The organism is Pseudomonas sp. NPDC089395, from assembly GCF_044749525.1.
Lineage (GTDB): Bacteria > Pseudomonadota > Gammaproteobacteria > Pseudomonadales > Pseudomonadaceae > Aquipseudomonas.
Genome location: NZ_JBIVID010000009.1, coordinates 115,344 through 170,560 on the forward strand (window position 1 = coordinate 115,344; position 55,217 = coordinate 170,560).

General features: G+C 63.6%; 56 protein-coding genes and 1 pseudogene (2 of these 57 cut by a window edge). 26 read left to right on the forward strand and 31 right to left on the reverse strand.

Translation table 11 applies throughout. The features are described from left to right. A protein-coding gene (locus ACIPZG_RS19610) for a DUF2076 domain-containing protein (protein ID WP_400716243.1) crosses the window boundary here: on the reverse strand, positions 1-671 show its 5' portion. It extends 85 nt beyond the left edge of the window; only the first 671 of its 756 coding nucleotides appear in the window; its start codon is at positions 669-671; its stop codon lies off the left edge, out of view. A 155-nt stretch (positions 672-826) separates the two neighbouring features. Between ACIPZG_RS19610 and ACIPZG_RS19615 the strand changes: the two genes are divergently transcribed. The 3 genes from ACIPZG_RS19615 to ACIPZG_RS19625 all read left to right on the forward strand — a co-directional run bounded on the left by ACIPZG_RS19615 (position 827) and on the right by ACIPZG_RS19625 (position 2,698). Then, a complete protein-coding gene (locus ACIPZG_RS19615) occupies positions 827-1,483 on the forward strand; it encodes a YciC family protein (RefSeq protein ID WP_400716245.1) in 657 nt (218 codons plus the stop codon). A gap of 97 nt (positions 1,484-1,580) precedes the next feature. Next, positions 1,581-2,114, forward strand: a complete 534-nt coding sequence (locus ACIPZG_RS19620) for a hypothetical protein (RefSeq protein ID WP_400716247.1) — start codon at positions 1,581-1,583, stop codon at positions 2,112-2,114. 92 nt (positions 2,115-2,206) lie between these two features. Continuing rightward, entirely contained in the window at positions 2,207-2,698 is a 492-nt protein-coding gene (locus ACIPZG_RS19625; RefSeq protein WP_400716249.1) for a hypothetical protein, read from the forward strand. A gap of 12 nt (positions 2,699-2,710) precedes the next feature. On the opposite strand, the gene ACIPZG_RS19630 is transcribed toward ACIPZG_RS19625, so the two are convergent. After that, entirely contained in the window at positions 2,711-3,481 is a 771-nt protein-coding gene (locus tag ACIPZG_RS19630) for a sulfite exporter TauE/SafE family protein (RefSeq protein WP_400716251.1), read from the reverse strand. 101 nt (positions 3,482-3,582) lie between these two features. Between ACIPZG_RS19630 and ACIPZG_RS19635 the strand changes: the two are divergent. Next, positions 3,583-3,777, forward strand: a pseudogene (locus ACIPZG_RS19635) (LysR family transcriptional regulator); the annotation flags it as partial. Positions 3,778-3,973: 196 nt separating this feature from the next. On the opposite strand, the gene hrpB reads toward ACIPZG_RS19635, so the two are convergent. Next, a complete protein-coding gene (hrpB, locus tag ACIPZG_RS19640; protein ID WP_400716253.1) occupies positions 3,974-6,508 on the reverse strand; it encodes an ATP-dependent helicase HrpB in 2,535 nt (844 codons plus the stop codon). Positions 6,509-6,625: 117 nt separating this feature from the next. Here hrpB and ACIPZG_RS19645 point away from each other — a divergent pair, with 117 nt between their 5' ends. Together ACIPZG_RS19645 and ACIPZG_RS19650 are read left to right on the forward strand one after the other, a co-directional pair. Then, positions 6,626-7,045, forward strand: a complete 420-nt coding sequence (locus ACIPZG_RS19645) for a polyribonucleotide nucleotidyltransferase (protein ID WP_400716255.1) — start codon at positions 6,626-6,628, stop codon at positions 7,043-7,045. A gap of 25 nt (positions 7,046-7,070) precedes the next feature. Continuing rightward, positions 7,071-7,940, forward strand: coding sequence for a cation diffusion facilitator family transporter (locus tag ACIPZG_RS19650; protein ID WP_400716257.1), 870 nt, complete (start codon positions 7,071-7,073; stop codon positions 7,938-7,940). Positions 7,941-7,943: 3 nt separating this feature from the next. Here the strand turns inward: ACIPZG_RS19650 and ACIPZG_RS19655 are convergent, their stop codons facing one another. Next, entirely contained in the window at positions 7,944-8,747 is an 804-nt protein-coding gene (locus tag ACIPZG_RS19655) for a DUF6515 family protein (protein WP_400716259.1), read from the reverse strand. 395 nt (positions 8,748-9,142) lie between these two features. Here ACIPZG_RS19655 and ACIPZG_RS19660 point away from each other — a divergent pair, with 395 nt between their 5' ends. Then, the gene (locus tag ACIPZG_RS19660) at positions 9,143-9,619 is read left to right on the forward strand and encodes an Lrp/AsnC family transcriptional regulator (protein ID WP_003249795.1); all 477 of its coding nucleotides are present in this window, start codon (positions 9,143-9,145) and stop codon (positions 9,617-9,619) included. A gap of 54 nt (positions 9,620-9,673) precedes the next feature. After that, positions 9,674-9,877: a DUF2788 domain-containing protein gene (locus tag ACIPZG_RS19665; RefSeq protein WP_008092861.1), complete on the forward strand. Its 204-nt coding sequence runs from the start codon at positions 9,674-9,676 to the stop codon at positions 9,875-9,877. A gap of 111 nt (positions 9,878-9,988) precedes the next feature. On the opposite strand, the gene ACIPZG_RS19670 is transcribed toward ACIPZG_RS19665, so the two are convergent. The 4 genes from ACIPZG_RS19670 to ACIPZG_RS19685 all read right to left on the reverse strand — a co-directional run bounded on the left by ACIPZG_RS19670 (position 9,989) and on the right by ACIPZG_RS19685 (position 15,905). Further along, positions 9,989-10,618 (reverse strand): pseudouridine synthase, encoded by a 630-nt coding sequence (locus ACIPZG_RS19670; protein ID WP_400716261.1) that lies wholly within the window; start codon positions 10,616-10,618, stop codon positions 9,989-9,991. 6 nt (positions 10,619-10,624) lie between these two features. Further along, a complete protein-coding gene (amn, locus tag ACIPZG_RS19675) occupies positions 10,625-12,088 on the reverse strand; it encodes an AMP nucleosidase (protein ID WP_008092863.1) in 1,464 nt (487 codons plus the stop codon). Between the two features lie 81 nt (positions 12,089-12,169). Then, positions 12,170-13,813, reverse strand: coding sequence for an acyl-CoA dehydrogenase family protein (locus tag ACIPZG_RS19680; RefSeq protein WP_400716263.1), 1,644 nt, complete (start codon positions 13,811-13,813; stop codon positions 12,170-12,172). Positions 13,814-13,913: 100 nt separating this feature from the next. After that, the gene (locus ACIPZG_RS19685) at positions 13,914-15,905 is read right to left on the reverse strand and encodes a 7TM diverse intracellular signaling domain-containing protein (RefSeq protein WP_400716265.1); all 1,992 of its coding nucleotides are present in this window, start codon (positions 15,903-15,905) and stop codon (positions 13,914-13,916) included. A 265-nt stretch (positions 15,906-16,170) separates the two neighbouring features. On the opposite strand from ACIPZG_RS19685, the gene ACIPZG_RS19690 reads away from it, so the two are divergent. From ACIPZG_RS19690 to ACIPZG_RS19705, 4 genes are all read left to right on the forward strand, one after another. Then, entirely contained in the window at positions 16,171-16,968 is a 798-nt protein-coding gene (locus tag ACIPZG_RS19690) for a hydroxymethylpyrimidine/phosphomethylpyrimidine kinase (RefSeq protein ID WP_400716267.1), read from the forward strand. Positions 16,969-16,982: 14 nt separating this feature from the next. Next, the gene (gene thiE / locus ACIPZG_RS19695) at positions 16,983-17,606 is read left to right on the forward strand and encodes a thiamine phosphate synthase (RefSeq protein WP_008092871.1); all 624 of its coding nucleotides are present in this window, start codon (positions 16,983-16,985) and stop codon (positions 17,604-17,606) included. Positions 17,607-17,623: 17 nt separating this feature from the next. After that, positions 17,624-18,907 (forward strand): glutamate-1-semialdehyde 2,1-aminomutase, encoded by a 1,284-nt coding sequence (hemL, locus tag ACIPZG_RS19700; RefSeq protein WP_400716269.1) that lies wholly within the window; start codon positions 17,624-17,626, stop codon positions 18,905-18,907. 257 nt (positions 18,908-19,164) lie between these two features. After that, positions 19,165-19,710, forward strand: a complete 546-nt coding sequence (locus ACIPZG_RS19705; RefSeq protein ID WP_400716271.1) for a tetratricopeptide repeat protein — start codon at positions 19,165-19,167, stop codon at positions 19,708-19,710. On the opposite strand, the gene ACIPZG_RS19710 is transcribed toward ACIPZG_RS19705, so the two are convergent. Next, the gene (locus tag ACIPZG_RS19710; RefSeq protein WP_043274131.1) at positions 19,711-20,037 is read right to left on the reverse strand and encodes a DUF1820 family protein; all 327 of its coding nucleotides are present in this window, start codon (positions 20,035-20,037) and stop codon (positions 19,711-19,713) included. Positions 20,038-20,291: 254 nt separating this feature from the next. Between ACIPZG_RS19710 and ACIPZG_RS19715 the strand changes: the two genes are divergently transcribed. Genes ACIPZG_RS19715 through lnt form a run of 4 tightly spaced genes read left to right on the forward strand, consistent with a single transcriptional unit; the run spans position 20,292 to position 24,147 of the window. After that, positions 20,292-21,290: a PhoH family protein gene (locus ACIPZG_RS19715; RefSeq protein WP_400716273.1), complete on the forward strand. Its 999-nt coding sequence runs from the start codon at positions 20,292-20,294 to the stop codon at positions 21,288-21,290. After that, on the forward strand, positions 21,283-21,756 hold the full coding sequence (ybeY, locus tag ACIPZG_RS19720; RefSeq protein WP_400716275.1) for an rRNA maturation RNase YbeY: 474 nt from the start codon (positions 21,283-21,285) through the stop codon (positions 21,754-21,756). Before ACIPZG_RS19715 ends, ybeY begins: the two co-directional genes overlap by 8 nt. Positions 21,757-21,781: 25 nt before the next feature. Continuing rightward, the gene (locus tag ACIPZG_RS19725; protein WP_008099804.1) at positions 21,782-22,621 is read left to right on the forward strand and encodes an HlyC/CorC family transporter; all 840 of its coding nucleotides are present in this window, start codon (positions 21,782-21,784) and stop codon (positions 22,619-22,621) included. Between the two features lie 8 nt (positions 22,622-22,629). Beyond that, complete coding sequence (gene lnt / locus ACIPZG_RS19730) at positions 22,630-24,147, forward strand: apolipoprotein N-acyltransferase (protein ID WP_400716277.1); 1,518 nt, start codon at positions 22,630-22,632, stop codon at positions 24,145-24,147. Between the two features lie 126 nt (positions 24,148-24,273). On the opposite strand, the gene ACIPZG_RS19735 is transcribed toward lnt, so the two are convergent. Continuing rightward, positions 24,274-25,035, reverse strand: a complete 762-nt coding sequence (locus ACIPZG_RS19735) for a YdcF family protein (protein WP_400716279.1) — start codon at positions 25,033-25,035, stop codon at positions 24,274-24,276. A gap of 132 nt (positions 25,036-25,167) precedes the next feature. Beyond that, entirely contained in the window at positions 25,168-25,482 is a 315-nt protein-coding gene (locus ACIPZG_RS19740; RefSeq protein WP_400716281.1) for a hypothetical protein, read from the reverse strand. Between the two features lie 228 nt (positions 25,483-25,710). On the opposite strand from ACIPZG_RS19740, the gene leuS reads away from it, so the two are divergent. From leuS to ACIPZG_RS19765, 5 genes are all read left to right on the forward strand, one after another. Next, positions 25,711-28,317, forward strand: a complete 2,607-nt coding sequence (gene leuS, locus ACIPZG_RS19745) for a leucine--tRNA ligase (RefSeq protein WP_400716283.1) — start codon at positions 25,711-25,713, stop codon at positions 28,315-28,317. Positions 28,318-28,378: 61 nt separating this feature from the next. After that, positions 28,379-28,984, forward strand: coding sequence for an LPS assembly lipoprotein LptE (gene lptE, locus ACIPZG_RS19750; protein ID WP_400716285.1), 606 nt, complete (start codon positions 28,379-28,381; stop codon positions 28,982-28,984). A 37-nt stretch (positions 28,985-29,021) separates the two neighbouring features. After that, positions 29,022-30,059, forward strand: a complete 1,038-nt coding sequence (gene holA, locus ACIPZG_RS19755; protein ID WP_008100482.1) for a DNA polymerase III subunit delta — start codon at positions 29,022-29,024, stop codon at positions 30,057-30,059. Between the two features lie 286 nt (positions 30,060-30,345). Beyond that, entirely contained in the window at positions 30,346-30,510 is a 165-nt protein-coding gene (gene arfA / locus ACIPZG_RS19760; RefSeq protein ID WP_012274368.1) for an alternative ribosome rescue factor ArfA, read from the forward strand. Between the two features lie 60 nt (positions 30,511-30,570). Further along, positions 30,571-31,887, forward strand: coding sequence for a lytic murein transglycosylase (locus ACIPZG_RS19765; RefSeq protein ID WP_400716287.1), 1,317 nt, complete (start codon positions 30,571-30,573; stop codon positions 31,885-31,887). 117 nt (positions 31,888-32,004) lie between these two features. On the opposite strand, the gene ACIPZG_RS19770 is transcribed toward ACIPZG_RS19765, so the two are convergent. From ACIPZG_RS19770 to ACIPZG_RS19830, 13 genes are all read right to left on the reverse strand, one after another. Next, positions 32,005-32,943, reverse strand: coding sequence for an LD-carboxypeptidase (locus tag ACIPZG_RS19770; RefSeq protein WP_400716289.1), 939 nt, complete (start codon positions 32,941-32,943; stop codon positions 32,005-32,007). An 86-nt stretch (positions 32,944-33,029) separates the two neighbouring features. After that, positions 33,030-34,046, reverse strand: coding sequence for a lipoyl synthase (gene lipA, locus ACIPZG_RS19775; RefSeq protein WP_008100490.1), 1,017 nt, complete (start codon positions 34,044-34,046; stop codon positions 33,030-33,032). A gap of 2 nt (positions 34,047-34,048) precedes the next feature. Then, on the reverse strand, positions 34,049-34,696 hold the full coding sequence (lipB, locus tag ACIPZG_RS19780; protein WP_008100493.1) for a lipoyl(octanoyl) transferase LipB: 648 nt from the start codon (positions 34,694-34,696) through the stop codon (positions 34,049-34,051). Then, positions 34,696-34,971 (reverse strand): DUF493 domain-containing protein, encoded by a 276-nt coding sequence (locus ACIPZG_RS19785; protein WP_008100495.1) that lies wholly within the window; start codon positions 34,969-34,971, stop codon positions 34,696-34,698. Before ACIPZG_RS19785 ends, lipB begins: the two co-directional genes overlap by 1 nt. A gap of 75 nt (positions 34,972-35,046) precedes the next feature. After that, a complete protein-coding gene (locus ACIPZG_RS19790; protein ID WP_400716291.1) occupies positions 35,047-36,207 on the reverse strand; it encodes a D-alanyl-D-alanine carboxypeptidase family protein in 1,161 nt (386 codons plus the stop codon). Positions 36,208-36,499: 292 nt separating this feature from the next. After that, complete coding sequence (locus ACIPZG_RS19795; RefSeq protein WP_400716293.1) at positions 36,500-37,501, reverse strand: septal ring lytic transglycosylase RlpA family protein; 1,002 nt, start codon at positions 37,499-37,501, stop codon at positions 36,500-36,502. Then, positions 37,501-38,511 carry a lytic murein transglycosylase B gene (gene mltB / locus ACIPZG_RS19800; protein WP_400643246.1) on the reverse strand — a complete coding sequence of 337 codons (1,011 nt, stop codon included), beginning with the start codon at positions 38,509-38,511 and terminating at the stop codon, positions 37,501-37,503. Before mltB ends, ACIPZG_RS19795 begins: the two co-directional genes overlap by 1 nt. Before the next feature lie 17 nt (positions 38,512-38,528). Further along, positions 38,529-39,632 (reverse strand): rod shape-determining protein RodA, encoded by a 1,104-nt coding sequence (gene rodA, locus ACIPZG_RS19805; RefSeq protein WP_400643252.1) that lies wholly within the window; start codon positions 39,630-39,632, stop codon positions 38,529-38,531. Positions 39,633-39,670: 38 nt separating this feature from the next. After that, entirely contained in the window at positions 39,671-41,560 is a 1,890-nt protein-coding gene (gene mrdA / locus ACIPZG_RS19810; protein ID WP_008090416.1) for a penicillin-binding protein 2, read from the reverse strand. Between the two features lie 16 nt (positions 41,561-41,576). Further along, positions 41,577-42,044, reverse strand: coding sequence for a 23S rRNA (pseudouridine(1915)-N(3))-methyltransferase RlmH (gene rlmH / locus ACIPZG_RS19815; RefSeq protein ID WP_008090421.1), 468 nt, complete (start codon positions 42,042-42,044; stop codon positions 41,577-41,579). A gap of 9 nt (positions 42,045-42,053) precedes the next feature. Next, positions 42,054-42,476 carry a ribosome silencing factor gene (gene rsfS / locus ACIPZG_RS19820; protein WP_008090423.1) on the reverse strand — a complete coding sequence of 141 codons (423 nt, stop codon included), beginning with the start codon at positions 42,474-42,476 and terminating at the stop codon, positions 42,054-42,056. Between the two features lie 44 nt (positions 42,477-42,520). After that, a complete protein-coding gene (nadD, locus tag ACIPZG_RS19825; RefSeq protein ID WP_400643244.1) occupies positions 42,521-43,180 on the reverse strand; it encodes a nicotinate-nucleotide adenylyltransferase in 660 nt (219 codons plus the stop codon). Position 43,181: 1 nt separating this feature from the next. Further along, on the reverse strand, positions 43,182-44,453 hold the full coding sequence (locus ACIPZG_RS19830; RefSeq protein ID WP_400716295.1) for a glutamate-5-semialdehyde dehydrogenase: 1,272 nt from the start codon (positions 44,451-44,453) through the stop codon (positions 43,182-43,184). A gap of 294 nt (positions 44,454-44,747) precedes the next feature. Here ACIPZG_RS19830 and ACIPZG_RS19835 point away from each other — a divergent pair, with 294 nt between their 5' ends. Further along, positions 44,748-45,440 (forward strand): DNA-3-methyladenine glycosylase, encoded by a 693-nt coding sequence (locus ACIPZG_RS19835; protein ID WP_400716297.1) that lies wholly within the window; start codon positions 44,748-44,750, stop codon positions 45,438-45,440. A gap of 3 nt (positions 45,441-45,443) precedes the next feature. Further along, on the forward strand, positions 45,444-46,760 hold the full coding sequence (locus tag ACIPZG_RS19840; RefSeq protein ID WP_400716299.1) for a bifunctional DedA family/phosphatase PAP2 family protein: 1,317 nt from the start codon (positions 45,444-45,446) through the stop codon (positions 46,758-46,760). Positions 46,761-46,785: 25 nt separating this feature from the next. On the opposite strand, the gene ACIPZG_RS19845 is transcribed toward ACIPZG_RS19840, so the two are convergent. From ACIPZG_RS19845 to ACIPZG_RS19855, 3 genes are read right to left on the reverse strand one after another with little or no spacing between them, the layout of a single operon-like run. Beyond that, on the reverse strand, positions 46,786-47,376 hold the full coding sequence (locus tag ACIPZG_RS19845) for an LON peptidase substrate-binding domain-containing protein (RefSeq protein ID WP_400716301.1): 591 nt from the start codon (positions 47,374-47,376) through the stop codon (positions 46,786-46,788). Positions 47,377-47,385: 9 nt separating this feature from the next. Next, on the reverse strand, positions 47,386-48,102 hold the full coding sequence (locus tag ACIPZG_RS19850; RefSeq protein WP_400716303.1) for an LrgB family protein: 717 nt from the start codon (positions 48,100-48,102) through the stop codon (positions 47,386-47,388). After that, a complete protein-coding gene (locus ACIPZG_RS19855) occupies positions 48,099-48,461 on the reverse strand; it encodes a CidA/LrgA family protein (RefSeq protein WP_400643238.1) in 363 nt (120 codons plus the stop codon). The genes ACIPZG_RS19850 and ACIPZG_RS19855 overlap by 4 nt, the downstream gene beginning before the upstream one ends. Positions 48,462-48,605: 144 nt before the next feature. Here ACIPZG_RS19855 and ACIPZG_RS19860 point away from each other — a divergent pair, with 144 nt between their 5' ends. The 3 genes from ACIPZG_RS19860 to ACIPZG_RS19870 all read left to right on the forward strand — a co-directional run bounded on the left by ACIPZG_RS19860 (position 48,606) and on the right by ACIPZG_RS19870 (position 51,598). Further along, positions 48,606-49,061 carry a MaoC family dehydratase gene (locus ACIPZG_RS19860; protein WP_008098330.1) on the forward strand — a complete coding sequence of 152 codons (456 nt, stop codon included), beginning with the start codon at positions 48,606-48,608 and terminating at the stop codon, positions 49,059-49,061. A gap of 131 nt (positions 49,062-49,192) precedes the next feature. Then, positions 49,193-50,926, forward strand: coding sequence for a C13 family peptidase (locus tag ACIPZG_RS19865; RefSeq protein ID WP_400716305.1), 1,734 nt, complete (start codon positions 49,193-49,195; stop codon positions 50,924-50,926). A 27-nt stretch (positions 50,927-50,953) separates the two neighbouring features. Then, positions 50,954-51,598, forward strand: coding sequence for an oxidoreductase (locus tag ACIPZG_RS19870; RefSeq protein ID WP_008098334.1), 645 nt, complete (start codon positions 50,954-50,956; stop codon positions 51,596-51,598). A 107-nt stretch (positions 51,599-51,705) separates the two neighbouring features. On the opposite strand, the gene ACIPZG_RS19875 is transcribed toward ACIPZG_RS19870, so the two are convergent. From ACIPZG_RS19875 to ACIPZG_RS19890, 4 genes are all read right to left on the reverse strand, one after another. Further along, positions 51,706-51,993: a YceK/YidQ family lipoprotein gene (locus ACIPZG_RS19875; RefSeq protein ID WP_008098335.1), complete on the reverse strand. Its 288-nt coding sequence runs from the start codon at positions 51,991-51,993 to the stop codon at positions 51,706-51,708. Then, the gene (ubiX, locus tag ACIPZG_RS19880; protein ID WP_400643235.1) at positions 51,990-52,619 is read right to left on the reverse strand and encodes a flavin prenyltransferase UbiX; all 630 of its coding nucleotides are present in this window, start codon (positions 52,617-52,619) and stop codon (positions 51,990-51,992) included. The genes ACIPZG_RS19875 and ubiX overlap by 4 nt, the downstream gene beginning before the upstream one ends. Next, positions 52,616-53,965 (reverse strand): UDP-N-acetylmuramate:L-alanyl-gamma-D-glutamyl-meso-diaminopimelate ligase, encoded by a 1,350-nt coding sequence (gene mpl, locus ACIPZG_RS19885; protein WP_008098339.1) that lies wholly within the window; start codon positions 53,963-53,965, stop codon positions 52,616-52,618. Before mpl ends, ubiX begins: the two co-directional genes overlap by 4 nt. Positions 53,966-54,031: 66 nt before the next feature. Continuing rightward, positions 54,032-55,217, reverse strand: the 3' portion of a protein-coding gene (locus ACIPZG_RS19890; protein WP_400716307.1) for a sigma-54-dependent Fis family transcriptional regulator. The gene runs 785 nt beyond the window's last position; only the last 1,186 of its 1,971 coding nucleotides appear in the window; its start codon lies beyond the right edge, outside the window; the stop codon is at positions 54,032-54,034.

A 55,217-nucleotide genomic window follows, 5' to 3' on the forward strand; every position in this document is an offset into this window, starting at 1 on the left:
CAGCCACCATTGTCGGCCACCTGCTGCTGCGCACCGGCGTCATTCCAGCCGCCGGTGTCACTGGCCGGTGCCGGCTCCTCCTTGATCACCTCGGCCACTTCTTCCGGCTGCGAATGCTCGTTGAACAGGCTGCTGATGCCTTGCGCCAGCAACACACCACCGGCAACACCGGCGGCCGTCTGCATCGCGCCACCGAGGAAGCTGCTGGCACCACCACGGGCCGGCGCGGCACCGAAACCGGGCTGCGCGGCCTGGGGCTGGGAAAAGCCCGGAGCACGCGGTTCACGCCACCCGCCCGCTGAAGCCACCGGTGCAGCGGCGCGCTGGGGTTGTGGCGCGGGCGCTGGGTTGCGTGCGCCTGAACCGAAGATGCTGGAAAGGAACCCACCCCCGCTGTTGGCGGTGCTGGCGGTGTTGCCACGGGAAGCCTCCAGCTCGGCACGGGCCTGCTTGAGCTCGTTTTCCAGCTGCTTGTTCTGCTCGTCCAGACGCTTGAGCGCCGCTTCCTGAACCAGGATCGCCTGGGTCATGTAGTAAGACGCCGCCGGTTGCTGGCGCAGGTGATCCTCGATCCGCGCCTGAGCCTGCGCATCGCGCGGCTGGTTCGGGTCTTCGGCTTGCTTGATGCGGCCGAACAGGCCGTCGATCAGGGTTTGTTCTTCAGTGTTCATGGGCTTCCTCGTGGGCAAGCGGGACATCGGACAGCGTCAAAGATGGGGCGCACGAGCGTGAGATTCAATTACCCATTGGGTGAAACTTTTTTCAGCACGTGACAGCTCTGGGCTAAAGTTAGGCCCCTGCTTTTACTGCCATGCGATGTTGACCGATGAATCCGCTGAGCGTTTTGCGCGACTCCCTGTACTTCTTCCGCCTCCACCTGCCGAGCATCATTCCGCTGTGCCTGCCGCTGGTGGTGCTCGAGGCCCTGCTGACGCAACTGCTGTACCGGCAGTTGGGCGATCAGGCTTCGCCGGCCTACGGCATGCTGGTCAGCCTGCTGTTCTATCCGCTGTACAGCGCAGCGCTGATCCTCTACCTCGACACCCGCAGCAACGGTCAGGACATCCCCAGGCGCGACCTGTTCGCCCGCGCCGTGCAGCTGTGGCCACAACTGGCCCTGCTGATCCTGATCAGCTCGCTGCTGATCATGGCGGGCCTGGCGCTGTTCATCTTCCCGGGCGTGTGGATCATGATCAACCTGGTGTTCGCCGAGTACCTGCTGGTGCTGCGTGGCCTACCGGTGGTGCAGTCGATGCGCGAAAGCGCACGGATGACCACCGGGCACTTCATGCGCATCATGGTCTGCGTGCTCGGCGTACTGGCGCCGATCTGGCTGATCGACGGCTTGTTGCTGATGGCGTTCCCGGAGCCTGCGCCAGGTATGAAACTGGCCATGGACAGCCTGAGCGGCTTCCTCCAGCTATTCAGCACCGTGGTGCTGTATCGCCTGTTCATGCTGCTGGAAGCGCAAGAAAGCGCTTGAAGCCCGGAGCGACGCACCGGGTAGGCCTGCCGGCTGCCGGGCTCAAGGCACCTCTGTGACTGTGGCTGGCCCATCACCCGCCAGCACGGAGTTTCCCATGAGCACATTCGAGACCGGCAACGCCTGGGCAGAAGATGCCGAGGTTTTCCTCGGCACCCTGCACGTCATCGATGATACGGCTACAACGTTTGAAAACTTGCCAGAAGAGGCCTTTGAGCCCGTCTATCTCAGCCTGCTGAAAGATCAGGAGGGGGCCACGATCGGTGGCCAGAGTGATTGGGTGATCAGCGGCCTGCAAAAGCCGGCCTGCGCGTTTCGTTTCCTGTATCACTCCAAGGGTACGAATCGCCTGCACTTCATGATCACAGGCAGCGGCCAGGACCATGACAAGACCATGGGCATCAGCCGCAACGGCTATCTTGGGCTGTACCGCTACGCCGAGGTGACCGATTACTTCAAGTTCGAGCCGCTGCACTGGACTGACGACACCTTGATCTGCCGCTGGCGAGATCACGAAGGCCACAAGGTTCGAACCCATCACGATCCGGCAGTGGCCAAGCCCTTTTTCAAATACCTGCGGGTCCTCGAAGGCAAGGAGGCTATTTTCCGCATTACCCGGATACGTAGCTGATCCTCCGTCATTCACCCTCGGATACGCTTCGGCCTGCTGCGGTTTGCGCCAGGGCCCTAAGGTAAATACCCCATTTACTGCCGAGCCCTCGCATGAACCACACCATTGAAAATACCTACGCCACTTCTTTCCGCGGCACGCTCTATGCGATCAGTGCCGACGGTCTTGTCCCGCTGCGGCTGAGCCGCAGCAGCGACAAATGGCATTGGGGCATCACCCCTCAGGATGATTGGCTGATGGCAGGCGGCAACCGTAGCTCCCTTTGCATGGACTTTACCTTCGACTCCCTCACGGAGGACCGCCTGCATTACCACATCAGTATCCCGGGCCACTCGAAGCCCAAGAAGCTCGGCAAGAGCCTGAACCACTACCTAGGCTTCTACGAAATGGCCGACATCACCGACTACTGGAAAATCGAACCGCTGGAGGAGACAGACCAAGGCCTGATCTGCCATTTGCGCGACCACGAAGGCTACCGGGCAGGCGCCATCCAGGACACGCCCCACCGTAGCGGGCAAACCCTGTACCTGCTCAACACCCGGGAAGGCGATACGCTCACCTTCCTGCTCAAGCAGGTTGGCTGACATTCACTCTTGTTAAATACCGCCCACGTAGGCCCGACAAATAAGCGTAATGCCGCTCACCAGGACGATTAGATTAATCAGCCTGGTGAACGCGTCTCGGGACATTTTCAAATTGATGTGTCCGCCGATCCAAAGACCAATGACCATAGCCGGCAACAGATAGATCGCTGTCACGAGGAGCGTGAAGTCCGCGTACACGCCTGCCAGGGTGAGCATACCCAGGCGTAGCAACGTACTTATGCCGATCAGCGTGCTTTGAGTGGAACTTGCCTCTACCTTGGCCTCTATTCGACCGTTCAGATAAATCGCGTAGAGAAACCCGCCACTACCAAAAAGCGCACCGAACAAGCCGCCGCCGATGCCCAATGGCGCAGCCCACCGCGCAGACAAATCAGCCTGCCGTACTGGCCTCGCCAACATATACAGGGCATACGAAGTTACGAAGCAGCCCATCATCAGCAACAGCGCTTGCGAATGGGTGTTCAGCAGCACGGTTATCCCAGCCACACTGCCAACGATCATGAACGGCAGTAGCCTGACCAGTTCGCTGCGTACGACATGGCGGTGATAACGCACCAGTTTCCCCTGCGCCGCCACACAATCCAGCAGCACCAGTAACGCAATAGCGTGGGATAACGGCATGTAGCAGACCAGCACCGGCCCTGCCACCAGCGCGGTGCCGAAGCCTGCGATACCAAAGATCACGTAAGCCGTGCTGATCGTTAGAAACATCACTACCAGGCTCAGGTCGGCAAACGGGGCGTGAAGGAATGCATCTGGCATTGTCGGGACTTCCCTGTCGTTTTTTCACACCCTAACTAAACGACTGGATCTCTACTAATATCGAAAAAATACTCGACCCATCTCATTTCGGCATGGCTCACATAGTTTCGATGAAGCAGTTGCGGTATTTCGTGGAAATTGCTGAAAGCGGGAGCTTCAGTACAGCGGCACAGAAGTTGTTTATCGCCCAGTCAGCACTGAGCCGACAGATAAAAGAGCTGGAAAGTCAGCTGCAGACACCGTTGTTCGAACGCACCGCCCGCCAACCACACCTCACCCCTGCCGGGTTGGCGTTCTGCTTGTGCAGGCGGGTTTTGGCATCGCGCTGCTACCAATTTCAAGTGTTCATGCATCGTCACTGCATGCAATCGAAATACTGGATGAGGGCTGCATGAGTACGGTAGCCCTCGCCTACCGCGCGCGCGACAGCGCATTGGTCGCGGAACTCGTAGCACACTTCCAACGCACCTTTTCTGCTGCCAGTCGGTAGCTTCAGGTGCCCCTCGGCTTGGCTCGGGCGGTGGCCTGCGCCACCAACGGGTCGTCCGGCCAAAAGTGCTTGGGGTACCTCCCCTTCAAATCCTTCTTCACCTCGCCGTAGGTCGACTTCCAGAAGTTCGCCAGGTCCTGGGTCACCTGTACCGGACGTCGAGCGGGGGACAGCAGATGCAGCTTGAGCACCTGGCGGCCATTGGCTATGCGGGGCGTGTCGGCCTGCCCGAACAACTCCTGAAGCCTTACGGCCAAAACGGGAGGTCGCTCGCTGTAGTCGATTCGAATGTTCGAACCTGATGGCACCGATAACGTTTGGGGCGCTTGAGCTTCGAGTTGCTGCGGCAATGGCCAAGGCAGGAGATTGCGCAGGATGGAGGAGAGATCAAGCTGGCCGAAATGACTGAGCCGCGTGACGCTTCCCACGTACGGCCCCAGCCAGGCTTCCAGCGATTCAAGCAATACCTCGTCACGCAGATCGGGCCACTCGCTCGCGACACCCGCTTCTTCATCCAGCACGCGCATCAGCTCAACGCGCGCCTGCCACTGACGCAGCTCGGGCGTCCAGGGCAGAAGCGCCAGCCCTTTGCGCCGAACGTAGTGGGTCAGCGCCTGCACCCGTGCCTCATCGTCGAGGTTTGCCAACGGCGCGCTGGACAAGACGAGCTCTCCCACCCTCCGCTGCCGCTCGGCCCGAAGGACGCCCTCGCGATCATCCCAATCGAGTTCATCCACTTGGCTGACCTGTTCCTTCAAGACGGTGTCGAACAACGCTTCGTCCAGGTCAGCTGCCAGGTAGATCCGCTCCTCCCGCTGACCCTGCCGGCTGCCGAGGTCGGCCACCACCAGCCACCCATGCTTCATCAGCGCGTCGGACTCGGTGAACATCGCCGCACGGCCATTGGCCAGACGGTAGTCCGCGCCCCCCGCGCGGCGCTGTTGGGCAACGCGATCAGGGTAAGCCAGTGCCAGCAGGGCACCCACCCACCTTGGATGATCCGGATCAGCGACCGGTTGCGATGCCGACCCGCGCAAGAACGCGCGATATTGCCTGGATAGCTGCTTCGCGCGTTGCGCGCCGCCCTGTTCGCCACGTTGAGCGCGTTGCTCACCGGACAAGATGGCCAGCCGGCTGTGCAGGTCCGCTCCGCCGCCGCGCTGGATATCCCGCTCGCCGAGCAACGCAGCGATGTCGCACGCGGTCTGCGTCAGCCCCAGCTCATGGCCACGCAGCAACAGGTGGGCGATGCGCGGATGGCTGGGGAGCTCCGCCATCGCCTGGCCATGCCGGGTGAGTTGCCCGTCTTGCTGCAACGCACCCAGGCGACGAAGCAGATCGCACGCTTGGGTGTAAGCCGCCGAGGGTGGCGAATCCAGCCACCTCAGTTCGCTCGGTCGGACGCCCCATTTGGCCAACTGCAGTGCCAGGCCCGTGAGGTCTGCTTGCTGGATTTCGGGGGCACTGAAACCTGCCATCTGATCGTGCTGCGCTTCAGACCACAACCGATAGCAGACACCGGGCTCGAGTCGTCCGGCACGGCCTGCACGTTGGGTGGCACTGGCCTTGGAAATCCGCTGGGTGTCGAGCCGGGTCATGCCGCTGCGCGGGTCGAATCGCGGTACACGCTCAAGGCCCGCGTCGATCACCACGCGCACGCCATCGATGGTGATACTGGTCTCGGCGATGTTGGTGGCCAGCACCACTTTGCGTTTTCCGGGCGGTGCGGGGTCGATCGCTGCTCGCTGCTGATTCAGGTCGAGCTCACCATGCAGCGGGCAGAGCAGGACATCCCGTTGCAACGACGGGGATGCGTTGAGGCTGTCTTGCAGCCCCGCCGCAACCCGGCGGATTTCCGCCTGCCCCGGCAAGAACACCAGCACGCTGCCGCGCTGCTCCGCGAGCGCATCAAGGCAAGCGCCAATGACCCTGGGTTCGATGTATTCACCGGGTTGCTGAGGCTTGCTCCAGAGCGTCGTGACCGGAAACATCCGGCCCTCGCTCGTCACGATCGGGGCATCGTCCAGCAAGCGCGACAGCCTCTCCCCTTCAAGGGTGGCTGACATCAGCAAGACCTTGAGCGGCGCATCGTCGCGGAAAAGCTCACGACCATTGAGCGTGAGGGCCAGGGCCAGATCGGCGTCGAGGTTGCGCAGGTGGAATTCGTCGAAGATCACCAGGCCCACGCCTTCGAGCGCAGGATCGCTTTGCAGGCGACGCGTAAGAATCCCCTCGGTGACCACCTCGATGCGTGTACCCGGGCCTACCTTGCTGTCCAGGCGGATGCGATAACCCACGGTTTCGCCAACCTTTTCGCCCAGTTCGCTGGCCAGGCGCTCGGCCGCCGCGCGCGCGGCGAGGCGCCGGGGTTCGAGCATGAGAATGGTCTGCCCGCCGAGCCAAGGCTCGTTCAGTAGCGCCAGCGGCACCCGGGTGGTCTTGCCGGCGCCAGGCGGTGCCTCAAGCACGGCTTCGTCGCGGTTTTCCAGCGCCAGGCGCAGGGCGGGCAAGGCGGCATCAATGGGTAATGAGATCATGGTGGTCCTCGAACAGTCGCGCGAGTATAACGGCGAACCCAGCCTGCTCTATCATGGTCTTAGCTTCAGGTGCTGGCGCTTCGCTTGCCCTGCTGAACACCTTTTTCGGAGATTTACATGCGCATCCCATCCCGCGTCATTGGTGGCGTCCTCGTCGTCACCCTGCTGACCCAGCTGACGGCCTGTGGCACGATTTTCTATCCAGATCGCCGTGGCCAGATCGGCGGCAAGATCGACCCCGTGGTTGCCGCGATGGATGCCATCGGCATCCTGTTCTACGTGATCCCGGGCCTGATCGCCTTTGGTATCGACTTCGCCACGGGCGCCATCTACTACCCAGGCGGGCGCTCTGCCCAGGTCGACCCGGCAAAGCTGCGTGACGCCGTCAGCCCGGATGGCACAGTCGACAACCTCAAGCTCCAGGCCATTCTCGAAAGCGAACTGGGCCAGCGTCTGCCGCTGAACGACCCGCGGCTGATCCAGCACCGTGGCAGCGTCGAGCAACTGGCGGCCTTGGGCCTGGCCCCGGCGGCCTGAACCGTACAAGGACATCCACCACGGCATGACCACCTCGGCCGAACACCAACGCCTGCTGCGCCTGGCCACCCGTGCTTCGCTGGCGGTGGCCAGCATTCTGGTCCTGAGCAAGGCCGTGGCCTGGTGGCTGAGCGGCTCGGTCAGCCTGCTGGCGGGGCTGACCGACTCGGCCCTGGATGCGGTCGCCTCGTTCCTCAACCTGCTGGCCGTGCACTACGCCCTGCGCCCGGCCGACGACGACCATCGCTTCGGTCATGGCAAGGCCGAGGCGTTGGCGGGCATGGCCCAAGCATTGTTCATCGGCGTCAGCGCGGTGCTGATCGGCGTGCAAGCCGCCGAGCGCCTGCAGTCGCCGCAGCCGCTGGGTGACACAGCCATCGGCATCGGTGTGATGCTGCTTTCGCTGGTGCTGACCCTGGCACTGCTGGCCCTGCAGCGCAAAGTCATTCGCCTGACCGGATCGACCGCCGTGCGGGCCGACTCATTGCACTATCGCTCGGACCTGCTGCTTAATGGCAGCATCCTGCTGGCATTGCTGCTGGCGCGCTTTGGCTGGCCGCAACTGGACGCGCTGTTTGGTTTGGGCATTGCCCTGTACATCCTCTGGAGTGCGCTGCAGATCGCCCGGGAGAGCACCGCAATCCTGATGGACAAGGAACTGCCGGGCGATATCGGCGAGGGCATGCGCGAACTGGTGTTGGCCATCCCCGGCGTCAAGGGTGTGCATGACCTGCGTACACGGGTGTCAGGCAACCAGTGGTTCGTTCAGTTGCACCTGGAACTGCCAGGGCAGCTGCCTTTGCATCAGGCACATGCCCTGTGCGTTCAGGCATCGCAGGTCATCCGCCAGCGTTATCCAAAGGCGGATGTGCTGGTGCATGCCGACCCTGTGTGAACCTCAGTTGATGCTGTATCCGCGCCCACTGAAGCAGGCGCCCAGGGCCCGCCGGTAGGTGTCGGCAATGTTGGCCGGTGGCGCATAGGTCGCCGTCGCCGGGTCGAAGCCCGACTGGCTCACTGCCCAGCGGTGGCACTGGTAGCGGTCCTGGTCCTGCTGCTCCTGTCCCTGCCCGTACATCGGATAGGCCACCACATCATAGGCGTTGCCTGCCGGTGCCACGACGGGTACTGAAGGCGCTACGGCGGGCGGGTTGACCACCACGTATTCCTGGGTATCGGCCAGGTACTGGTAATAGGTGTCGGCCACCAGGAAGTACAGCGCCCCTCCTTCCCAGACCTCCCGCGCATAGGGCGGCAAGTAACCGACCCGCACACCATAGGGCGGCGCCACTAGCACGTAGTTGCCGCCGTGCGGGCGATACCAGTAGCCCCCGGAGTAGAAGTAGTCCTGCCCGCGGTACGGCACTTTCCAGTAGCGGTCGGGGAACTGATCGATGGTATGCCCGGGGCGATACTGCGGCCCTGGCCCCCAGCCATTGCCATGGCCGTCCGGGCGACCTTGCCAGTCGCCGCCCGGGCGCCGAGGAATGTCCTGGTAATAGCCTTGTCGCGGGGGCTGGGTCTGGCGCACTTCGTCACGCGAGTTCAATGGCGAGCTGCCCGTGGCCACCCCATTGGGGTCATGCGGGCCGTTGCCACCGTGCCCGCCGTGCCCGTCGTCCGGGCCTTGGGCCAGGGCCCCGAGGCTGATGCTCAAACCCAGCAAACCAACACCTGCCAAGGGCCAGATGCGCGACTTCATGTTGTTCCTCGCGTTAAAGAAAACGGCATGCTGCGAGTCTACCGCGCCTGTCGCGCACGGGCAGGTGAAATCGCGGACATGAAAAAAGGGAGGCCGTTGGGCCTCCCTTTGGAAATTGTCGTCCGTGCTCGGCGCTTGTGGCGCCGGCTCACCTCACCCCGTCTTCTGGACGGTGTGTAGCCCGGGGGCCTGGCGGCTCCTGTTGGAGCGCTGGCCGCGACCGCCCGCCTAGGGCGCGTCGCCGTGGACTGATGTCCGGGCAGTGATTCTGGGGTTAACTTTACGGGAGAGGTGGCGGCAGAGGATTGCGAAGATTGCTCAGATAAATAGCCCTTGCGCAATTTTTAACCCTGGATCGATAATTCGCAGCAATCCGAACAGAAAAGGCCTTTCCCATGAGCAAGCTTGACCGCTACGACCTGAGCATCCTCGCCGAATTGCAGCGCGACGCCCGCATTTCCAACCAGGAGCTGGCCGAGCGCATCGGCCTGTCGCCTTCACCCTGCTCGCGTCGCGTCAAGCAACTGGAAGACGACGGCTACATTTCGCGTCAGGTCGCCCTGCTCGATCGCAAGAAACTCGGCCTGAGCCTGACCGCCTATGTGTTGATCGGCATGGACCGGCACACCCCGGAACGCTTCGAGACCTTCGAGGCCGCCATTCGCAACCTGCCGCAGGTGCTCGAATGCAGCCTGGTCACCGGAATGGATGCCGACTACCAGCTCAAGGTGGTGGTACCGGACATGGATCACTACCAGAAATTACTACTAGGCAGCCTGACCCGCATCGAAGGCGTCACCAGCGTGCGTTCCAGCTTCGTGCTCAACCAGGTGCTGGCGAGTACCGAGCTGCCTTTGACCCACCTTCGCTAACTGCTTTCGCTGGCCGGCGTATAATCGGCCGCTCAGCCTGCCTGGAGAACTCAGATGGATCCCGCCGTATTCGAAGAGTGGATGATGATCATCCTGGTGACCGTGTTGATCGGTTTCATGGGTTTCATCGTCTGGGACCTGGCGAAGAAGTCCAAGGCGGGGCGCTTCGGCACGATGATCCTGTTCTTCGTGCTGGGCCTGGGGGTGCTGGCCTTCATCATCAAGAGCGTGGTGGTGGGGTTTCTGGAAGGGGTTTAGCGGTTTCTCGGGCCTCATCGCTGGCAAGCCAGCTCCCACCGGTACCCACAGCCCTTGAGGTTTGTGCATTCCCTGTGGGAGCCGGCTTGCCGGCGATGAGGCCCGCGAGCACTACAGCCTTGCCGGCACCTCGCGCCAACACCCCTGCTCCAACCCATCCAGCGCCCAATCGCCGATCCGCACCCGCACCAGGCGCAAGGTCGGCAGCCCCACCGCCGCCGTCATGCGCCGCACCTGGCGATTGCGCCCCTCGCGAATCACCAGCTCCAGCCAACTGGTCGGCACGCTCTTGCGAAACCGCACCGGCGGGTTGCGCGACCACAGCTCGGGCTCATCGAGACGCCGTGCTTCGGCAGGCAAGGTCGGCCCATCATTGAGCTCGACGCCCTCGCGCAAGCGCTTTAGCTGCTCATCGCTCGGCTCACCTTCCACCTGCACCCAGTAGGTCTTGGCCAGTTTGTGCTTGGGATCGGCGATGCGCGCCTGCAACTGGCCATCGTTGGTCAGCAACAGCAAGCCTTCGCTGTCGCGGTCCAGCCGCCCGGCCGGGTAGATGCCTGGGATATCGATGTAATCCTTGAGCGTCGCGCGCCCTTCACCGTCGCTGAACTGGGTCAGCACGTCGAACGGCTTGTTGAACAGGATCAGGCGTGGCTCCGCCGGCGGCGCCTTGGGCTGGCGCTTGGGGCCGGCAGGCCGCGCCTGGGGGCGGCGCGGCTTGGAACGGGGTGGCAGTGACATGGATCCTCAGCGGAACGGCGGCTCGTCGAAGCTGCGCAGTTTACGCGAGTGCAGCGAGTTGAGCTCGGTGCGCAGCAGATCGAGCGCCGCGATGCCGATTTTGAGGTGCTGGCTGACGGCGCGGTTGTAGAAGGCGTTGGCCGAGCCGGGCAGCTTGATTTCACTGTGCAGCGGCTTGTCGGACACGCACAGCAAGGTGCCATAGGGTACCCGCAGGCGATAACCCTGGGCGGCGATGGTGCCGCTTTCCATGTCCACTGCCACGGCACGCGACAGGTTGATCAACGGCCGTTCCTGGGCCCAGCGCAGCTCCCAGTTGCGGTCGTCGTAGGTCAGCACGGTGCCGGTGCGCAGGCGCTTTTTCAGCTCTTCGCCACGCTCGCCGGTCACCTGCGCCGCCGCTTCCTGCAGCGCCAGCTGGACTTCGGCCAGGGCGGGAATCGGGATGTTCGGCGGCACCACGCGGTCGAGGATGCCATCGCGGCGCATGTAGGCGTGGGCCAGCACATAGTCGCCGATGGTCTGCGACTGACGCAGGCCGCCGCAGTGGCCGATCATCAGCCAGCAGTGCGGGCGAAGGACAGCCAGGTGGTCGGTGATGTTCTTGGCATTGGACGGGCCGACGCCAATGTTGACCAGCGTGATGCCGTCACCATCGGCCGCGATCAGGTGATAGGCCGGCATCTGGTAGCGGTGCCAGACCACGCTGGCCACCAGGGCCTGCGCTTCACCGTGGTCCATGCCCTTCTCGATCTCCACGTTGCCTGGCAGCACCATGCGTACGAAACGTGGGTCTTCGCGCAGGGTCTCGAGGCCGTGGCTGATGAACTGGTCGACATAGCGGTGGTAGTTGGTCAGCAGGATCCACGGCTGCATGTGACGCCAGTCGCTGCCGGTGTAGTGCACCAGGCGGCGCAGGGAGAAGTCCACGCGGGCGGCGTCGAACAACGCCAGCGGCAGGGTTTCGGCGCTGCCCCAATCGCACAGGCCGTCGGCGATGTTGTCGGTGGCGGCCGACAGGTCGGTGCTGGGGAACACCCGCGCCAGTTCGGCGGCGGTGATGCCGCTGCCGGCCAGTTCATCGCCCTGGTCGACCACGTAGGGGTACGGGATGTTCTGTTCGCTGACGCCGACTTCCACGGTCACCGTGTAGTCATGCATCAGCGGGCGCAGTTGTTCGAGCAGGTAGCCACGGAACGCCGCAGGCTGGGTGACGGTGACGCTGTAGGTGCCCGCCACCTGGACCTTGGCATAGGCGCGGGTGGTGGCGGCGACTTCGCCGTGGCTGTAGTAGGTCAGGCGCAGCGCCGGGTAGCGGTACAGGGCACGCTCATCAGCGTCCGGCTCGGTACGGTCCTTCAGGTAACGCTTGAGGGCCTGGCTCAGGGCCCCGGTGGCCTGTTCATGCAGGGCCGCCAGACGATCGACGGCCTGTTCGGGTGTATCAACGACTACAAAAGCGTGGCTCACACTAAGCTTCCTGTCTGGACATGCATGGGAACATCTTGCCTGCGTTTCATGGCAAATACATCCCCGGTGGTCTGGGAGGCCTCAGCCCGGCGTAGCCCGCGCCACCAGCGCCTCGACATCCACTCCCCGAGGCAACGCCCCATAAACGCGCCCGCCGCCTGCCAGGCGGCTGCCGATGAACGCATCGCTCACCACCGTGTTACCCGCTTCGAGCAGCAACTTGGCCTGCAAGGCCACGGCAATGTCCTCGGTCAGTTGCCGTGCCCGGTACTGGATATCGCTGGTGTCGGCAAATGCCCCCTTGAGGTTGCCTATGTGCGCCGCCAGCCGAGGATCGCCATGCCCATCGCCCAGCTCGGCGAACAGCGCATCCAGCACGCCCGGCTCCTTGGACAACGCCCGCAGCACATCCAGGCACTGCACGTTGCCGGAGCCTTCCCAGGTGGAGTTGACCGGCGCCTCGCGGTAGAGGCGCGGCAGGATGCTGTCTTCGACGTAGCCGGCGCCACCAAGGCACTCGGCCGCCTCATTGATCATCGCGGGCGCGCGCTTGCAGATCCAGTACTTGCCCACCGCCGTGACCAGCCGTGAGAAATGCGCCTGCTGTGGGTCGTCGAGCTGCTCCAGGGCTTGCCCCATGCGCAGGCTCAAGGCCAAGGCGGCTTCGCTCTCCAGTGCCAGGTCGGCCAGCACGTTCTGCATCAACGGCTGCTCGCTCAAAAGCCGGCCGCCGACCTTGCGGTGCGCGCAGTGGTGGGTGGCCTGGGTCAAGGCCTGGCGCATCAAGGCGCTGGAGCCGACCATGCAGTCGAAGCGGGTCATGGCGACCATTTCGATGATGGTCGGCACGCCGCGCCCCTCCTCGCCCACCATCCACGCCAGGGCACCGCGGAACTCCACCTCGCTGGAGGCGTTGGAGCTGTTGCCAAGCTTGTTCTTCAGGCGCTGGATGTAGAACTGGTTGCGCTGGTCGTCCGGGCGATGGCGCGGCAGCAGGAAGCAGGTCAGGCCTTTGTCGGTCTGGGCCAGGGTCAGGAAGGCATCGCACATCGGTGCCGAACAGAACCATTTGTGCCCGACCAGTTCATAGGGCTGGCCAGGGCCGGGCGTACCGACCGGGTAGGCGCGGGTGGTATTGGCGCGCACGTCGGTGCCGCCCTGCTTCTCGGTCATGGCCATGCCGATGGTCACCCCGGCCTTGTGCCGGTCGCCGACATTGCGCGGGTCGTACTCGCGGGCGAGGATCTTCGGCAGCCAGTACTCGGCCAGCTCAGGCTGCAAGCGCAGCGCGGGGACGGCGGCGAAGGTCATGGTCAGCGGGCAACCGGTGCCGGCTTCGGCCTGGCTGTGCAGGTAGGTCATCGACGCCCGGGCCACATGGGCGCCAGCGCGGGGCTCGGCCCAGGGCAACGACGGCAGGCCGTGCTCGACGGCTGTGCGCATCAGTTCATGGTAGGCGGGGTGGAATTCCACCAGGTCGATCCGATGACCATAACGGTCATGGCTACTGAACGCCGGTTTGTGCGCGTTGGCCAGGAAGCCTGCCGCCATCAGCGGTCCGCCGGCCAAGGCACCGTAGGCATCGATCCGCGACTCGGCCCAGCCGGCGCCGAAGCGCCGCGACCACTCCTGCAGCGGCACATCGAGGCGGTACAGGTTGGCGCCATCGAGTGACGGCGGCTGGTTGGTGACTTCGTGGGTTTCAGCGTACTGGTGCAGGTTCATCGGGAGCTCCGTGCCGGGTATGCCTGAAAGCCCCAGTGAAGCACTCCCTGTCAGTCAGTCAAAGTGACAAATATGACTAAGCCTGGGGTGGCGCAGGCCGTCAAAAACGGATCGCCCCCGACGCCGCCCGACCTGGCGGCATCTGTATCTGTGCAATCGCCACATTCAGGGTCAACTCGAACCGGCTGCCCAGCCCCCGCGTCGATTCATGGGACAGCCTGCCATCGAGCAGTTCGCCCATCTGCCGGCAAATCGACAGCCCGATGCCCAGCCCGCCATAGCGCCGGGTCATCGAGCCATCGACCTGGAAGAACCGCTGGTACAGGATCGCCTGGTCAAGGTCATCGAAACCGATACCGCTGTCACTCACGGTGAAGGTCAGGGTCAGGCTGTCCGGCCCCAGGCGGCGCCCGCGCACTTGCACCATCACGCCACCCTGGTGGGTGAACTTCAGGCCATTGTCCACCAGGCAGCACAGACAGCGGGCCAACTTCTGCGCATCCCCCAGCAGCTCGTCCGGCAGCTCGGCGGGAATGTCCAGGCTCAGGTACAGACCTTTGCCCAGGGCCGTGCCGGCGTGGCCTGCGCGCAGTTCCTGGAGCATGCGGCGCAAGCTGAAGGGTGCAGGTTGCGCACGCAGGCGGCCCGCCTGCAGTTCGGTCAGCGTGAGGATATCGTCGACCATGCCCATCATGTCCTGGGCCGAGCCGACCGCCGTGCGCTGGTACTGGGCCATTTCGGCGCTCATGGGCAACGTCTGCATCAATTCCAACGAGCCGATCACGCCATTCATCGGCGTGCGCAACTCATGAGTGACGGTGGCGAGGAACTCGTCCTTGAGCAGGTTGCTCCTGGCCAGTTGCTGGTTCAGTTGCTCCAGCGTGCGCCCGGTCTCGCGCAGGGTCTGCGCCTGTTGTTCGCGCATGCTGTTGATGCGGTCGGCAAGGGCCAGCGACAACAGCGCCACTTCCAGTGCCGAACCGAGCTGGCTGGCATACATGGTGATGAACACGTTCGGCAGGTAGCCCAACACCATCAAAGTGTTGACCAGCCCACCGAGCAGGAACGCCGTCCAGGCAATGATGAACCAGCGCGCCACGCGCAAGCCCCGGATCCAGGCGTACAACCCTGCGGTGAAAATACTCACGGTGAACAACAACGCCAGCACCGTGGCCATGCGCAGGGCAATGCCATAAGGCATGCTCACCGACAGCACCATGACCAGCACGCCGCCCAGCATCAACAGCTGCAGCAAGCGATCCAAGCCCTGGCTGATCTTGCCAAGGCGCAGGAAGTGGCGAGCGAACTGGCAGCCGAACAAACCTGCAGCGCCAATGAACAGCGGCGTCGCGGCGTTCGCCCACCAGGGGCTGTCCGGCCAGAAGTAGGCCACGCCCGCACCATTGACCGAAACCTGGTAGAGGCCGAACGAGGCGATATAGAGGATGTAATAGAGATAACTGACGTCGCGCACGCTGATGAAGATGAACAGGTTGTACACCAGCATCACCAGCAACACGCCATAGATCATCCCCAGCACGTACAGTCGGGTGGGCTGCTCTTCCAGGTAAGCCTCGGCAGACCACAGCGCCAGCGGCGCCTGCACCGAGCCCTGGCTATGCAAACGCAGGTAGGCCGTGGTTGCCTGACCAGGGCGCATGGGCAATTCGAACAGGTAGTTGTTCTGGCGGATCTGCCGGCTGTCGTAGGGCAACGCATCACCGGTACGCTGGGCCAGGCGATAGACGCCATCGCTGCCGGGCAGGTACAGCTCGAGGTGATCCAGCGGCGGGTAGGCCAGCTCCAGTAGCCATGGGCGGGGCGAGGCGTTGGCAGAGGCCAGGTAGTGCAGGTCGAGCTTCAGCCAGAACACCGAAGTCGAATAGCCCGCATTAAGGACGTCTTCGTGGTGGCTGCGAAAACGACTGGCAAAGATGGGTGCGCTGACTTGAGCGATGCTGGCACTGCCATCACGGTCTTCATAAACCTGCATGGCTTTGCCCAGCGGCAGGTACCGGGTGGCATCGTCGAATTCGACCGCAGTGGCCAGCACGGGCAGCAAACCTAGAAGCACAATCAGCAAATAGCGCATACAGCCCCAGCATGGCCTGTCCGGTCGCGTCGCAATGGCCACTGATCCTTGTGAGACGACGAAATCCAGCAGCGCCCGTTTGTCGAGTTATCCGAGCACTCTAACATAGCTTTCAAGCGTCGCAATGGGCTACATCATTTTTTAAGGAAAAGGCTCTAGAACAATGCTTTCAGACAAAAATCACGATCAAAGCTGACCGCATGATCAACAAATCTCGCTTGTAGGACGATCCGCACAAATGGGATTGGTGGTAAGCTCGCCGACCATGAATACCTACAGCTCCCGCCCCGTTGTCCTCTGTCTCTCCGGCCACGACCCAAGTGGCGGCGCCGGCCTGCAGGCAGATATCGAAGCCCTGCTCGCCCAAGGCTGTCACGCCGCACCGACCGTGACCGCCCTGACCGTGCAGGATACCGTCAATGTTTCCGACTTCCGCGTGCTCGACCGCGAGTGGGTGCTGGCCCAGGCCAACGTCGTGCTGGCCGACTCCAGGGTCGCTGCCGTCAAGCTAGGCATGCTCGGTTCGATCGACATGGTCGACACCGTCGCCGAACTGCTGGCTGCCCACCCGCACCTGCCGCTGGTCTGCGACCCGGTACTGCGTGCCGGTGGCGGTGGCCGCCTGGGCAAGGACGAAGTCGGCTATGCCCTGCGCGAACGCCTGCTGCCGTTGGCGACCATCGCCACGCCGAACCTGCCCGAAGCACGCATCCTCGCCGAGCTGCCTGAAGGTACGGCAGACGAATGTGCAGAAAAATTGTTGCCGTTCTGTAGACACCTGCTGATTACCGGTGGTCACGGCGACGAAGACGAAATCCACAACCGCCTGTACAGCCGCGACGGCCAAAGCCACACCTGGACTTGCCAGCGCCTGCCGGGCAGCTACCACGGCTCGGGCTGCACCCTGGCCAGCGCCCTGGCCGGCCGCCTGGCCCTGGGTGAACAGTTGCAAAGCGCGGTGCGCAGCGCACTGGACTACACCTGGCGCACCCTGCGTGACGCGGAACAACTGGGCAAAGGCCAGTTCGTCCCGCGCCGCCTGCCCCTGGACTTCTGCTCCTGATACGAGGCCTTCAGATGAAGCTACGTGGTCTGTACGCGATCACCGACAGCCAGCTGCTCGCCGGCCGTTTCCTGTCCCATGTCGAGGCGGCGCTGGAAGGCGGCGTGTGCCTGCTGCAGTACCGCGACAAAAGTGACGACGCTGCCCGTCGCCTGCGCGAGGCTGAAGCCCTGATGAAGCTGTGCGAGCGCTACGGCACCCAGTTGCTCATCAACGACGATGCCGAGCTGGCCGCGCGCCTGGGCGTCGGCGTACACCTGGGCCAGACCGACGGCCCGCTGACCCCAGCCCGTGCCCTGCTCGGCCGCCAGGCTATCATCGGCTCGACCTGCCATGCCCAGCTCGACCTGGCCCGGCAGGCCGCCAGCGAAGGCGCCAGCTACGTGGCTTTTGGCCGTTTCTTCAATTCCGTGACCAAGCCGGGCGCACCCGCCGCCAATGTCGAGCTGCTGGAGCAGGCCCGCGCCGAGGTCAAACTGCCGATCGCCGTGATCGGCGGCATCACCCTCGACAACGCCGCCCCGCTGGTCGCCCATGGCGCTGACCTGCTGGCGGTGATCCATGGCCTGTTCGGTGCCGACAGCGCGCAGGAAGTCACCCGCCGCGCCCGCGCCTTCAACGCCCTGTTCGCTTCCTGATTTCGAGAGAAGATCCCATGTCCCGTTCCGAAACCCTGTTCGCCCAAGCCCAGAAGCACATCCCGGGCGGCGTCAACTCGCCGGTCCGCGCCTTCAAGAGCGTGGGTGGCACTCCGCTGTTCTTCAAGCATGCCGAAGGCGCCTATGTAGTCGATGAAGACGACAAGCGCTACGTCGACTACGTCGGCTCCTGGGGCCCGATGATCCTCGGCCACGGCCACCCGGACGTGCTCAATGCAGTGCGCAACCAGTTGCAGCACGGCCTGTCCTACGGCGCACCGACTGCCATGGAAACCGAGATGGCCGACCTGGTCTGCTCGCTGGTGCCGTCCATGGAAATGGTGCGCATGGTCAGCTCGGGTACCGAGGCGACCATGAGCGCCATTCGCCTGGCCCGTGGCTACACCGGCCGCGACGCCATCATCAAGTTCGAAGGCTGCTACCACGGTCACTCCGACAGCCTGCTGGTCAAGGCCGGCTCGGGCCTGCTGACCCAGGGCGTACCGAGCTCGGCCGGTGTACCGGCGGACTTCGCCAAGCACACCCTGACCCTGCCGTTCAACGACATCGCCGAGGTCGAGAAGACCCTGGCCGAGGTCGGCCAGACCGTGGCCTGCATCATCGTCGAGCCCGTGGCCGGCAACATGAACTGCGTTCCCCCTGCACCGGGCTTCCTCGAAGGCCTGCGCGAGCAGTGCGACAAGCACGGCGTGGTGCTGATCTTCGACGAAGTGATGACCGGTTTCCGCGTCTCGCTCGGTGGCGCCCAGGGCCACTACGGCATCAAGCCGGACCTGTCGACCTTCGGCAAGATCGTCGGTGGCGGCATGCCGGTCGGCTGCTTCGGCGGCAAGCGCGAGATCATGGGTTGCATCGCCCCGCTCGGCCCGGTCTACCAGGCCGGCACGTTGTCGGGTAACCCGCTGGCCATGGCCGCTGGCCTGACCACCCTGAGGCTGATCAGCCGCCCAGGCTTCCATGCCGAGCTGACCGATTACACCAGCCGCATGCTCGATGGCCTGCAGCAGCGCGCCGATGCCGCTGGCGTACCGTTCGTCACCACCCAGGCAGGTGCCATGTTCGGCCTGTACTTCAGCGGTGCCGACGACATCGTCACCTTCGATGACGTGATGGCCAGCGATGCCGAGCGCTTCAAGCGGTTCTTCCACTTGATGCTCGAAGGCGGGGTTTACCTGGCACCGAGCGCGTTCGAGGCAGGGTTCACTTCTATCGCTCACGGTGAAAAAGAGCTGCAGATCACCCTGGATGCGGCTGAGCGGGCGTTTGCCAAGCTGAAGTAATTTGGCGCTTGTACCGGCCTCATCGCCGGCAAACCGGCTCCCACAGATGACCCGCAGTTGCTGAAATATGTGGGGTACCTGTGGGAGCCGGCTTGCCGGCGATGAGGCCGGTCAAGGCAATAAAAGTCCTTCAGCCATCAGCAAGTTTCCCCACCAACACAGAAATTCGAGTAAAACTTTGTAAGGTTGGCGCTGCTTATCCCATAATGTGCCACCAGAGACATTGGCCGCAGCTTTGCAGAGGTAAGTCGATCCCCATGAACCGCACCGGCCGCGCCCTGACCTTGGGCTGCCTGTTGCTTCTTTCGCCTCTGCTGGCCCTGGCGGAGGGCGGTAACTCGTTGCTGATTCCGGCAACGGGCCGCTGCACGCTCAATGTTCAGCCAGAAGACCTGGAAAATGCCCTCAAGGCATGCGAACAGACGGCGACGACCGGGGATGTTCAGGCGCAGTTCGAATTGGGTGAGTACTACTACACGCAAACGCCCAAGGACCTGAAAAAGGCCCTGGACTGGTTCGAGAAAGCCTCGCTGCAAGGCCATGCCGAAGCCCAGTACCGCCTCGGTGCCATGTTCTTTCATGGCGAAGGGGTCAAGGCCAACAACGTGCAGGCCTATATCCTGCTGAAGATGGCCGCGGTCAACGGCGCAGAAGATGCGCTGGACATGGCCGACGAAGTGACCGAGCAGATGCCCCGCGACGAGCTGGAGCATGCCACCCAGGTACTCGGCCAGATCTTCCGCAAATACCTGCTGGAACTGCAGAGCGCCGAAGGGCGCACGCCGTTCTCGCCCCTCCCCTGATCACTTCTCGGGCATCGGCACCGGGAACGGCATGACATTGCCGCCACCCTTGGCCTCGCTGATCTTCGCCGTCCCCAGGCGCTCCACCTCATCGATACGCACGATCGAATGCATCGGCACGAAGCTGCGGATCACGCCTTCGAACTGGTTCTTGAGCTTCTCCTCGCTCGGATCGACCACCACCTGGGTGCGCTCACCGAAGACGAATTCCTCGATTTCCAGAAAACCCCACAGGTCGCTCTGGTAGATCTGCTTGGCATACATCTCGAAGACCTGCCCCTGGTTGAGGAAGATCACTTTATAGATGGCGGGTTCGCGTTTGCTCATGGTGGGCGGGATAACACATGCGTAAGAAAAGTCGCGCATCATAGCAGACAGCAGCGGCCTCATCGCCGGCAAGCCGGCTCCCACAGGTACAGCACAGGCCTGAAGCGCGGTGCCTTACCTGTGGGAGCCGGCTTGCCGGCGATGAGGCCCGCACAGATTGCACCTACCGTTGAACGTTTCAGTGCTTTCGCCACTGCCGTTCAAGGGTTATTCTTGAGTTCACCTACATTGCCGTCGAGCGGCTAAAAACGACCTTGAACGCACCCATACAACCTCATCGCTTCATCCTCGAACCTTTCGAGGCCCACCGTTTCGCCAACTTGTGCGGCCAGTTCGACGAGCACCTGCGCCTGATCGAACAACGCCTGGCTATCGAGATCCGCAACCGCGGCAATCAATTCGAGCTGATCGGCGAACCCAAGACCACTTCCGCTGCCGAGCAACTGCTGCGCCGCCTCTACCGCGAGGCCAAGGCCACCGAGCTGTCGCCGGAGACCGTGCACCTGTACCTGCAGGAGTCGACCGTCGAGAACATCGACAACCCGGCCGTCAACGAGGTCAGCGTCTCGCTGCGCACGCGCAAGGGCAACATTCGCCCGCGCGGTGTCAACCAGCAGCGCTACGTCAAGGAAATCCTGGCCAACGACATCAACTTCGGCATCGGCCCGGCCGGTACCGGCAAGACCTACCTGGCCGTGGCCTGCGCCGTGGACGCCCTGGAGCGCGAGCAAGTCCGCCGCATCCTGCTGGTACGCCCAGCGGTCGAGGCTGGCGAGAAGCTCGGATTCCTGCCCGGCGATCTGGCGCAGAAGATCGACCCGTACCTGCGGCCGCTGTACGACGCCCTGTATGAAATGCTCGGCTTCGAACACGTGGCCAAGCTGATCGAGCGCCAGGTCATCGAAATCGCCCCGCTGGCCTACATGCGCGGCCGCACCCTGAACAACAGCTTCATCATCCTCGACGAAAGCCAGAACACCACGCTCGAGCAGATGAAGATGTTCCTCACCCGCATCGGTTTCGGTTCCACCGCGGTGATTACCGGCGACATCACTCAGGTCGACCTGCCCCGCGGCACCAAGTCGGGCCTGGCCCATGTGATCGAGGTCCTGCGGGACGTTCCGGGGATCAGCTTCACCCACTTCCAACCCAAAGATGTGGTTCGTCACCCACTGGTGCAGCGTATCGTCGAAGCCTACGACCGCTTCGAGGGACGCCAGGCCAACCCCGAGGCGCCCGGCAAAGATGCTTGAACTTGACCTGCAACGGGCCACGGATGCCGCTGCCCCGGATGACGCTGCCTTCCGCCGCTGGTGCGAGCTGGCCTTGCGCCAGCGCAGCGCCGACTCGGAAATGACCATTCGCCTGGTCGACGAAGCCGAAGGCCGCGAGCTCAACCACACTTACCGGCACAAGGACTACGCGACCAATGTGCTGTCGTTCCCTGCCGACGTGCCCGACGAACTGCTCGATATCCCGCTGCTGGGCGACCTGGTGATCTGCGTGCCAGTGGTCGAGCGCGAGGCCGCCGAACAGGGCAAGGCGCTGGAGGCGCACTGGGCACACCTGGTCATCCACGGCTGCCTGCACCTGCTCGGCTACGACCACATCGAGGACGATGAGGCCGAAGAAATGGAAGCGCTGGAACGGGAATTGCTGGCAGTACTGGGTCACCCTGACCCGTATGCCGACGATGAAACCGAATCAATCACACACTGATACACCAAGGATCACGAGAACCGCCATGAGCGAAGATCGATCGAGCAACGGGCAGAAGTCCTGGTTGGGTAAACTGACCCAGGCTTTTGCCCATGAGCCGAAAAACCGCCAGCAGCTACTGGAGCTGCTGCGCGAAGCCCATCAGAACAAGCTGCTCGACAGCGAAGCGTTGACCATCGTCGAAGGCGCCATCCAGGTCGCCGACCTGCAGGTGCGCGACATCATGGTCCCGCGCTCGCAGATGATGAGCATCAAGGCTACCCAGTCGCCTCGCGAGTTCCTGCCAGCGGTGATCGACGCCGCGCACTCGCGCTATCCGGTGATCGGCGAAAGCCATGACGATGTGCTCGGGATCCTGTTGGCCAAGGACCTGCTGCCGCTGATCCTCAAGGAGAACGGCGACAGCTTCAACATCAAGGACCTGCTGCGTCCGGCCACCTTCGTGCCGGAGTCCAAGCGCCTGAACGTGCTGCTGCGCGAGTTCCGCGCCAACCACAATCACATGGCCATCGTCATCGACGAATACGGCGGCGTGGCGGGCCTGGTGACCATCGAAGACGTGCTCGAACAGATCGTCGGCGACATCGAAGACGAGCACGATGTCGAGGAAGACAGCTACATCAAGCCACTGCCCAGCGGCGATTTCCTGGTCAAGGCCCTGACGCCGATCGAGAACTTCAACGAGTTCTTCGACAGCGAATTCTCCGACGACGAGTTCGACACCGTTGGCGGCCTGGTGATGAGCGCCTTCGGCCACCTGCCCAAGCGCAACGAAACCACCGAGATCGGCGCCTACAAGTTCCGTATTCTCAACGCCGACAGCCGGCGGATACACTTGCTGCGCCTGACACCGATCACCCGCTAAGGACAAACATGCGTTGGATCACCCGCCCCGGCTGGCCCGGTAACCTGCTGGCCTTGGCGGCCGGCGCATCTACCCTCCTGGCCTTGGCGCCTTTCGACATCTGGCCGCTGGCCTTGCTATCGATCGCCATGCTCTACCTCGGCCTGCGCGAGCTCAGCCCGCGTCAGGCCATGTGGCGCGGCTGGTGGTTCGGCTTCGGTCTGTACGGTGCCGGCACCTGGTGGATCTACGTCAGCATGAACACCTACGGCGGCGCCTCGCCGTTGTTGGCCATCGTGCTGCTGCTGGCGTTCTTCGCCGCCCTGGCCTGGTTCTTCGCCCTGCCCACCTGGCTCTGGGCGCGCTGGTTGCGACGCAACGAAGCGCCCCTGGCCGACGCCCTGTGTTTCGCGGCGCTGTGGTTGCTGCAAGAGGCGTTCCGCGGCTGGTTCCTGACCGGTTTCCCTTGGCTGTATGCCGGTTACAGCCAGCTGGACGGCCCACTGGCCGGCCTGGCGCCACTGGGTGGCGTGTGGCTGATCTCGTTTACCCTGGCATTGAGCGCGGCACTGCTGTGCAACCTGCAGCGCCTGCGCGCCCGCCCGTCGTTCCTGGCCGTGGGCGTCGCGCTGCTGCTGGCGCCGTGGGGGGTGGGCATGGCCCTCAAAGGCCACGCATGGACCAAGCCCGCTGGCGATCCGCTGAAGGTCGCCGCGCTGCAGGGCAATGTCGAGCAGGAACTGAAATGGGACCCGGCACATATCGATGCGCAGTTGGCCCTGTACCGCGACATGAGCTTCAGCTCCAAGCCGGTGGACCTGCTGATCTGGCCGGAAACGGCGGTGCCGATCCTCAAGGACCAGGCCCAGGGCTACATCGACGTGATGGGCCGCTTTGCCGCCGACCGCCACTCGGCGCTGATCACCGGCGTGCCCGTGCGTGAGGTGGTGCACCACCAGCGCCGTTACTACAACGGCATCACCGTCACTGGCGAAGGCGACGGCACCTACCTCAAACAGAAGCTGGTGCCATTCGGCGAGTACGTGCCGTTGCAGGACATGCTCCGCGGCCTGATCGAGTTCTTCAACCTGCCGATGTCGGACTTTGCCCGTGGCCCTGAAGACCAGCCGCTGCTGCAGGCCAAGGGCTACCAGATCGCCCCGTACATCTGCTACGAGGTGGTCTACCCAGAGTTCGCCGCAGGCCTTGCCGCACGTAGCGACCTGTTGCTGACCATCAGCAACGACACCTGGTTCGGCACCTCCATCGGCCCGCTGCAGCACTTGCAGATGGCACAGATGCGGGCGCTGGAAGCTGGGCGCTGGATGATCCGGGCCACCAACAACGGCGTGACCGCATTGATCGACCCGTTTGGCAAGATCACCGTCGAAGTGCCGCAGTTCCAGCGGGCGGTGCTGTATGGGGAGGTGGTGCCGATGCAGCAGCTGACGCCTTATCTGCAATGGCGCTCGTGGCCGCTGGCGATCGTCTGTGTGCTGCTGCTGGGGTGGGCGCTGCTGGCGGGGCGTATCGCCAAGACCGTTTGAAGTTGACTGTTTTGGCCTCATCGCCGGCAAGCCGGCTCCCACAGGTACAGCACAGGATTCGAAAGCTGTGCCGTACCTGTGGGAGCCGGCTTGCCGGCGATAAGGCCGGTACAGGCAATACAACTCTCAATAAAACAACCGATACCCCACCAACCCCACCGCTTCGTTAAGCAACTGCCCGCTCTGCCACATCGCCCGGCTCTCCGGCAGCAACCCGCCAAACGGCCGCGCATGATCGCGCCCAAGGAACCCCACCGGCGCAGGCACCACCTCGAACCCCGCGCGCTCGAAGCTCCAGCGCGAGCGCTGCATATGCCAGGCCTGGGTGACCACGATCACTCGGCGAATCCCCAGCGGCTGCAGCACCTGGGCACTGAACAGGGCGTTTTCCCAGGTAGTGCGGCTCGCGCCTTCCTGCCATTTGACCTCGACAGCGAAATCCTCACGCAGGCGGTCGGCCATCAGCCGCGCCTCGCTCGGCGGTGTGCCAAAGTGCAGCCCGCCGCTGGTCAGCACCGGCAAGCCCGAGGCCTTGGCCAGCGCTGCGGCAAAGCGCATGCGCTCCAGCGCCGTAGCGGTGGGTTGGTCGGCACCACCCCAGGCCGGGTCGCCACGCTCGCGCCCCGCTCCCAGCACGACGATCGCGTCCGCCCTGCCCGCCAGGCCCGCCCACTCGTTCACCGGCACGGCGGGTTCGGTCTCCAGCAGGCGAGCAGCCTGCTGCACCACCAGCGGCAGGCTCATCAGCCACAAACCGCCCAGCCCCAGCGCAAAGCACAATGCCGCCAACCGGGGCCGCCGTGCGCGCAGCCACCAGGCAAGCAGCAACAGCAGGAACAGGACGCCCGGCGGCATCAACCATTGCTTGATGAAGTATCGAATTGGCATCGGCTACACCTCCATGGACGGCGTGCAGCCTAAGAGGATCGGCGCCAGCCAACAAGTAGGCGGCAGGCGCCGATCGTGAGAAGTGTGTAGAAGAACCGGCGCGCGATGGCCTGCGCCTGGCGTCCTGAACGGCTAGCGATGCGGCAGCGTCCTGGATCTCGCCGTATTGGCGGGGCGTTGCTTGTCCTTGAGCCAGATGATCTTTGCCGTGCGCGATTCCGCTTGTGGGTAAGTACCGGCACAGGCATTTCGGCGTTCCGGGAGGGAATCCAGGTAGGCCTTGATCACTTCGAACTCTGCATGGCTCAGGCCACGCAACTCCAGCTCGGCTGGCATCTCGTCGCGTAATCGCACCGAGGTTCTGGCGACTTCCAGTGCCAGGCCAAGACGGTCGATCAGGCGTTCGTAAAGCTCCGGTTTGATTGCGGGTAGCTGCGTCTCTCCCATCCGTTCACCTCATTGAAGATAAAGAATATCTCCCCCCACACATGAGCTTAGCGTCGCTGCAAAAAGCAGCCGGTTGCAGCGACCAGCGGCCATTCGCAATCAGGGTTTCCCACGATACGCGGCGCTGCTGTATGCTACGGCGTTCACCCTCACGACACCGGAGTGCCGGACGCAGCGAGGTTCCGCTGCCTGGAACAAGGTCTCTTATCTCTCAGCCAAAAAGTAGCCATGCACGAACAATACACGCCCCGTGATATCGAAGCCGCCGCCCAGAAGTTCTGGGACGAGCAACAATCGTTCGCTGTTACCGAACAGCCAGGCAAAGACACTTACTATTGCCTATCGATGTTCCCGTACCCGAGCGGCAAGCTACACATGGGCCACGTGCGCAACTACACCATCGGCGACGTGATTGCCCGCTACCAGCGCATGCTGGGCAAGAACGTCCTGCAGCCGATGGGCTGGGACGCCTTCGGCATGCCCGCGGAAAACGCGGCGATGAAAAACAATGTCGCCCCGGCCAAGTGGACATACGAAAACATCGACTACATGAAGACCCAGCTCAAGAGCCTGGGCCTGGCCGTCGACTGGGCACGTGAAGTCACCACCTGCAAGCCGGATTACTACCGCTGGGAACAGTGGCTGTTCACCCGCCTGTTCGAGAAAGGCATCATCTACCGCAAGAACGGTACCGTGAACTGGGACCCGGCCGACCAGACCGTGCTCGCCAACGAGCAGGTCATCGACGGCCGCGGCTGGCGTTCGGGCGCGCTGATCGAGAAGCGCGAAATCCCGATGTACTACTTCCGCATCACCGACTACGCCGACGAGCTGCTGGAAAGCCTCGACGAGCTGCCGGGCTGGCCTGAGCAGGTCAAGACCATGCAGCGCAACTGGATCGGCAAGTCGCGCGGCATGGAAGTGCAGTTCCCGTACGACCAGGCGAGCATCGGCCATGAAGGCACCCTGAAAGTCTTCACCACCCGTCCGGACACCTTGATGGGCGCGACCTACGTCGCCGTGGCCGCCGAACACCCGCTGGCCACCCAGGCTGCCCAGGGCAACCCGGCGCTGCAGGCGTTCATCGACGAGTGCAAAAGCGGCAGCGTCGCCGAAGCCGACATGGCCACCCAGGAGAAGAAGGGCATGGCCACTTCCCTGCTGGTCGAGCACCCGCTGACCGGCGAGAAGTTGCCGGTGTGGGTCGCCAACTACGTGCTGATGCACTATGGCGATGGCGCCGTGATGGCCGTGCCGGCCCACGACGAGCGCGACTTCGAGTTCGCCCACAAGTACAACCTGCCGGTCAAGGCGGTGGTCCGCACCAGCGCTGGCGATGAAGTCGGCAGCGAGTGGCTGGCCGCCTACGGCGAGCACGGCCAGCTGATCAACTCTGGCGAGTTCGACGGCCTGGACTTCGCCGGTGCGTTCGACGCTATCGAAGCTGCCCTGATCCGCAAGGAACTGGGCAAGTCGCGCACCCAGTTCCGCCTGCGCGACTGGGGCATCAGCCGCCAGCGCTACTGGGGCTGCCCGATCCCGATCGTCCACTGCCCGTCGTGCGGCGACGTGCCAGTGCCGGAAGACCAGCTGCCGGTCGTGCTGCCGGAGAACGTGGTGCCGGATGGCGCCGGTTCGCCACTGGCGCGCATGCCTGAGTTCTACGACTGCAACTGCCCGAAATGCGGCACCGCGGCCAAGCGTGAAACCGACACCATGGACACCTTCGTCGAGTCGTCCTGGTACTTCGCCCGCTACGCCTCGCCCAACTACGACAAGGGCCTGGTCGATCCGAAAGCGGCCAACCACTGGTTGCCGGTCGACCAGTACATCGGCGGTATCGAGCACGCGATCCTGCACCTGCTATATGCGCGCTTCTTCCACAAACTGATGCGTGACGAAGGCCTGGTCACCTCCAACGAGCCGTTCAAGAACCTGCTGACCCAAGGCATGGTGGTCGCCGAGACCTACTTCCGCACCGCCAGCAATGGTGGCCGCGAATGGTTCAACCCGGCCGACGTCGAAGTGGAACGCGATGCCAAGGCCAAGATCATCGGCGCACGCCTGATGACCGACGGCCTGCCGGTGGAAATCGGCGGCACCGAGAAAATGTCGAAGTCGAAGAACAACGGCGTCGACCCACAGTCGATGATCGAAGCCTACGGCGCCGATACCTGCCGCCTGTTCATGATGTTCGCCTCGCCGCCCGACATGAGCCTGGAGTGGTCCGACTCCGGCGTCGAAGGCGCAAGCCGCTTCCTGCGCCGCGTCTGGCGCCTGGCCCAGGGCCACGTCAGCCAAGGCTTGCCGGGGAAACTGGACATCGCCGCCCTGAGCGACGAGCAGAAGGTCATTCGCCGGGCTATCCACGCCGCGATCAAGCAGGCCAGCACCGATGTCGGCCAGTTCCACAAGTTCAACACCGCCATCGCCCAGGTAATGACCGTGATGAACGTGCTGGAGAAGGCTCCGCAGGCCAGCGAGCAAGACCGTGCCCTGCTGCAGGAAGGCCTGGAGGCCGTCACCCTGCTGCTGGCGCCGATCACCCCGCACATCAGCCACGCACTGTGGCAGGCGCTGGGCCACGTCGAGTCGGTCATCGATGCCACCTGGCCAAGCGTCGACGAACAAGCGCTGGTACAGGACACCATTACCCTGGTGGTACAGGTCAACGGTAAACTGCGTGGCCAGGTCGAGATGCCTGCCGCTGCCAGCCGCGAAGAAGTCGAAGCCGCCGCCCGCAGCAACGAGAATGTCCTGCGTTTCATCGATGGCCTGACCATCCGCAAGGTCATCGTGGTACCGGGCAAACTGGTCAACATCGTCGCCAACTGATGGCAGCGCCCACCCGCAGCCAATGCGGGTGGGCGGTATCGGCCCACAAGGGAGCAACAACATGATCAAACGCAATCTGCTGGTAATGGGCCTGGCCATCATGCTCAGCGCCTGTGGTTTCCAGCTGCGCGGCACCGGCACCAACGAACTGAGCATCAAGGAAATGGACGTCAGCGCACGTAACGCCTACGGCCAGACGGTGGTCCAGTTGCGCCAGGTGCTGGAGCAGAGCGGCGTCAACGTTCACGCAGGTGCGCCTTACCGCCTGGTGCTGACCGACGAACAGGAAAATCAGCGCGCCGCCAGTTACGGCGGCGGCAGCCGTACCGCCGAGTACGAGCTCACCACAACGCTCAAGTACAGCATTCTGGGCCTGAACAACCTCGAACTGCTCAACGACAAGGTCGAAGTACGCAAGATCTACGTACGTGACAGCTCCAACATCACAGGTTCCGAACAGGAAGCCAGCCAGGCACGCGTAGAGATGCGTCGCAACCTGGTGCAGTCGATGGTCGCGCGCCTGCAGATCCTGACGCCAACTCAGCTGGACGAACTGCAGCGCAAGGCCGACGAACGCGCCAAGGCCGAAGCCGAAGCACTGGAAGCCGCGCGTCGCCAGCAGGCGGAAACGCCTCAACAGTCTCCGCTGGAAATCCCGGGCCGTTAAGCCCGTGCGGGGCACTTCGGTGCCCCGCCTGTTTCCCATGAAACTCGCCCCCGCCCAACTCAACAAGCACCTGCAAGGTGGCCTGGCCCCGGTCTACGTGGTCAGCGGCGACGACCCGCTGCTGTGCCAGGAAGCCGCCGACGCCATCCGCAATGCTGCTCGCCAGCAAGGTTTCGATGAACGCCAGGTGTTCAGTGCCGACGCCAACTTCGACTGGGGCACCCTGCTCCAAGCTGGTGCCAGCCTGTCCCTGTTTGCCCAGCGCCGCCTGCTGGAACTGCGGTTGCCGTCCGGCAAGCCCGGCGACAAGGGCGCTGCAGCGCTCATGGAATACTGCGCCAGGCCTGCCGAAGACACCCTGCTGCTGATCAGCCTGCCCAAACTCGATGGCAGCGCGCAGAAGACCAAGTGGGGCAAGGCGCTGATCGAAGGCGCTCACTGCCAGTTCATCCAGATCTGGCCGGTGGATGCCCAGCAGTTGCCGCAGTGGATCAACCAGCGCCTGGCCCAGGCTGGCCTTTCTGCGCAACGCGATGCGGTCGACCTGATCGCCGCGCGGGTAGAAGGCAACTTGCTGGCCGCTGCCCAGGAAATCGAAAAGCTCAAGCTGCTTGCCGAAGGCAACCAGATCACCGTGGAAACGGTCCAGGGTGCCGTAGCCGACAGTGCGCGCTTCGATGTCTTCGGCCTGGTCGATGCCATTCTCAATGGCGAGGCCGCGCATGCCCTGCGCATGCTCGAGGGCCTGCGTGGCGAAGGGGTCGAACCACCGGTGATCCTCTGGGCGCTTGCCCGTGAACTGCGGCTGCTGGCTGGGTTGGCCCAACAGTTCAGCCAGGGCGTGCCGCTGGACAAGGCCTTCAGCCAGGCTCGGCCACCGGTGTGGGACAAGCGTCGACCGTTGGTCAGCAAGGCCCTGCAACGGCTTTCCGCACAGCGTTGGGCGCAATTGCTGCAGGATGCCCAGCGCATCGATGCGCAGATCAAGGGGCAGGCCGAAGGATCGCCGTGGACAGGATTGTCGCGGTTGTCGTTATTGATGGCCGGGCAACGGTTGGTCTTGCCGCCCGAGTAACATTCAGGTGCCCTATCGCCGGCAAGCCGGCTCCCACAGGGACAACACAGGCCCTGAACATTGTGGTGAACCTGTGGAAGCTCACAGGGACAACACAGGACCTGAGCATTGTGGTGAACCTGTGGGAGCTCACAGGGACAACACAGGACCTGAGCATTGCGGTGAACCTGTGGGAGCCGGCTTGCCGGCGATAGGGCCCTGAGCCATAAACACAATCAATTGGCCCTGCCCCCACTACCGGCCTACAGTCCGCCGCGCAACCCATCTCCCAGGCAGGAACCTCCCCATGAGCAAAAAGCCGAAGAAGCACGGCCCCAACAAAGCCAAGTCGATCATCGCCCAACCGCTGTTCCGCTGCCGCCAGGAGCAGCCAGACAAGGGCAAAGGCAGCTACCGCCGCGAAGCCTTCCAATCGAGAGATTGGGAGGCTTCTTACTTTTTGGCCGCATGAAAGCATCGAAAGCGCAGGCATGGTATGGTCGGCACCTGACCTGAAATTCTGGATCTGTGCATGCCCTTCTGCCTCCTCCCCCGTTGGAATTCCCGCCAGCTCATCGCGGCCTCCAGCTTCATCCTGCTCGTCGCCTGCGCGGAGAAACCCACCGCCGCCGACGCCCTGCCGCTGGCACCTGCCCAGCCCGCGCCGGTAGTGACCCTGCCCAGCACCACGCCCGACGTCAGCACTGAAATCCAGCCCCTGCAAAGCTTCGCCCAATGGCAGGCCGGCTTCCGCCAGCAAGCCTTGCAAGCCGGCATCGCGGCCAGCACCTTCGACCGCGCCTTCGTAGGTGTCACGCCAGACATGGACGTGATCAAGGCCGACCGCAGCCAGCCTGAGTTCACCCGCCCGGTGTGGGAATACCTCGAGGGTGCGCTTTCACCTTTGCGCGTGCGCAACGGCAAGCGACTGCTGGAGCAGAACGCCGAGTTGCTGACGCGCATCGAGCAACGCTATGGCGTCGACCGCCAGGTGCTGGTCTCGGTCTGGGGCATGGAAAGCAACTTCGGCCAGTTCCAGGGCAGCAAATCAGTGATTCGCTCGCTGGCCACCCTGGCTTACGAGGGTCGCCGCCCCCAGTTCGCCCAGGACCAGCTGATCGCTGCTTTGCAGATCATCCAGCACGGCGACATCCAGCCTGAAGCCATGCGCGGTTCGTGGGCCGGTGCGATGGGCCAGACCCAGTTCATTCCGACCACCTACAACACCCATGCGGTGGATTTCGATGGCGATGGCCGACGGGATATCTGGAACAGCACGCCAGATGCCCTGGCATCGACCGCGCACTATCTGCAGAGCTCCGGCTGGAAACGTGGCCAGCCCTGGGGCTTCGAGGTACAGGTGCCCGCAGGCTTCGACTACTGGTTGGCCGATGGCACCCAGCGCAAACCGGTCAGCGCGTGGTTGCAACTGGGCGTGAAGCTGCCGGCAGGCACGCAGCTGCCAGCGGGCAGCAACGATCTGTCCGCCGCCCTGCTGCTGCCGGCAGGCGCGCGTGGCCCGGCATTCCTGGTGCTGGACAATTTCCGCGCGATCCTCAAGTACAACAACTCGTCGTCCTATGCGCTGGCGGTGAGCCTGCTGGGTGATCGCTTCTCGGGCTGGGGCTTCATTGCCGGCAACTGGCCGAAAGAAGATCTGCCGCTGAGCCGCAGCGAGCGCGTCGAGCTGCAGACGCTGCTCAATGCCAGCGGGCATGAGGCAGGCAACCCGGATGGCATCATCGGCGCCAATACCCGCAAGGCGATTCGCAATGCCCAGCAGGGGCTGGGTTGGCCGGCGGATGGGTACCCGACGCACAAGTTGCTGGATAGCCTGCGCCAGCGCTGAGAATGCTGGGGGCGCTGTGCGCCCCTTTCGCGACACAAGGCCGCTCCTACAGAAGTACGCAATCTCTGTAGGAGCGGCCTTGTGTCGCGAAAGGGCCGCACAGCGGCCCCATCAACCTCAACCCCTGAACAAATCCTGAGCCAACACCAAGCTCTGCCCCTCGCTATCCAGCCTCACCTGAGCCCCCAGCGGCAAACACACATTCGGATCACAATGCCCACTGCGCCACCCGGCCAGCACTGGCACGCCCAACGGCCCGAAAATGTCCTGCAAAAGGGGCGTCATCGCCGCCACGGTGATCCCGGCAAAATCCCCCACCAGCACACCCTTCACACCTTCCAGCTTGCCCGCCAGGCGCAGCTGGGTCAGCAGACGGTCGACCCGATACAGCGGCTCGTTCACATCCTCGATAAACAGGATGCTGCCCTGGGTTTCAATCTCGGCCACAGTACCCAGGGTCGCGCCCAGCATCGACAAGTTACCGCCCAGCAAACGCCCACTGGTCACGCCCGGCAGCACGCACGTCAATGCAAACGTGGAAGGATGGACAATCTCGTCACCTTCACCCACCTGCCCTGACAACTGCGCCACCAGCGAAGACTCGGTCGGCTGCTGCTTGGCGCCCAACAAGTCGGCATTGAGCATCGCCCCATGAAAGGTCAACAAACCGGTATGTCGGTAGATTGCCGTGTGCAGGGCGGTGATATCGCTGTAGCCAATCAGCGGCTTGGGGTGACGGCGGATCAACTCGAAATCGAGCTTGTCGAGCAGGCGCATGCTGCCGTAGCCGCCGCGCATGCACAGGATCGCGTCGACAGTCGGGTCCGCAAAGGCAGCATGCAGATCTTCCAGCCGTTGTTGGTCAGCGCCTGCCAGGTAACCCTGAGTCTGTTCGGCACCCGGATAGATGCGGCAGCGGTAGCCCCGCTCGGCGAACCATTGGCTGGCCTTTTGCGCATCCAGCCGCGCCGGCCCGGCCGGGGCAACAATGGCAAAGCAGGCGTCATGCGGCAACGCTGCGGGCAAACGGGACTCATGGATTTCAGCGCAATTCATCGCAACTCCTTGCAGCGCATGGCACAAAAACAAAAATGCCGATGCCGCCTTTCGGCGCGCATCGGCATAGACGGCTCACACCAGGATCAGAGCTTGATCTTGGCCTCGTGAGCCTGCTGGTCAGCGTGGTAGGACGAACGCACCAGCGGGCCGGATGCGACGTTCTTGAAGCCCATCTTGTAACCTTCCTCGGCGAACCAGGCGAAGGTGTCCGGGTGAACGAAACGCTGCACCGGCAAGTGGCTGCGCGAAGGCTGCAGGTACTGGCCGAGGGTCAGCATGTCGATGTCATGCTCGCGCATGCGGTGCATCACTTCGATCACTTCTTCGTCGGTCTCGCCCAGGCCAAGCATCAGGCCCGACTTGGTCGGTACGTGTGGCACCAGCTGCTTGAACTTCTGCAGCAGGTCCAGCGACCAGTCGTAGTCGGAGCCCGGACGCGCGGCCTTGTACAGGCGCGGTACGGTTTCCAGGTTGTGGTTGAACACATCCGGCGGCTCTTGCGCGGTGATTTCCAGGGCCACATCCATACGGCCGCGGTAGTCCGGCACCAGGGTTTCCAGCTGTACGCCCGGCGACAGCGCGCGGATTTCGCGGATGCAGTCGGCGAAATGCTGGGCGCCACCGTCACGCAGGTCGTCGCGGTCCACCGAGGTAATGACCACGTACTTCAGACGCAGATCGGCAATGGCGACGGCCAGGTTCTTCGGCTCGTCCAGGTCCAGCGGCTTCGGCCGACCATGACCTACGTCGCAGAACGGGCAGCGCCGGGTGCAGATGTCGCCCATGATCATGAAGGTGGCGGTGCCACCGGAGAAGCACTCGCCCAGGTTCGGGCAGGAAGCTTCTTCGCACACGCTGTGCAGCTTGTGCTTGCGCAGCAGCTGCTTGATGCGGTCGACCTCCGGGGACACCGGGATACGCACGCGGATCCAGTCCGGCTTTTTCGGCAGTTCATCGGTAGGGATGATCTTCACCGGGATGCGCGCGACCTTTTCGGCGCCACGCAGCTTGACCCCAGCTTCCACCTTCTTCGGCGCTGGGCGCGAGGTGGCATCCTGGGTAGGTATCAGGTTCGGCACGGCTTCTTGCACAGTTGTCATATTCAGTCGATTCCGCCCGTCAGGGTCGTCTGCTCAGCATAGTCGAGGTGCTTGACCAGCTGTCCGCGCAGCCTTGTCCTGACCTCGTCGAGTTCGATCGGGCCTGCCAGGTCGCGCAGCTGGGTCATGGCCAGCCCCGCATACCCACAGGGGTTGATTCGGCGGAATGGCGCAAGGTCCATGTCCACGTTCAGAGCAAGGCCGTGGAAAGAACGGCCGTTGCGGATTCGCAGGCCGAGGGAGGCGATCTTCGCTCCATCGACATAGACACCCGGCGCATCGGGTTTGGCCGCGGCAACGACGCCGTAGCTGGCCAGCAAGTCGATCAGGGTCTGCTCGATGCGGCTGACCAACTCGCGCACACCAAAGCCCAGGCGGCGCACATCCAGCAGCAGGTAGGCCACCAGCTGCCCGGGACCGTGGTAGGTCACCTGGCCACCACGGTCGGTCTGCACCACCGGGATGTCGCCCGGCACCAGCAGGTGCTCGGCCTTGCCGGCCTGGCCCTGGGTGAAGACCGCGGGGTGCTCGACCAGCCAGATTTCATCCTGGCTGTCCGGGCTACGCTGCTCGGTAAAGCGACGCATGGCTTCCAGCACCGGTTCATAGGGCTGCAGGCCAAGCTCGCGAAAACCGAGACACAAGGACATCAGAGCACCATTTTCACGATGCCGGTCGCGCGCAGGGCGCTGTTGATGTCGTGCAGCTGGTTCTCGCTTTCGGCAACGATGTGCAGCTGCACGGTGGTGTACTTGCCTTCCTTGCTCTGGCGCTCGGCCAGGGTGGAAAGATCGACCTTGGCGTGCTTGCTCAGGACTTCGATCACCATGTCCTTGAAGCCGACCACGGTGTCGCCGATGACCTTGATCGGGTAATCAGCGCAAGGGAATTCGATTTTGTGCGACTTGACGTCAGGTTCGCTCATGGCGGAAACGGCCTCGTAAGCCGTGGCAACAACAACGCCCCCGCAGTATCGGCGGGGGCGTGGCAGGTCACGTAATCAGTTGAACAACCCGTAGAAGAATAGACGGATGCTATCCCACATACGACGGATGAAACCACCTTCCTCAACGCCATCGAGGGCGATCAGGTCGGCGCTGTGAACCACGTTCTCGTCAAGTTTGACTTCCACTTTACCGATCACGTCACCTTTGGCGATCGGTGCGGTGATCTGCGGGTTCATGGTCATCGAAGCCTGCAGGCGCTTCAATTGGCCTTTAGGCATAGTCATGGTCAGGTCGTTGGCCAGGCCCGCCTTGACGATGCTGGTAGCGCCCTTCCAGACCGGTGCCTGGGTCAGCTCGGTGCCCTTCTGGTAGAAGGTCTGGGTTTCGAAGAAGCGGAAACCGTAGGTCAGCAGCTTCTGGGTCTCGGCAGCACGGGACTGCTCGCTGTTGGTGCCGAACACCACGGCGATCAGGCGCTGGCCGTCGCGTACCGCCGAAGCCACCATGCAGTAGCCGGCTTCGTCGGTGTGGCCGGTCTTCAGGCCGTCGACGGTCTTGTCACGCCACAGCAGCAGGTTGCGGTTGGGCTGCTTGATGTTGTTCCAGAAGAACTCTTTCTGCGAGTAGATCGCGTAGTGCGCCGGATCGATGTCGATGATGGCACGGGCCAGCAGCGCCATGTCGTGGGCCGAGGAGTAGTGGTCCGGGTTCGGCAGGCCGGTCGGGTTCATGAAGTGGCTGTTGGACATGCCGATGTCGGCAGCGGTCTTGTTCATCATGTCGGCGAAGGCGTCTTCGCTGCCGGCGATGTGCTCGGCCAGGGCGACCGACGCGTCGTTGCCCGACTGGATGATGATGCCGTGCAGCAAGTCACTGACGGTGACCTGGCTGCCAACCTTGATGAACATGCGCGAACCGCCGGTGCGCCAGGCGTTCTCGCTGACGGTGACCGGGTCGTTCTCGCCGATCTGGCCGCGACGGATGTCCACGGTGGCGATGTAGGCAGTCATCAGCTTGGTCAAGCTGGCGGGCGGCAGACGCTCGTCACCGTTGTTTTCGACCAGCACGTTGCCGCTGGACGCGTCCATGAGTACGTAGGACTTGGCTGCCAGTTGCGGTGGTGCCGGCATCATCTGCTCGGCCGCGAAGGCAGCAGGCGTGAGCATCAGCAGTACGGGCAGGCATAGTCGTTTGGCAAGGTTGGTGATGTTCATCCGTCTCTCGAAAATCGCTAATGGTCTGAGATGTTCCCTGGGCCACATCGTGTGCCCAGCGCCAGTCAGTCTAGTTTTGGAGGCTGCAATGCAGCCTGGCGCAACGCGCAAAAGCTGGCATTGTACATGGCCGCGCCCGGCAATTCATGACAAAACCTGTAGGAGCGGCCTTGCGTCGCGAAAGGGCTGCGCAGCAGCCCCGGCACTCTACGCGGTAACGCATAATTCGGGGGCCGCTTTGCGGCCCTTTGGCGACACAAGGCCGCTCCTACATGACACGGCAGCGCCATTGTCAGTCAGCTGTGACCAGCTTGGCCTGCCCAAGGTTCGCCAGGCGAATGCTGTCTTGTGTCTGCTGGATCTCGCCCTGGCTGTTGATCGGCCCCAGGCGCACGCGGTGCAGGGTCTGCTGGTTACGCACGATGGAGCTGATGAATACCGGTGCGCTGACCATGGTGCTGAGCTTCGAGCGCAGCAGCTCGGCGGCGTCCGGGTTGGCGAAGGCGCCGACCTGCAGGAAGCTGCCACCGTTGGCGCCCGGCACGTTGTTGCCGCCCACCTGCACCGGCACCACCGGCGCCGCATGCTGTTGTGGCGGCGGGGTCCACTGCTCGACCCGCCCGGTATTGGCCCCAATCGCCTGGGTTTGCGCGACCTGAGGCTCTTTGAGCACCAATGGCGGTTGCTGCCCCTTCTGGGCCCACCACTGCTGCGGGTCGATGCCTTCAACCCGCACGTGCGCGGTACCTATCTCGGCATAGCCCAGTTTCTTGGCAGCGGCATAGGACAGGTCGATGATGCGGTCGGAATAGAACGGGCCACGGTCGTTGACGCGCAGGATCACGCTACGGCCGTTGGCCAGGTTGGTCACCTTCACGTAGGCCGGCAACGGCAAGGTCTTGTGCGCCGCACTCATGCCGTAAAGGTCATACAGCTCACCGTTGGCGGTGTTCTGGCCGTGGAACTTGGTGCCGTACCACGATGCGGTGCCCTCGGCGCGGTAGTTGCGCGAGTCCTGCATCGGGTAGTAGGTCTTGCCCAGCACCGTGTAAGGGTTGGCCTTGTAGTTCCCTGTATGCACGGTTGGCGTGGCATCGGGAATCTTGTTCACGTCCACGTCCCACCACGGCGCACCGTCCTTGTGGGCCCGGTTGATATCCAGGCCGGGCTTGGAACTCACGGTATTGCCGCTTGGCTTGGAGGTCGGGCCGCTGGAGGAACAGCTGGCCAGCAGCGCGCCGACGGCCATGCAGGTCAGCAGCTTGAAGGTGTTGGCAGTGAAGATTGCGCGCATTACTTGACGCCCCGTGCTTGGACCAGCTGTTCCGCGAGCTGATGCACCGCCATGGCATACATCACGCTGCGGTTGTAGCGAGTGATCGCGTAGAAGTTCTTCAGGCCCATCCAGTACTCGGGGCCGTTTTCGCCCTCCAGACGGAAGGCGGTAACCGGCAGATCATCGCGCAGCGCATCATGGCTCGACCAGCCCAGTGCCCGCAACTCCCCGAACGTCTTCGCCGGCTCGATACCGGTGGTCAGGCCCTCGTCGACACGTGCGCCACTGACCTGGGCGCGACTGACCACGCCCTCCCCGGCCACCCAGCCATGTTGCTTGAAGTAGCTGGCCACGCTGCCGATGGCGTCGTCGGGGTTGTTCCAGATGTTGATGTGCCCGTCGCCGTCGAAATCCACCGCGTAATTGCGGAAGCTGCTCGGCATGAACTGCGGCAGACCCATGGCGCCAGCGTAGGAGCCCTTGAGGGTCAGCGGGTCGAGTTGCTCTTCACGCGCCAGCAGCAGGTACTCGCGCAGCTCCTTGCGGAAGAATTCGGCACGGGGCGGGTAATCGAAGCCCAGGGTCGACAGCGCATCGATGACGCGGTAGTTGCCGGTATTACGGCCGAAGAAGGTCTCCACTCCGATGATCGAGACGATGTACTGAGCCGGTACGCCGTACTCCTGCTCGGCACGGGCCAGCACCGCCTCATGTTGGCGCCAGAAGTCCACCCCGCGCGCGATACGCGCATCGGTGATGAACATCGGCCGGTAATCCTTCCACGGCTTGACCCGCTCGGCCGGGCGCGAAATGGCGTCGAGGATCGACTGCTTGCGCTGCACCTCACGGAACACGCCTATCAATTGTTCACCGGCAAAACCGTAGTCGCGAGTCATCTCGCTGACGAACTCGGCCACCTGGGGCGAGTCGTCGTAGTCGCCGGCATGAGCGAGCTGGACAGCGCTGAACAGGCCCACCGCACCGATCCACGGCGCACAACGGGCAGCCCAGTTACGCACTGCTTGCATGAAATTCTTCACCTTATTCAAACCTGTGCGATCCATTTGCGGTGCGTATGGATCGACATCAGAACGCCAAACGCTGACAGCAGCGTCACCAACGAAGTTCCGCCATAGCTGATGAAGGGCAGCGGCACGCCCACCACGGGCAGAAGGCCGCTGACCATACCGATATTGACGAACACGTATACAAAGAAGGTCATGGTCAAGCTGCCCGCCAGCAGCTTGCCGTAGAGAGTCTGGGCCTGGGCGGTGATCATCAGTCCGCGACCGATCAGCAGCAGGTAGACGATCAGCAGCAGGCAGATACCGACCAGCCCGAATTCCTCGCCGAGCACCGCAATGATGAAGTCGGTGTGGCTTTCAGGAAGGAAGTCCAGGTGCGACTGGGTGCCCAGCAGCCAGCCCTTGCCGAACACCCCGCCCGAGCCGATCGCCGCCTTGGACTGGATGATGTTCCAGCCGGTGCCCAGCGGGTCGCTCTCCGGGTCGAGGAAGGTCAGCACGCGCTGCTTCTGGTAGTCGTGCATGACGAAGAACCACATGGCCACGGCCACGGGCACTGCGGCGGCCAGCACGCTGATGATCCAGCGCCAGCGCAAGCCGCCCATGAACAGCACGAAGGCACCGGAGGCGAGAATCAGCAGTGCGGTGCCCAGGTCGGGCTGGCGGACGATGAGAATGAACGGCACGCCGATCAGCACCAGGCTGATGGCCACATGCTTGAGCTGTGGCGGCAAGGTGCGCTTGGCCAGGTACCAGGCGATGGTCGCCGGCATGATGATCTTCATGAATTCCGAGGGCTGGAAGCGGATCACCCCGGGGATGTTGATCCAGCGCGTGGCACCCATGGCGTTGTGGCCCATCACGTCCACCACGATCAGCAGGAATACCCCGGCCAGGTACGCCAGCGGCACCCAGCGCGCCATGAAGCGCGGTTCAAGCTGGGCGATGATGAACATCGACACCAGGCCGATGCCGAACGAGGTGGCCTGCTTGATCAGCAAGTCCCAGTTCTTGCCGCTGGCCGAATAGAGCACGAACAGGCTGCCCGCCGCGAGGGTCAGGAGGATGACCAGCAAGGGGCCGTCGATGTGGATGCGCTGCAGAAAGCTGGCGCGTCGACGCATCACGTCCTCGCTGGAGAGCATGCGATCGAAGTTGTTTTTCACGGGGCCGTTTCCTGAGCGACGGTGGCAGGGGCGAATTCAGGCTTGAGCCGGCCGTTCTCGTCGAGCAGCCAGGCGTCCATGATCTGCCGCACCACGGGGGCAGCGACGCCGGAGCCGGATTCGCCGTTCTCGACCATCACCGACACCACGATCTTCGGAGCGTCGGCCGGGGCGAAGGCGACGAACAAGGCGTGGTCGCGATGGCGCTCCTGAAGTTTGTTACGGTCGTACTTCTCGCCCTGCTTGATCGCCACCACCTGAGCGGTACCGCTCTTGCCGGCGATACGGTACTGGGAACCGGCCGCAGCCTTGCGCGCAGTACCCCGGGCGTTGTGCATCACCTGCTCCATGCCATGGGTGACCTTGGCCCAGTCGGACTTGTCGCGCAGGACGATGTCTTCCATCGGGTTGGGGTCCACCGGCGGCTGGCCTTCGATGGTCTTGGCCAGGTGCGGGCGGTTCCATACCCCCTTGTTGGCGATCAGCGCAGTGGCCTGGGCCAGCTGCAGCGGGGTGGCCTGCATGTAGCCCTGGCCGATGCCGAGAATCAGCGTTTCGCCCGGGAACCAGGCTTGACGGCGGGTGGCGCGCTTCCACTCACGCGAAGGCATCAGGCCAGGCGACTCCTCGAACATGTCGAGGGCGACCTTCTGGCCGATGCCGAACTTGTTCATGTAGGTGGACAAGCGGTCGATGCCCATCTTGTGGGCAAGGTCGTAGAAATAGGTGTCATTGGAACGCATGATCGCGGTGTCGAGATCGACCCAGCCATCACCGGAGCGGTTCCAGTTACGGTATTTGTGATCGTAGTTGGGCAGCTGGTAGTAGCCTGGGTCGAACACCCGGCTACCGGCATTGACCACACCACTGTCGAGGCCAGCGATGGCCACTGCCGGCTTGATGGTCGAACCTGGCGGATAGAGGCCGCGTAGTACACGGTTGAACAGCGGCCGGTCGATCGAGTCACGCAGTTCGGCATAGGCCTTGAAGCTGATGCCGGTGACGAACAGGTTGGGGTCGAAGCTCGGCTGGCTGACCATCGCCAGCACCTCGCCGGTACGCGGATCGAGCGCCACGACTGCGCCACGGCGACCGCCCAGGGCGGCTTCGGCGGCTTCCTGCAGCTTGATGTCCAGGCTCAGTACGATGTCCTTGCCCGGCTTCGGATCGGTGCGTTTGAGCACCCGCAGCACCCGGCCTCGCGCGTTGGTCTCGACTTCCTCGTAGCCGACCTGACCGTGCAGGTCGTCTTCGTAGAAGCGCTCGATACCGGTCTTGCCGATATGGTGAGTGCCGCTGTAGTTGACCGGGTCGAGGGTCTTGAGCTCTTTCTCGTTGATCCGCCCGACATAGCCGACCGAATGGGCAAAATGCGCCCCTTGCGGGTAATGACGCACCAACTGGGCAACCACTTCCACGCCTGGCAGGCGGAACTGGTTCACTGCCACACGGGCGATCTGCTCTTCGGTCAGCTCGAACAGGATCGGTACCGGTTCGAACGGTCGCCGCCCCTGCCTCATGCGCTTCTCGAACAGCGCCCTGTCGTCAGGGGTGAGCTCCAGCACTTCGACGATGTTGTCCAGCACTTCCTGCCAGTTACCCGCACGTTCACGGGTCATGGACAAGCTGAAGCTGGGCCGGTTATCGGCGATGATCACCCCGTTACGGTCGAAGATCAGCCCCCGCGTCGGCGGAATCGGCTGCACGTGCACCCGGTTGTTCTCCGACAGCGTGGAGTGATAGTCGTACTGAATGATCTGCAGGTAATACAAGCGTGCAATCAGTACACAGATCAGCAACACGATCGCGACTGCGCCGACCACGACGCGGTTGCGCACCAAGCGGGCGTCTTTCTCGTGGTCCTTGAGACGGATCGGCTGCGACATCGGACTGCTTACAGGCTCATTTATGGTAAGGGTGCCCGGACAACACGGTCCAGGCGCGATAGATCTGCTCGCCGATGAGTATCCTTACCAACGGGTGCGGCAGGGTCAGCGGCGACAGCGACCAGCGTTGCTCAGCGCGCGCGCAGACCTCAGGCGCCAGCCCTTCCGGGCCGCCCACCATCAAATTCACCGTGCGCGAGTCCAGGCGCCAACGGTCCAGCTCTGTGGCCAGTTGCTCGGTACTCCAGGGCTTGCCATGGACCTCGAGCGTGACGATGCGTTCCCCAGGCTGCACCTTGCTCAGCATGGCTTCGCCCTCCTGACGGATCAGGCGGGCGACGTCGGCATTCTTGCCACGGGTGTTCAGCGGGATTTCCACCAGCTCGAGCGACAGCTCCTGGGGCAGGCGCTTGGCATATTCATGCCAGCCTTCCTCGACCCACTTGGGCATGCGCGAGCCGACCGCGATCAGACGCAGACGCACGACGCTTCCTTATTCCCGGTCTTTGAGCTTGTCGGTGAAGTAGTCGCTGGCGTTTTCCGGGCTGTGGTGCTTGGCATCGGCGGCACGGCTCTGCTCGGCACCCAGCCACAGACGCTCCAGGTCGTAGAACTGGCGGGCAGCGGCGGTCATCATGTGCACGATGACGTCGTTCAGGTCCAGCAGCACCCAGTCGCTGTCGCCCTTGCCTTCTTCGCCCAGCGGCTGTGCGCCTTCTTTCTTGACGGCTTCACGGACCTTTTCCAGCATCGCGTTGATCTGGCGATTGGAGGTACCGGTGGCAATGATCATGTAGTCGGTCAGGCTGTGCTTTTCGCGCACGTCGATGACCTGGATGTCCTGGGCCTTGACGTCTTCCAGCGCGCTGATGGTCAGTTTGACCAGGTCTTCGCCATTGATTTTCTGCTTGCTCATAAAAAACTCTTCGACTCGTTTGAATGAGGCGCCCTGGGGCACCGTCAGTTAGGGGCACGATACAGTTCGTGCGCCTCGATATAGGCCAGTACGGCGTCCGGCACCAGGAACCTCACCGATTTGCCGCTGGCCAGCAGCTGTCGGATCTGTGTAGCCGACACCGCGAGCGGGGTCTGCCAGACGAACGAAATATTCCCCGCCGGGCCGGACATGGCGGTGGGATCGCTCTCGGAGCGCGCAGCCAGCAGGTTGCGCAGCTCGTCAGTTGGTTCAACGTCGGCATCTGGGCGTTGCAGCACCAGGATGTGACAGTGTTGCAGCAGCTCTTCCCAGCGGTGCCAGCCAGGCAGGCCGCAAAAGGCATCCCAGCCCAGCACCAGGAACAGCTGGTCGTTGGCGCCCAGTTCGGCGCGGATCGATTCCAGGGTGTCGATGGTGTACGACGGCTTGTCGCGCTCGAGCTCCCGGGCATCGACAGTCAGGCGCTCGACGCCTTGCACCGCCTCGCGCACCATCGCCAGGCGGTCCTGCGCCGCCACCTGCGGGGTATCGCGGTGTGGCGGGCGGGCATTGGGCAACAGGCGCAGCTCATCGAGCGCCATGAACTCGGCCACCTCCAGCGCGCTGCGCAGGTGGCCGATGTGCACGGGGTCGAAAGTACCGCCAAGAATGCCGATGCGCCGGACTGCCTGGGCCTTGCTCAACTCAGCAGGACTCCTGGCCGCGCAGTTGGCCGTCACCGATCACCACGTATTTCTCGCAGGTCAGGCCTTCCAGGCCGACAGGGCCGCGAGCGTGCAGCTTGTCGGTGGAAATGCCGATCTCCGCGCCCAGACCGTACTCGAAACCGTCGGCGAAGCAGGTCGGGGTATTGAGCATCACCGATGCCGAGTCGACCTCGGCCATGAACTGGCGAGATTGCCCCTGGTGCTCGGTGATGATCGAATCGGTGTGGTGCGAGCCATAGTGATTGATGTGCTCGATAGCCTGGTCCAGGCCGTCGACCACACGAATCGACAGGATCGCGTCGAGGTACTCGGTGTGCCAGTCGTCTTCAGTGGCCGGCTTGGCATCGATCAGCGCACGGGTGCGTTCGCAGCCGCGCAGTTCGACGCCTTTGTCCTGGAAGCGGCGAGCCATTTCCGGCAGGAAGCCTGCGGCCACAGTTTGGTCGACCAGCAGGGTTTCCATCGCGCCGCAGATGCCATAACGGTAGGTCTTGGCGTTGAAGGCGACGCGCCAGGCCTTGTCCAGGTCGGCGTGCTCGGCGACATAGACGTGGCAAATGCCGTCCAGGTGCTTGATCACCGGCACGCGTGCATCACGGCTGATGCGTTCGATCAGGCCACGACCACCGCGCGGGACGATGACGTCGACGAACTCGGGCATGCTGATCAGCGCGCCGACCGCTTCCCGGTCGGTGGTCTCGACCACTTGTACCACCGCCGCCGGCAGGCCGGCCTCGGCCAGGCCACGCTGGATGCAGGTGGCGATGGCGCGGTTGGAGTGAATGGCCTCGGAACCGCCGCGCAGGATCGTGGCATTGCCCGACTTCAGGCACAGGCTGGCCGCATCGATAGTCACGTTCGGGCGCGACTCGTAGATGATGCCGATCACGCCCAGTGGCACGCGCATCTTGCCCACCTGGATACCCGACGGGCGATAGCTCATGTCGCGGATGGCACCGACCGGATCCGGCAGGCTGGCTACCTGGCGCAGGCCGGTGATCATGCCATCGATGCGCGCCGGGGTCAGGGCCAGGCGGTCCAGCAGCGCCGGCTCCAGGCCATTGGCACGGCCGGCGGCCAAGTCCAGTTCGTTGGCTGCGGCAAGCTCGACACGCGCGGCGTCCAGGGCATCGGCGGCGGCCTGCAGGGCGCGGTTCTTCTGCGCGGTACTGGCGCGGGCGATCACCCGGGAAGCCTGGCGAGCGGCGCGACCCAAGCGGGTCATATAGTCAAGAACGGACTCAGTCATGGGTTCGGTGTCTTGGCGAAGGGGAAATCGGCTGATTATAACTGTCGCGCAGGTGTACGCCCAGCGGCGGGTGGCGGATGGTCGAAAATGGTCATCGCCAAAACCCGGAAAGATGTAACTGCGCTTATCGAAATATCCTCTTGCAGGTCCGGCCTGTCGCCGGCAAGCCGGCTCCCACAGGGGATTTGTGGCAGCTGGCTTGCCGGCGACAGGGCCAACTCGATCTGTGTGGTTCAGCCTCGGTTAAGCGATTCGTTGCTATCATCCGCGCCTTCATCCTGACGAACCGCCAGCATGCCAGATACAGCCCCCTGCCCTGCCCGCGCCTTGCCCGACAGTTTCTTCGACCAAGACGCCCAAGCCCTGGCCAAGGCCCTGCTGGGCAAAGTCATCCGTCACCGCCACGGTGACCTGTGGCTGGCCGCGCGAATCATCGAGACCGAGGCCTACTACCTGACCGACAAGGGCAGCCACGCCTCCCTCGGCTACACCGAGAAGCGCAAGGCGCTGTTTCTCGATGGCGGGCATATCTACATGTACTACGCCCGCGGCGGCGATTCGCTCAACTTCAGTGCCCAGGGCCCAGGCAACGCGGTGTTGATCAAGTCCGCCTACCCTTGGGTAGACGCCATCTCCACGGCCAACAGCCTGGCACAGATGCAACTGAACAACCCCGACGCGAGCGGCAACCTGCGCCCACCGGAGCGCCTGTGCGCCGGGCAGACCTTGCTGTGCCGGGCCATGGGCCTGAAGGTACCGCAATGGGATGCCCAGCGCTTCGACCCCGAGCGCCTCTACGTCGACGACTGCGGCATCGCCGTGCCCAAGGTGATCCAGGCGGCCCGCCTGGGCATCCCCCATGGCCGCGACGAGCACCTGCCGTACCGCTTCGTCGACGCCGAATACGCCCGCTTCTGCACCCGGAACCCGCTGCGTCGGGGGCAAGTCGAAGGGCAAGACTTCTTCATTCTCCAACAAGGAAGCTAAAGCATGGGCCAATGGCTCGACAGCCTGACCGGCTGGCTCAGCGCCAACCCACAGTGGCTTGGCCTGGCGATTTTTCTGGTGGCTTGCATCGAGTGCCTGGCCATCGCCGGCATCATCGTGCCCGGTACCGTGTTGCTCTTCGCTGTGGCGGTACTGGCCGGCAGTGGCGCCTTCACCCTCGGCGAAACCTTGCTGCTGGGGTTTCTTGGCGGCCTGCTCGGCGACGCTTTGTCCTACACGATCGGCAAATACTTCCACCAGAACATTCGACGCCTGCCGCTGCTGCGTCACCACCCGGAATGGATCGGCAGCGCCGAGACCTACTTCCATCGTTATGGCATCGCCAGTTTGCTGGTAGGCCGTTTCATCGGCCCGCTACGGCCGATGCTGCCGATGGTGGCGGGGATGTTCGACATGCCGCTACCTCGCTTCATCGTGGTAAGTCTGGTGGCCGGCGCGGGCTGGTCGGTAGCGTATCTGCTGCCCGGCTGGGCCACCGGCGCGGCCATGCGCCTGCCACTGCCGGAAGGCTTCTGGCTGGATGCAGGCATCATCGCCGGCACCCTGGCGGTGGTGATCGGCCTGAGCCTGAACAGCAGCATTCGCGACCAGCGCCACGGTACGCGGCTGATCGCCGGCCTGAGTTTCCTGGCCTTGGCCGGGGTATTCCTGGGTTGGCCGTATCTGCACGAGTTCGATCAAGGGGTGATGACCCTGGTGCAGGAACATCGCAGCCAGGCCCTCGACGGCAGTGTGGTGCTGGTGACTCGCCTGGGCGACTTCCGCACCCAACTGTTCCTCGGCGGGCTGCTGACCGGCCTGCTGCTGCTCGCGCGCCAATGGCGCCATGCGTTGTTCGCGGGCGGTGCGCTGATGGGCACGGCGATCGCCAATGGCACGTTGAAATGGTTGTTCGCCCGCGCCCGGCCCGAAGTGCTGAGCGACCCATTGACCAGCTACAGCATGCCCAGCGGGCACAGCTCGGCGTCGTTTGCGTTCTTTCTGGTGATGGCGGTGCTGGCGGGGCGCGGTCAGCCACCGCGCATGCGCCTGACGTGGATACTGCTGGGGTGCCTACCGGCGCTGGCGATCGCCTTGTCGCGGGTATACTTGGGGGCGCACTGGCCGACTGACATCATGGCGGGGGCCTTGCTGGCCTGCTGCGTGTGTGCGCTCAGCCTGACGCTGGTGCAACACCGTCAGCCACTCAATGCGCTGCCGCAGCGGGCTTGGTGGCTGGTGCTGCCGGCGTGCATCGCCTTGCTGGCGTTCTTTGCCATGCATGCGTTGCCGCAGGCGCTGCTGCGTTATCAATATTGAGGCCGGTACAGGCGACAGTGTTCACTCAGGCAAACAACTCACCCTGAATCCGCTCCAGCAGCTTCTGGATCTCGGCCAGGCGCTCGGCCGGCGAGTCGATCGCCAGCAGGTCCAGCTTGTCCTCTTCCATGAACGGCAGCAGATAAGCCAGCTGGTTGGCCAGCGCCTGGCGCCCGTCGACATCCCTCGGCATGTCCAGGGCTTCGACCATCGGATGCTCGCCCAGAGCCACCAGCAGCGCCAGCAGGTCGTCATCCTGCTCGGTCAGGGGGCTGTCCGGCTGTTCCGGCAGCCAATGAACCTCGCCCAGCAGCAGTTGATCCTTCTGCACCTCGGTCTGGCTCAGCTCGAAACGCCGCCCCCCTTCCACGCGAATGCCCAGCAAGCCATTGTCCTGCTGGACGAAATCGCGAATCAGCGCCTCACAGCCGATCGACGCGACCACCGGTGGCGCCTTGCCGACCTGCTCGCCTTCGAGGATGCACACCACACCAAAGCCTGTGCCTTGCTTCATGCACCGGCCTATCATGTCCAGGTAGCGCGCCTCGAAAATCTGCAAATCCAGCAGACAGCCGGGAAACAGCACGGTATCGAGCGGAAACAGCGGTAGCGTCATCACAACTCCTCAAGCCACCAGGCTGACCGCCAACGGCAGGAACACCGCCGTGGCCACACCCATCAGGCTCATCGCCAACGCGGCAAACGCGCCGCACTCGTCACTTTCCTGCAGGGCCACCGAGGTGCCCACGGCATGCGCCGTAACGCCCAGTGACATGCCCCGCGCCTCAGGGCTGTGCACACCAAAGCGGCTCAACAGCGCAGGGCCGAAAATGGCCCCGATCACCCCGGTAATCAGCACGAACACCGCCGCCAAGGCCGCCACGCCGCCAATCTGCTCGGCCACCAGCATGGCGATGGGCGAGGTGACCGACTTCGGCGCCATGGTCATCAGAATCATGTGCTCGGCCCCGAACCACCAGCCCAGCAGCAGGCAACAGACCGTGGCGAACAGGCCTCCGATTACCAGCGTAGTAAATGTCGGCCAGAACAGCTGACGGATACGCCGCAGGTTGAGGTACAGCGGCACGGCCAGCGCCACGGTGGCGGGGCCGAGCAGGATGTTCATGATTTCGGTGCTCTTGCGGTATTCGCGGTAGTCGATGCCACACACCAGCAGCACCGCGATCACCAGCACCATGGACACCAGCACCGGCTGCAGGAAGATCCAGCGCGTGCGCTCGTAGGCGGCCAGCACGAGCTGATAGGCGGCCAGGGTGATGCCGATACCGAACAAGGGATGGTGGACAACCGCATCCAGCGCGCCCTGCCAATCGAGCATCATGACGGCTCCCCGCGCTTACCTTGGCGCTGCATGAGCTTTTGCATCAGAACACCCACGAAAACCAGGGTGACCAGGCAGGAAATCAACAAGGCGCCAGCAATGGCCCAGAAGTCAGCGGCAATGTCCTTGGCATAGACCATTACCCCTACCGCCGGCGGCACCAGCAGTAACGGCAGGTAGCGCAATAGACTGCTGGCCGCCTCGTTCAGCGGCTTGCCCACCTCACCACGGGCCATGAGGAAGAACAGCAATAGCAGCAGGCCGATGATCGGCCCCGGCAACATCGGTACGCACAGATGATTGATTGCAGTACCCAGCAGCTGAAACAGCACCAGCCAGGTCAAACCACGCAACAGCATAAGAATCTCCTTCGGGCATGCCGGCCATTATAAGCACGGCCCCTCCATAAGCCGATATTCGCCGAAAAGCGGGTCAACTTGACTGAGCCAGCAAGTCGTGCTGATCTAGCACTGTCGTACCAAATAAGAACCTGGAGAGTCGTGATGCCCCTTGTACCGGTAAACGAGTTGTCGCAATACGTTGGAAAGGAACTGGGACGTTCCGACTGGATGAAGATCGATCAACAACGCATCAACCTGTTCGCCGAGGCCACCGGCGATTTCCAGTTCATTCATGTCGACCCGGAAAAAGCGGCGAAAACCCCGTTTGGCAGCACCATTGCCCACGGCTTTCTGACCTTGTCGTTGATACCCAAATTGATGCTGGACGTCCTGGTATTGCCCGAAGGGATGAAGATGGTCGTCAACTACGGCCTGGACAGCGTACGGTTCATTCAACCGGTGAAGGTCGACAGCAATGTGCGACTCAAGGTCGAACTGGCCCAAGTGACCGAGAAGAAGCCCGGGCAGTGGCTGCTCAAGGCCACGGTGACCCTGGAAATCGAAGGCGAAGAGAAACCCGCCTACATTGCCGAACCTTTGTCGCTCTGCTTCGTCTGACAAAGCCTGTTCGTGACCCAGCCTGCTGCCTGATGGAGCAGGCTTGGCCAAGACCCCGTCCGCCCGGTCAGCCATACCTATAGCGCACCATTCTGCGGCATACTCGGCAGACCTATTGCCCGGATTCCGCCATGCGTCCACTGCTCCCACTCGCCCTGACCCTGCTGCTCGCCGCTTGCGGTGATGGCGAAGCATTGTCGCCACCGGACGCGCGCTTGCCCGACGGCGGTCGCTATCGCGGGCAGGTAGTGGACGGCCTGCTACAGGGTGAAGGACGCATCGACTACCCCAATGGCAGCTGGTACGCCGGCAGCTTCAAGGACGGCCAATGGCATGGCCAGGGCGAGTGGCACGGCAGCAATGGCGAGGTCTATCGCGGCCAGTTCGCCGCCGGGCTGTTCCAGGGCCTGGGCGACCTGACCACCCCCGGCAGCCACTACGCCGGCACCTTCAGCCATGGCCGACGTGATGGCGAAGGCGCGCTCAAGCAGGCCGACCAGACCTACCGTGGCCAGTTCAAGGACGACCAGTACGAGGGTGCGGGCCAGCTCGAACTGGCCGACGGCAGTCGCTACCAGGGCCTGTTCGCCAAGGGCAAGCCCAACGGTGCCGGCGTGCGCAGCGATGCCAGCGGCAACCAGTTCAGCGGCCGCTTCGTCGACGGCCAGTTGCAAGGCAGCGGCACCTACGACAGCGTCGATGGCGAACAGTACATCGGCGAGTTCAAGGACAACCGCCTTGAGGGCCGCGGCCGCTACGAGAATGCCGACGGCGATGTGTGGATCGGCGAGTTCAAGGACGGTGCGCTGATCGGCGACGGCGAACTGCTGGGCAGCGACGGTAGCCACTACAAGGGCAACTTCGTCGACTGGCGCCTCTCTGGCCACGGCAGCCTGCAACTGCCTGATGGCAGCAAATACATCGGCGGCTTCGACAACGATGCCTACCACGGCCAAGGCAAACTGACCCTGGCCAATGGCAAGGTCGAAAGCGGCTACTGGGTCAACGGTGTGCGCGTGCGCGACCAAAAGGGCAAGCTGCTGCCTGACCCACTGGACCTGGCCCTGCTCAACCAAGGTCGTTTGCTCGAAGAAGCTCTGTCCCGCGTGCCCCGCTCGGCCCCGCCCATCCAGCTGTATAGCCTGGTGCTGGCGGGCGATGGCCAACAGAGCGTGTTCCTGCGCGAAGCCGACTATGTCAGCAATATGCTCAAGGTGCGCTTCGGGGCACGCGGCCAGGTCACCTTGGTCAACCACCGCGACCAGATGACGACCCGGCCCATGGCCACCCGCGAGAACCTGACCCGAGCGGCCCGCACCCTGGCCGAACGCAGCGGCCCGGAAGACCTGGTGTTCATCTACCTGACCAGCCACGGCAGCGCGGACCACCAACTGGTGCTCGATCAGCCGCGCTTTCAGCTGGCCGACCTGCCCGCCGATGAGCTGGCCAGCGCCTTGGCCCCGCTCAAGGACCGCGACAAGATAATTGTCATCTCCGCCTGCTATTCCGGCGGTTATATCGCGCCGCTCAAAGACGATCGCACCGTGATCATGACCGCCGCGCGTGCCGACCGAGTGTCCTTCGGCTGCTCGGAAGAGGCCGATTTCACTTACTTTGGCGACGCCTTGTTCGCCGAGGCATTGAACCAGACCGATGATTTGAAACAGGCGTTCGAACTGGCGCGCAGCAGCGTTGCCGAACGTGAAGGAAGGGAAGGTTTCGAGGCCTCAGAGCCACAGATCTGGGCCCCGCCCGCAGTACTGGCACATTGGCAGCGCCTGCGCCAGCAACAAGCGGAAGAAGCCTTGCGCAACGCCACACGAGCCCAGGCGCAGGAGCAGGCAAAAACGCCTGGCACCCACTAAGCTTGTGTGTAACACAGGAGAGACATCATGTACTTGACGCCTCAGCATGTCCTGCTTGCCGGTGCAACGGGCCTTACCGGTGAACACCTGCTTGACCGCCTGCTCAACGAACCCACCATCAGCCGCGTGCTGGCGCCGACTCGTCGGCCGCTGGCGGCTCATCCACACCTGGAAAACCCAGTCGGTGACCCGGCGGTGTTTCTTCCGCAGCTGGCCGGGCGCGTCGATATCGCCTACTGCTGCCTTGGCACCACTCTCAAGCAAGCCGGTTCGGAACAAGCGTTCCGCGCCGTCGACCTGGACATGGTGGTGGCCTTCAGCAAGCGGGCACGGGAAATGGGCGCGCGGCATCTGCTGGTGGTCAGTGCCATCGGCGCCGACCCGAAGTCGCCGATTTTCTACAACCGGGTCAAAGGCGAGATGGAAGAGGCGCTCAAAGCGCTGGACTGGCCGCAGTTGACGATCGTCAGGCCATCGCTGCTATTGGGGGAGCGAATTCAGCCGCGGCTGGGCGAGCGGCTGGCATCACCGTTTTCGCGATTGATGCCGGGCAAGTATCGGGGGATCGAGGCGTGCACCTTGGCGCGAGCGCTGTGGCGTCTGGCGCTGGAAGAGGAAGACGGGATTCGGATTATCGAGTCGGATGAGTTGCGCAAGCTGGGCAAGAAATAGCCTTCGTCTGCAAGGGCCCTATCGCCGGCAAGCCGGCTCCCACAGGGACTCCACTGTATTCGAATTCAGTGGAGTCCCTGTGGGAGCCGGCTTGCCGGCGATAGCTTTTACAGACCACCCGTAGCCTGGAAGCCGATCCCGGCCGCAGTCAGCAGTGACAGCGGCAGCAACAAGGTATCCAGCAACGCACTGCCGGGCAGGTCCAGCCCCGGATACGCCGGCGCCTCGGCACCGAAATGATCCTTCGGGCAGCAACCCCCATTCATCACGTACAGGTCCAGCCGGGTGCCGGCATACACCACCGGCGCCCCTGGCTTGTTCGCATCCAGCGTGCGTACCGTGGCGCAACCACTGAGCAAGCTCGCGGCCAGCAACCCGGCCAGCGAACGCTTCAATCATCCACCCCGAAATGGTGCTCACCCCAGCGCGGCAACATGTCCTGCGGGATGTTCAGCAGATTGAGAATGCGCGCCACCACGAAATCGACCAGGTCATCGATGGTCTGTGGCTGGTGATAGAAGCCTGGCGCTGCGGGCAGGATCACCGCCCCCATCTGCGACAGCTTGAGCATGTTCTCCAGATGGATGGTCGACAGCGGCGCCTCGCGTGGCACCAGAATCAGCTGGCGACGCTCCTTGAGGGTAACGTCCGCCGCACGCTCGATCAGGTTGTTGCAGGCACCGCTGGCAATGGCCGACAGGGTGCCAGTGGAGCAAGGCACCACCACCATCGCCGCTGGGGCGCCGGAGCCCGAGGCCACCGGCGACATCCAGTCTTCCTTGCCATACACACGGATCTGCCCGTCCGCAGCACCGGTGTACTCGGTCAGAAACGCTTGTATGGCCTGGGGCTTGGCCGGCAACACCACGTCGGTCTCGGTCGACATCACCAACTGCGCAGCCTTGGAGATGAGGAAATGCACCTCTCGGTCTTCGCGCACCAGGCAGTCGAGCAGGCGCAACCCATACTGCGCCCCAGAGGCGCCGGTCATGGCCAGGGTAATGCGTTCCGGCCCGCTCACTTCAGGGCCTCGGCCAGCTTGCCGTGCAGGCCGCCGAAGCCGCCATTGCTCATGATCACTACATGAGTACCCGGCCGCGCCTGGCCTTTGACCCGCTCGATGATCGCTTCAAGGCTATCGGCCACCACGCTAGGCACCTTGCATTGCGCGGCGGTGGCGCCCAGGTCCCAGCCCAGGTTGGCAGGCGCGTACCAGATCACCTGGTCGGCGTCGTTGACGCTCTCCGGTAAGCCGTCACGGTGGGCGCCCAGCTTCATCGAGTTGGAGCGCGGTTCGATGATCGCGATCACCGGCGCCTCGCCTACCTGCTTGCGCAGGCCGTCGAGGGTGGTGGCGATGGCGGTCGGGTGGTGGGCGAAGTCATCGTAGATGGTCACGCCCTGCACTTCGGCGACCTTTTCCATGCGGCGCTTGACGCTCTTGAAGGCGCTCAGGCCCTCGATGCCCATCGCCGGCACCACGCCCACATGGCGAGCGGCTGCCAGGGTCGCCAGGGCGTTGGCGACGTTGTGCTGGCCAGTCAAAGCCCAGTCGACCACACCCTGCGCTTCACCCTCGAACAGCACTTCGAAACGCGAGCCGTCGGCGCTCAGCAGGCGTGCTTGCCACTGACCGCCTTCACCGGTGGTCTGCACCGGGGTCCAGCAGCCCATGCCGATCACCCGCTCCAGGGCCTGTTCGGTGGTGGGATGAATGACCAGGCCCTCGCTTGGAATAGTGCGCACCAAGTGATGGAACTGCCGCTCGATGGCCGCCAGATCGGGGAAGATATCCGCGTGATCGAACTCGAGGTTGTTGAGGATCGCGGTGCGCGGGTGGTAATGCACGAACTTTGAGCGCTTGTCGAAGAACGCACTGTCGTATTCGTCGGCCTCGACCACGAAGAACGGGGTATCGCCCAGACGCGCCGAGACCGAGAAGTTCTGCGGCACGCCCCCGATCAGGAAACCCGGGCTCATGCCGGCGTGCTCCAGCACCCAGGCCAGCATGCTGCTGGTGGTGGTTTTGCCGTGGGTGCCGGCCACCGCCAGCACCCAACGGCCCTGCAGCACGTGGTCGGCCAGCCACTGCGGGCCGGACACGTAAGGCAGGCCTTTGTTGAGCACATACTCCACCGCCGGGTTGCCCCGCGACATGGCGTTGCCGATCACCACCAGGTCCGGCGCCGGGTCCAGCTGGGCCGGGTCGTAGCCTTGGGTCAGCTCGATGCCCTGGGCCTCGAGCTGGGTGCTCATCGGGGGATAGACGTTGGCGTCGGAGCCCGTGACGCGGTGGCCGAGCGCTTTGGCCAGCACCGCCAGGGAACCCATGAAAGTGCCGCAAATACCGAGAATATGAATATGCATGGTCGACCTCGCAAAACTTCGAGGCAGGGTAGCCCAGGGCGGGGGAAATCGCACCCGCTGTTTCGCTCAGGCGCCCCTGGCAATGCCGTGTTTGCGCAGTTTTCGATACAAGGTATTGCGGCTGATGCCCAAGTGCTCGGCGACGCGGGTCAGGTGCCAGTGTTTTGCCTCCAGTACTGACAGCAGAGCTTCGCACTCGGCATGCAGGAGCGGCCTTGTGTCGCGAAAGGGCTGCGCAGCAGCCCCGTCAAGTTGGGCAGCGCTATTGATATCCTGGGGCCGCTCTGCGGCCCTTTCGCGACACAAGGCCGCTCCTACACAGGCATTGCGCACGACTGCGGGCAGGTCTGAAAACTCGATATGGCAGCCTTCAGTAAGGGCCACGAGCGTGCGCAACACATTGCGCATCTGCCGCACGTTACCCGGCCAGGCAAAGTCCAGCAGCGCCTGACGCGCCCTGGGCTCCAGTTCTACCCCCTGCCCCTGCGCCTCCTGACGTAGCAGGAAGTCCAGCAACTGGGCCTTGTCACTGCGCTCGCGCACCGCCGGCAACGCCACCTCCAGGCCATTGAGCCGGTAGTACAGGTCTTCGCGGAAACTGCCCTGCTCCACCCGCTCCAGCAAGTCCCGGTGGGTAGCACTGACGATACGCACATCCACCGCCTGTGCCTCGCCGCCGATCGGCACCACCTGGCGCTCCTCCAACACGCGCAGCAGGCGGGTTTGCAGCGCCAGCGGCATGTCGCCGATCTCATCCAGCAGCAAGGTGCCGCCATCGGCCTGCAGCAGCTTGCCGCGCATGCCTTCCTTGCGTGCACCGGTGAAACTGCCGCCGCGATAACCGAACAGCTCGCTCTCGATCAGGCTTTCCGGGATCGACGCACAGTTGACCGCCACGAAAGGCTTGCCGCGACGCTGGCTGGCCTGGTGCACGGCCTGGGCGAAGGCCTCCTTGCCGCTGCCGGTTTCACCGCACAGCAGCAACGGCACATCGCGCTCGAACACCCGCACGGCACGGCGGAAGTCATTCTGCAGCGCCGGGTCCAGCAGGCAGATGCCGGGGTCGGCCGGGCGCCGGGCCTCTGGCAAGCTGGCCGGCACCGTCCACAACGGCGCCCGCGCCTGGCCACGCAGGCTGGCGAACACTTGCCGGCCATCGCGGGTGCGCAGCGGCCAGGCCGTGCTGCCGTTGGGCGTGGCGCGGCTGAACAGTTCGTCATGGCTACAGGCAAAGAACCGCTCCAGCGGCTTG

Excerpts from the sequence above, each read along its gene's own strand:
- ACIPZG_RS19615 (WP_400716245.1), top strand. The coding sequence starts at position 827 with ATGAATCCGCTGAGCGTTTTGCGCGACTCCCTGTACTTCTTCCGCCTC.
- ACIPZG_RS19620 (WP_400716247.1), top strand. The coding sequence starts at position 1,581 with ATGAGCACATTCGAGACCGGCAACGCCTGGGCAGAAGATGCCGAGGTT.
- ACIPZG_RS19625 (WP_400716249.1), top strand. The coding sequence starts at position 2,207 with ATGAACCACACCATTGAAAATACCTACGCCACTTCTTTCCGCGGCACG.
- ACIPZG_RS19630 (WP_400716251.1), bottom strand. The coding sequence starts at position 3,481 with ATGCCAGATGCATTCCTTCACGCCCCGTTTGCCGACCTGAGCCTGGTA.
- hrpB (WP_400716253.1), bottom strand. The coding sequence starts at position 6,508 with ATGATCTCATTACCCATTGATGCCGCCTTGCCCGCCCTGCGCCTGGCG.
- ACIPZG_RS19645 (WP_400716255.1), top strand. The coding sequence starts at position 6,626 with ATGCGCATCCCATCCCGCGTCATTGGTGGCGTCCTCGTCGTCACCCTG.
- ACIPZG_RS19650 (WP_400716257.1), top strand. The coding sequence starts at position 7,071 with ATGACCACCTCGGCCGAACACCAACGCCTGCTGCGCCTGGCCACCCGT.
- ACIPZG_RS19655 (WP_400716259.1), bottom strand. The coding sequence starts at position 8,747 with ATGAAGTCGCGCATCTGGCCCTTGGCAGGTGTTGGTTTGCTGGGTTTG.
- ACIPZG_RS19660 (WP_003249795.1), top strand. The coding sequence starts at position 9,143 with ATGAGCAAGCTTGACCGCTACGACCTGAGCATCCTCGCCGAATTGCAG.
- ACIPZG_RS19665 (WP_008092861.1), top strand. The coding sequence starts at position 9,674 with ATGGATCCCGCCGTATTCGAAGAGTGGATGATGATCATCCTGGTGACC.
- ACIPZG_RS19670 (WP_400716261.1), bottom strand. The coding sequence starts at position 10,618 with ATGTCACTGCCACCCCGTTCCAAGCCGCGCCGCCCCCAGGCGCGGCCT.
- ACIPZG_RS19680 (WP_400716263.1), bottom strand. The coding sequence starts at position 13,813 with ATGAACCTGCACCAGTACGCTGAAACCCACGAAGTCACCAACCAGCCG.
- ACIPZG_RS19685 (WP_400716265.1), bottom strand. The coding sequence starts at position 15,905 with ATGCGCTATTTGCTGATTGTGCTTCTAGGTTTGCTGCCCGTGCTGGCC.
- ACIPZG_RS19690 (WP_400716267.1), top strand. The coding sequence starts at position 16,171 with ATGAATACCTACAGCTCCCGCCCCGTTGTCCTCTGTCTCTCCGGCCAC.
- thiE (WP_008092871.1), top strand. The coding sequence starts at position 16,983 with ATGAAGCTACGTGGTCTGTACGCGATCACCGACAGCCAGCTGCTCGCC.
- hemL (WP_400716269.1), top strand. The coding sequence starts at position 17,624 with ATGTCCCGTTCCGAAACCCTGTTCGCCCAAGCCCAGAAGCACATCCCG.
- ACIPZG_RS19705 (WP_400716271.1), top strand. The coding sequence starts at position 19,165 with ATGAACCGCACCGGCCGCGCCCTGACCTTGGGCTGCCTGTTGCTTCTT.
- ACIPZG_RS19710 (WP_043274131.1), bottom strand. The coding sequence starts at position 20,037 with ATGAGCAAACGCGAACCCGCCATCTATAAAGTGATCTTCCTCAACCAG.
- ybeY (WP_400716275.1), top strand. The coding sequence starts at position 21,283 with ATGCTTGAACTTGACCTGCAACGGGCCACGGATGCCGCTGCCCCGGAT.
- ACIPZG_RS19725 (WP_008099804.1), top strand. The coding sequence starts at position 21,782 with ATGAGCGAAGATCGATCGAGCAACGGGCAGAAGTCCTGGTTGGGTAAA.
- lnt (WP_400716277.1), top strand. The coding sequence starts at position 22,630 with ATGCGTTGGATCACCCGCCCCGGCTGGCCCGGTAACCTGCTGGCCTTG.
- ACIPZG_RS19735 (WP_400716279.1), bottom strand. The coding sequence starts at position 25,035 with ATGCCAATTCGATACTTCATCAAGCAATGGTTGATGCCGCCGGGCGTC.
- ACIPZG_RS19740 (WP_400716281.1), bottom strand. The coding sequence starts at position 25,482 with ATGGGAGAGACGCAGCTACCCGCAATCAAACCGGAGCTTTACGAACGC.
- leuS (WP_400716283.1), top strand. The coding sequence starts at position 25,711 with ATGCACGAACAATACACGCCCCGTGATATCGAAGCCGCCGCCCAGAAG.
- lptE (WP_400716285.1), top strand. The coding sequence starts at position 28,379 with ATGATCAAACGCAATCTGCTGGTAATGGGCCTGGCCATCATGCTCAGC.
- holA (WP_008100482.1), top strand. The coding sequence starts at position 29,022 with ATGAAACTCGCCCCCGCCCAACTCAACAAGCACCTGCAAGGTGGCCTG.
- arfA (WP_012274368.1), top strand. The coding sequence starts at position 30,346 with ATGAGCAAAAAGCCGAAGAAGCACGGCCCCAACAAAGCCAAGTCGATC.
- ACIPZG_RS19765 (WP_400716287.1), top strand. The coding sequence starts at position 30,571 with ATGCCCTTCTGCCTCCTCCCCCGTTGGAATTCCCGCCAGCTCATCGCG.
- ACIPZG_RS19770 (WP_400716289.1), bottom strand. The coding sequence starts at position 32,943 with ATGAATTGCGCTGAAATCCATGAGTCCCGTTTGCCCGCAGCGTTGCCG.
- lipA (WP_008100490.1), bottom strand. The coding sequence starts at position 34,046 with ATGACAACTGTGCAAGAAGCCGTGCCGAACCTGATACCTACCCAGGAT.
- lipB (WP_008100493.1), bottom strand. The coding sequence starts at position 34,696 with ATGTCCTTGTGTCTCGGTTTTCGCGAGCTTGGCCTGCAGCCCTATGAA.
- ACIPZG_RS19785 (WP_008100495.1), bottom strand. The coding sequence starts at position 34,971 with ATGAGCGAACCTGACGTCAAGTCGCACAAAATCGAATTCCCTTGCGCT.
- ACIPZG_RS19790 (WP_400716291.1), bottom strand. The coding sequence starts at position 36,207 with ATGAACATCACCAACCTTGCCAAACGACTATGCCTGCCCGTACTGCTG.
- ACIPZG_RS19795 (WP_400716293.1), bottom strand. The coding sequence starts at position 37,501 with ATGCGCGCAATCTTCACTGCCAACACCTTCAAGCTGCTGACCTGCATG.
- mltB (WP_400643246.1), bottom strand. The coding sequence starts at position 38,511 with ATGCAAGCAGTGCGTAACTGGGCTGCCCGTTGTGCGCCGTGGATCGGT.
- rodA (WP_400643252.1), bottom strand. The coding sequence starts at position 39,632 with ATGCGTCGACGCGCCAGCTTTCTGCAGCGCATCCACATCGACGGCCCC.
- mrdA (WP_008090416.1), bottom strand. The coding sequence starts at position 41,560 with ATGTCGCAGCCGATCCGTCTCAAGGACCACGAGAAAGACGCCCGCTTG.
- rsfS (WP_008090423.1), bottom strand. The coding sequence starts at position 42,476 with ATGAGCAAGCAGAAAATCAATGGCGAAGACCTGGTCAAACTGACCATC.
- ACIPZG_RS19830 (WP_400716295.1), bottom strand. The coding sequence starts at position 44,453 with ATGACTGAGTCCGTTCTTGACTATATGACCCGCTTGGGTCGCGCCGCT.
- ACIPZG_RS19835 (WP_400716297.1), top strand. The coding sequence starts at position 44,748 with ATGCCAGATACAGCCCCCTGCCCTGCCCGCGCCTTGCCCGACAGTTTC.
- ACIPZG_RS19840 (WP_400716299.1), top strand. The coding sequence starts at position 45,444 with ATGGGCCAATGGCTCGACAGCCTGACCGGCTGGCTCAGCGCCAACCCA.
- ACIPZG_RS19845 (WP_400716301.1), bottom strand. The coding sequence starts at position 47,376 with ATGACGCTACCGCTGTTTCCGCTCGATACCGTGCTGTTTCCCGGCTGT.
- ACIPZG_RS19850 (WP_400716303.1), bottom strand. The coding sequence starts at position 48,102 with ATGATGCTCGATTGGCAGGGCGCGCTGGATGCGGTTGTCCACCATCCC.
- ACIPZG_RS19855 (WP_400643238.1), bottom strand. The coding sequence starts at position 48,461 with ATGCTGTTGCGTGGTTTGACCTGGCTGGTGCTGTTTCAGCTGCTGGGT.
- ACIPZG_RS19860 (WP_008098330.1), top strand. The coding sequence starts at position 48,606 with ATGCCCCTTGTACCGGTAAACGAGTTGTCGCAATACGTTGGAAAGGAA.
- ACIPZG_RS19865 (WP_400716305.1), top strand. The coding sequence starts at position 49,193 with ATGCGTCCACTGCTCCCACTCGCCCTGACCCTGCTGCTCGCCGCTTGC.
- ACIPZG_RS19870 (WP_008098334.1), top strand. The coding sequence starts at position 50,954 with ATGTACTTGACGCCTCAGCATGTCCTGCTTGCCGGTGCAACGGGCCTT.
- mpl (WP_008098339.1), bottom strand. The coding sequence starts at position 53,965 with ATGCATATTCATATTCTCGGTATTTGCGGCACTTTCATGGGTTCCCTG.